Annotated in this window: 60 protein-coding genes, 2 pseudogenes and 1 riboswitch (2 of these 63 running past the window's edge); of the genes and pseudogenes, 13 read left to right on the forward strand and 49 right to left on the reverse strand. The window is 35.6% G+C overall.

The features are described 5' to 3' along the window. The 15 genes and pseudogenes from AAIE21_RS08030 to AAIE21_RS08100 form a co-directional block, all read right to left on the reverse strand. Positions 1-931: the 5' portion of a CaiB/BaiF CoA transferase family protein gene (locus tag AAIE21_RS08030; protein ID WP_343266272.1), read on the reverse strand. It extends 257 nt beyond the left edge of the window; only the first 931 of its 1,188 coding nucleotides appear in the window; it begins with the start codon at positions 929-931; its stop codon lies beyond the left edge, outside the window. A gap of 83 nt (positions 932-1,014) precedes the next feature. Then, a complete protein-coding gene (locus AAIE21_RS08035) occupies positions 1,015-2,397 on the reverse strand; it encodes a putrescine aminotransferase (protein ID WP_343266273.1) in 1,383 nt (460 codons plus the stop codon). Then, the gene (locus AAIE21_RS08040; RefSeq protein ID WP_343266274.1) at positions 2,398-3,891 is read right to left on the reverse strand and encodes an aldehyde dehydrogenase family protein; all 1,494 of its coding nucleotides are present in this window, start codon (positions 3,889-3,891) and stop codon (positions 2,398-2,400) included. It abuts the gene before it with no gap. 213 nt (positions 3,892-4,104) lie between these two features. Continuing rightward, a complete protein-coding gene (locus AAIE21_RS08045; protein ID WP_343266275.1) occupies positions 4,105-6,234 on the reverse strand; it encodes a sigma-54 interaction domain-containing protein in 2,130 nt (709 codons plus the stop codon). A 136-nt stretch (positions 6,235-6,370) separates the two neighbouring features. Then, the gene (locus AAIE21_RS08050; RefSeq protein ID WP_343266276.1) at positions 6,371-6,619 is read right to left on the reverse strand and encodes a biotin/lipoyl attachment domain-containing protein; all 249 of its coding nucleotides are present in this window, start codon (positions 6,617-6,619) and stop codon (positions 6,371-6,373) included. 27 nt (positions 6,620-6,646) lie between these two features. Continuing rightward, the gene (locus AAIE21_RS08055; RefSeq protein ID WP_343266277.1) at positions 6,647-6,937 is read right to left on the reverse strand and encodes an SAV0927 family protein; all 291 of its coding nucleotides are present in this window, start codon (positions 6,935-6,937) and stop codon (positions 6,647-6,649) included. A gap of 18 nt (positions 6,938-6,955) precedes the next feature. Then, positions 6,956-8,254: a Glu/Leu/Phe/Val family dehydrogenase gene (locus AAIE21_RS08060; RefSeq protein WP_343266278.1), complete on the reverse strand. Its 1,299-nt coding sequence runs from the start codon at positions 8,252-8,254 to the stop codon at positions 6,956-6,958. 204 nt (positions 8,255-8,458) lie between these two features. Then, the gene (locus AAIE21_RS08065) at positions 8,459-9,808 is read right to left on the reverse strand and encodes an APC family permease (protein ID WP_343266279.1); all 1,350 of its coding nucleotides are present in this window, start codon (positions 9,806-9,808) and stop codon (positions 8,459-8,461) included. 404 nt (positions 9,809-10,212) lie between these two features. Further along, complete coding sequence (gene nrdF, locus AAIE21_RS08070; RefSeq protein ID WP_343266280.1) at positions 10,213-11,181, reverse strand: class 1b ribonucleoside-diphosphate reductase subunit beta; 969 nt, start codon at positions 11,179-11,181, stop codon at positions 10,213-10,215. A 181-nt stretch (positions 11,182-11,362) separates the two neighbouring features. Continuing rightward, entirely contained in the window at positions 11,363-12,313 is a 951-nt protein-coding gene (locus AAIE21_RS08075) for a ribonucleotide reductase large subunit (protein WP_343266480.1), read from the reverse strand. 383 nt (positions 12,314-12,696) lie between these two features. Next, positions 12,697-13,131: pseudogene (locus AAIE21_RS08080) on the reverse strand (ribonucleotide-diphosphate reductase subunit alpha); the annotation flags it as partial. 314 nt (positions 13,132-13,445) lie between these two features. Next, a pseudogene (locus AAIE21_RS08085) lies at positions 13,446-14,144 on the reverse strand (ribonucleotide reductase N-terminal alpha domain-containing protein); the annotation flags it as partial. After that, on the reverse strand, positions 14,131-14,490 hold the full coding sequence (gene nrdI / locus AAIE21_RS08090) for a class Ib ribonucleoside-diphosphate reductase assembly flavoprotein NrdI (protein ID WP_241816068.1): 360 nt from the start codon (positions 14,488-14,490) through the stop codon (positions 14,131-14,133). The gene nrdI and the pseudogene AAIE21_RS08085, both read right to left, overlap by 14 nt. 544 nt (positions 14,491-15,034) lie before the next feature. Continuing rightward, a complete protein-coding gene (locus AAIE21_RS08095; RefSeq protein WP_343266281.1) occupies positions 15,035-15,352 on the reverse strand; it encodes a hypothetical protein in 318 nt (105 codons plus the stop codon). A 24-nt stretch (positions 15,353-15,376) separates the two neighbouring features. Continuing rightward, positions 15,377-15,571 (reverse strand): abortive phage infection protein, encoded by a 195-nt coding sequence (locus tag AAIE21_RS08100; RefSeq protein WP_343266282.1) that lies wholly within the window; start codon positions 15,569-15,571, stop codon positions 15,377-15,379. A gap of 216 nt (positions 15,572-15,787) precedes the next feature. Here AAIE21_RS08100 and AAIE21_RS08105 point away from each other — a divergent pair, with 216 nt between their 5' ends. After that, on the forward strand, positions 15,788-16,366 hold the full coding sequence (locus tag AAIE21_RS08105; RefSeq protein WP_343266283.1) for a GNAT family N-acetyltransferase: 579 nt from the start codon (positions 15,788-15,790) through the stop codon (positions 16,364-16,366). Positions 16,367-16,403: 37 nt separating this feature from the next. Here the strand turns inward: AAIE21_RS08105 and AAIE21_RS08110 are convergent, their stop codons facing one another. Both AAIE21_RS08110 and AAIE21_RS08115 read right to left on the reverse strand, forming a co-directional pair. Next, positions 16,404-17,006 (reverse strand): histidine phosphatase family protein, encoded by a 603-nt coding sequence (locus tag AAIE21_RS08110; RefSeq protein ID WP_343266284.1) that lies wholly within the window; start codon positions 17,004-17,006, stop codon positions 16,404-16,406. A gap of 95 nt (positions 17,007-17,101) precedes the next feature. Continuing rightward, positions 17,102-17,260, reverse strand: a complete 159-nt coding sequence (locus tag AAIE21_RS08115; protein ID WP_343266285.1) for a hypothetical protein — start codon at positions 17,258-17,260, stop codon at positions 17,102-17,104. A gap of 232 nt (positions 17,261-17,492) precedes the next feature. On the opposite strand from AAIE21_RS08115, the gene AAIE21_RS08120 reads away from it, so the two are divergent. Further along, on the forward strand, positions 17,493-17,678 hold the full coding sequence (locus tag AAIE21_RS08120) for a YkvS family protein (protein ID WP_000683952.1): 186 nt from the start codon (positions 17,493-17,495) through the stop codon (positions 17,676-17,678). Between the two features lie 48 nt (positions 17,679-17,726). Here the strand turns inward: AAIE21_RS08120 and queF are convergent, their stop codons facing one another. From queF to queC, 4 genes are all read right to left on the reverse strand, one after another. Further along, complete coding sequence (gene queF, locus AAIE21_RS08125) at positions 17,727-18,224, reverse strand: preQ(1) synthase (RefSeq protein WP_097895342.1); 498 nt, start codon at positions 18,222-18,224, stop codon at positions 17,727-17,729. 78 nt (positions 18,225-18,302) lie between these two features. Further along, entirely contained in the window at positions 18,303-19,019 is a 717-nt protein-coding gene (gene queE, locus AAIE21_RS08130) for a 7-carboxy-7-deazaguanine synthase QueE (RefSeq protein ID WP_343266286.1), read from the reverse strand. Continuing rightward, positions 19,012-19,506, reverse strand: coding sequence for a 6-carboxytetrahydropterin synthase QueD (gene queD, locus AAIE21_RS08135; protein ID WP_343266287.1), 495 nt, complete (start codon positions 19,504-19,506; stop codon positions 19,012-19,014). Before queD ends, queE begins: the two co-directional genes overlap by 8 nt. Next, positions 19,506-20,168 (reverse strand): 7-cyano-7-deazaguanine synthase QueC, encoded by a 663-nt coding sequence (queC, locus tag AAIE21_RS08140; protein ID WP_343266288.1) that lies wholly within the window; start codon positions 20,166-20,168, stop codon positions 19,506-19,508. Before queC ends, queD begins: the two co-directional genes overlap by 1 nt. Before the next feature lie 93 nt (positions 20,169-20,261). Further along, positions 20,262-20,305: riboswitch (PreQ1 riboswitch) on the reverse strand. Positions 20,306-20,538: 233 nt separating this feature from the next. On the opposite strand from queC, the gene AAIE21_RS08145 reads away from it, so the two are divergent. After that, positions 20,539-21,747, forward strand: coding sequence for an ATP-binding protein (locus tag AAIE21_RS08145; protein WP_343266289.1), 1,209 nt, complete (start codon positions 20,539-20,541; stop codon positions 21,745-21,747). Between the two features lie 11 nt (positions 21,748-21,758). On the opposite strand, the gene AAIE21_RS08150 is transcribed toward AAIE21_RS08145, so the two are convergent. The 4 genes from AAIE21_RS08150 to AAIE21_RS08165 all read right to left on the reverse strand — a co-directional run bounded on the left by AAIE21_RS08150 (position 21,759) and on the right by AAIE21_RS08165 (position 25,553). Next, positions 21,759-21,875 carry a DUF6254 family protein gene (locus AAIE21_RS08150; RefSeq protein ID WP_000018497.1) on the reverse strand — a complete coding sequence of 39 codons (117 nt, stop codon included), beginning with the start codon at positions 21,873-21,875 and terminating at the stop codon, positions 21,759-21,761. A gap of 235 nt (positions 21,876-22,110) precedes the next feature. After that, entirely contained in the window at positions 22,111-22,644 is a 534-nt protein-coding gene (locus tag AAIE21_RS08155; protein WP_343266290.1) for a DinB family protein, read from the reverse strand. 140 nt (positions 22,645-22,784) lie between these two features. After that, a complete protein-coding gene (locus AAIE21_RS08160; protein ID WP_343266291.1) occupies positions 22,785-24,479 on the reverse strand; it encodes a M3 family oligoendopeptidase in 1,695 nt (564 codons plus the stop codon). A gap of 627 nt (positions 24,480-25,106) precedes the next feature. Continuing rightward, entirely contained in the window at positions 25,107-25,553 is a 447-nt protein-coding gene (locus AAIE21_RS08165) for a MarR family winged helix-turn-helix transcriptional regulator (RefSeq protein WP_343266292.1), read from the reverse strand. Between the two features lie 183 nt (positions 25,554-25,736). Between AAIE21_RS08165 and AAIE21_RS08170 the strand changes: the two genes are divergently transcribed. Further along, entirely contained in the window at positions 25,737-27,290 is a 1,554-nt protein-coding gene (locus tag AAIE21_RS08170) for an ATP-binding protein (protein ID WP_481858664.1), read from the forward strand. Positions 27,291-27,319: 29 nt separating this feature from the next. Here AAIE21_RS08170 and AAIE21_RS08175 read toward each other — a convergent pair whose 3' ends face one another. Next, positions 27,320-27,601: a Spo0E family sporulation regulatory protein-aspartic acid phosphatase gene (locus AAIE21_RS08175; protein ID WP_343266294.1), complete on the reverse strand. Its 282-nt coding sequence runs from the start codon at positions 27,599-27,601 to the stop codon at positions 27,320-27,322. 569 nt (positions 27,602-28,170) lie between these two features. Here AAIE21_RS08175 and AAIE21_RS08180 point away from each other — a divergent pair. After that, positions 28,171-28,938, forward strand: coding sequence for a divergent polysaccharide deacetylase family protein (locus tag AAIE21_RS08180; RefSeq protein ID WP_343266295.1), 768 nt, complete (start codon positions 28,171-28,173; stop codon positions 28,936-28,938). 38 nt (positions 28,939-28,976) lie between these two features. On the opposite strand, the gene cbpA is transcribed toward AAIE21_RS08180, so the two are convergent. The 10 genes from cbpA to AAIE21_RS08230 all read right to left on the reverse strand — a co-directional run bounded on the left by cbpA (position 28,977) and on the right by AAIE21_RS08230 (position 39,172). Further along, the gene (gene cbpA, locus AAIE21_RS08185; RefSeq protein WP_343266296.1) at positions 28,977-29,600 is read right to left on the reverse strand and encodes a cyclic di-AMP binding protein CbpA; all 624 of its coding nucleotides are present in this window, start codon (positions 29,598-29,600) and stop codon (positions 28,977-28,979) included. Between the two features lie 122 nt (positions 29,601-29,722). Beyond that, complete coding sequence (locus AAIE21_RS08190; RefSeq protein ID WP_343266297.1) at positions 29,723-30,355, reverse strand: class II aldolase/adducin family protein; 633 nt, start codon at positions 30,353-30,355, stop codon at positions 29,723-29,725. A gap of 614 nt (positions 30,356-30,969) precedes the next feature. Beyond that, positions 30,970-31,752, reverse strand: a complete 783-nt coding sequence (locus tag AAIE21_RS08195) for a DeoR/GlpR family DNA-binding transcription regulator (protein ID WP_343266298.1) — start codon at positions 31,750-31,752, stop codon at positions 30,970-30,972. Positions 31,753-31,835: 83 nt separating this feature from the next. After that, positions 31,836-33,020 (reverse strand): saccharopine dehydrogenase family protein, encoded by a 1,185-nt coding sequence (locus tag AAIE21_RS08200; protein WP_343266299.1) that lies wholly within the window; start codon positions 33,018-33,020, stop codon positions 31,836-31,838. After that, a complete protein-coding gene (gene phnW, locus AAIE21_RS08205; RefSeq protein WP_343266301.1) occupies positions 33,017-34,114 on the reverse strand; it encodes a 2-aminoethylphosphonate--pyruvate transaminase in 1,098 nt (365 codons plus the stop codon). The genes AAIE21_RS08200 and phnW overlap by 4 nt, the downstream gene beginning before the upstream one ends. Before the next feature lie 14 nt (positions 34,115-34,128). Beyond that, positions 34,129-34,923: a phosphonoacetaldehyde hydrolase gene (phnX, locus tag AAIE21_RS08210; protein WP_343266302.1), complete on the reverse strand. Its 795-nt coding sequence runs from the start codon at positions 34,921-34,923 to the stop codon at positions 34,129-34,131. Positions 34,924-34,940: 17 nt separating this feature from the next. Then, on the reverse strand, positions 34,941-36,698 hold the full coding sequence (locus tag AAIE21_RS08215; RefSeq protein ID WP_343266303.1) for a putative 2-aminoethylphosphonate ABC transporter permease subunit: 1,758 nt from the start codon (positions 36,696-36,698) through the stop codon (positions 34,941-34,943). Beyond that, positions 36,699-37,700 (reverse strand): putative 2-aminoethylphosphonate ABC transporter ATP-binding protein, encoded by a 1,002-nt coding sequence (locus tag AAIE21_RS08220; RefSeq protein WP_343266304.1) that lies wholly within the window; start codon positions 37,698-37,700, stop codon positions 36,699-36,701. Between the two features lie 15 nt (positions 37,701-37,715). Then, complete coding sequence (locus tag AAIE21_RS08225) at positions 37,716-38,792, reverse strand: putative 2-aminoethylphosphonate ABC transporter substrate-binding protein (RefSeq protein WP_343266305.1); 1,077 nt, start codon at positions 38,790-38,792, stop codon at positions 37,716-37,718. A 227-nt stretch (positions 38,793-39,019) separates the two neighbouring features. Then, on the reverse strand, positions 39,020-39,172 hold the full coding sequence (locus tag AAIE21_RS08230) for a hypothetical protein (RefSeq protein ID WP_343266306.1): 153 nt from the start codon (positions 39,170-39,172) through the stop codon (positions 39,020-39,022). A 173-nt stretch (positions 39,173-39,345) separates the two neighbouring features. Between AAIE21_RS08230 and AAIE21_RS08235 the strand changes: the two genes are divergently transcribed. After that, positions 39,346-39,681 carry a DUF3905 domain-containing protein gene (locus tag AAIE21_RS08235; RefSeq protein ID WP_343266307.1) on the forward strand — a complete coding sequence of 112 codons (336 nt, stop codon included), beginning with the start codon at positions 39,346-39,348 and terminating at the stop codon, positions 39,679-39,681. A 36-nt stretch (positions 39,682-39,717) separates the two neighbouring features. Here AAIE21_RS08235 and AAIE21_RS08240 read toward each other — a convergent pair whose 3' ends face one another. From AAIE21_RS08240 to phaR, 5 genes are all read right to left on the reverse strand, one after another. After that, the gene (locus tag AAIE21_RS08240; RefSeq protein WP_343266308.1) at positions 39,718-41,067 is read right to left on the reverse strand and encodes a TrkH family potassium uptake protein; all 1,350 of its coding nucleotides are present in this window, start codon (positions 41,065-41,067) and stop codon (positions 39,718-39,720) included. A gap of 23 nt (positions 41,068-41,090) precedes the next feature. Continuing rightward, entirely contained in the window at positions 41,091-42,284 is a 1,194-nt protein-coding gene (locus AAIE21_RS08245; protein WP_343266309.1) for an NAD(P)/FAD-dependent oxidoreductase, read from the reverse strand. 167 nt (positions 42,285-42,451) lie between these two features. Further along, positions 42,452-43,537 carry a class III poly(R)-hydroxyalkanoic acid synthase subunit PhaC gene (phaC, locus tag AAIE21_RS08250; protein WP_343266310.1) on the reverse strand — a complete coding sequence of 362 codons (1,086 nt, stop codon included), beginning with the start codon at positions 43,535-43,537 and terminating at the stop codon, positions 42,452-42,454. An 83-nt stretch (positions 43,538-43,620) separates the two neighbouring features. Beyond that, a complete protein-coding gene (locus AAIE21_RS08255; RefSeq protein ID WP_343266311.1) occupies positions 43,621-44,364 on the reverse strand; it encodes an acetoacetyl-CoA reductase in 744 nt (247 codons plus the stop codon). A gap of 157 nt (positions 44,365-44,521) precedes the next feature. Beyond that, the gene (gene phaR, locus AAIE21_RS08260) at positions 44,522-45,004 is read right to left on the reverse strand and encodes a polyhydroxyalkanoic acid synthase subunit PhaR (protein ID WP_343266312.1); all 483 of its coding nucleotides are present in this window, start codon (positions 45,002-45,004) and stop codon (positions 44,522-44,524) included. A gap of 198 nt (positions 45,005-45,202) precedes the next feature. Here phaR and phaQ point away from each other — a divergent pair, with 198 nt between their 5' ends. From phaQ to AAIE21_RS08295, 7 genes are all read left to right on the forward strand, one after another. Beyond that, positions 45,203-45,655, forward strand: a complete 453-nt coding sequence (gene phaQ, locus AAIE21_RS08265) for a poly-beta-hydroxybutyrate-responsive repressor (RefSeq protein ID WP_174099453.1) — start codon at positions 45,203-45,205, stop codon at positions 45,653-45,655. Positions 45,656-45,697: 42 nt separating this feature from the next. Next, entirely contained in the window at positions 45,698-46,222 is a 525-nt protein-coding gene (phaP, locus tag AAIE21_RS08270; RefSeq protein ID WP_343266313.1) for a polyhydroxyalkanoic acid inclusion protein PhaP, read from the forward strand. Between the two features lie 101 nt (positions 46,223-46,323). After that, complete coding sequence (locus AAIE21_RS08275) at positions 46,324-46,767, forward strand: MaoC family dehydratase (protein WP_343266314.1); 444 nt, start codon at positions 46,324-46,326, stop codon at positions 46,765-46,767. 172 nt (positions 46,768-46,939) lie between these two features. Further along, positions 46,940-47,125, forward strand: a complete 186-nt coding sequence (locus AAIE21_RS08280; protein WP_000241213.1) for an alpha/beta-type small acid-soluble spore protein — start codon at positions 46,940-46,942, stop codon at positions 47,123-47,125. Positions 47,126-47,243: 118 nt separating this feature from the next. Beyond that, a complete protein-coding gene (locus AAIE21_RS08285) occupies positions 47,244-48,563 on the forward strand; it encodes a TrkH family potassium uptake protein (protein WP_343266315.1) in 1,320 nt (439 codons plus the stop codon). A 296-nt stretch (positions 48,564-48,859) separates the two neighbouring features. Then, entirely contained in the window at positions 48,860-49,657 is a 798-nt protein-coding gene (locus tag AAIE21_RS08290) for a TerC family protein (RefSeq protein ID WP_343266316.1), read from the forward strand. A gap of 242 nt (positions 49,658-49,899) precedes the next feature. Then, on the forward strand, positions 49,900-50,751 hold the full coding sequence (locus AAIE21_RS08295) for a formate/nitrite transporter family protein (protein WP_343266317.1): 852 nt from the start codon (positions 49,900-49,902) through the stop codon (positions 50,749-50,751). Between the two features lie 32 nt (positions 50,752-50,783). On the opposite strand, the gene AAIE21_RS08300 is transcribed toward AAIE21_RS08295, so the two are convergent. The 8 genes from AAIE21_RS08300 to AAIE21_RS08335 all read right to left on the reverse strand — a co-directional run. Further along, positions 50,784-51,095, reverse strand: coding sequence for a cyclic-phosphate processing receiver domain-containing protein (locus tag AAIE21_RS08300; protein WP_343266318.1), 312 nt, complete (start codon positions 51,093-51,095; stop codon positions 50,784-50,786). Positions 51,096-51,110: 15 nt separating this feature from the next. Next, on the reverse strand, positions 51,111-51,833 hold the full coding sequence (locus AAIE21_RS08305; RefSeq protein WP_343266319.1) for a prepilin peptidase: 723 nt from the start codon (positions 51,831-51,833) through the stop codon (positions 51,111-51,113). Between the two features lie 112 nt (positions 51,834-51,945). Then, positions 51,946-52,656 (reverse strand): LutC/YkgG family protein, encoded by a 711-nt coding sequence (locus tag AAIE21_RS08310; protein ID WP_343266320.1) that lies wholly within the window; start codon positions 52,654-52,656, stop codon positions 51,946-51,948. After that, on the reverse strand, positions 52,656-54,077 hold the full coding sequence (locus AAIE21_RS08315) for a LutB/LldF family L-lactate oxidation iron-sulfur protein (RefSeq protein ID WP_343266321.1): 1,422 nt from the start codon (positions 54,075-54,077) through the stop codon (positions 52,656-52,658). Before AAIE21_RS08315 ends, AAIE21_RS08310 begins: the two co-directional genes overlap by 1 nt. A gap of 16 nt (positions 54,078-54,093) precedes the next feature. Continuing rightward, a complete protein-coding gene (locus AAIE21_RS08320) occupies positions 54,094-54,813 on the reverse strand; it encodes a (Fe-S)-binding protein (RefSeq protein ID WP_343266322.1) in 720 nt (239 codons plus the stop codon). A 167-nt stretch (positions 54,814-54,980) separates the two neighbouring features. Next, entirely contained in the window at positions 54,981-55,670 is a 690-nt protein-coding gene (locus tag AAIE21_RS08325; protein WP_343266481.1) for a FadR/GntR family transcriptional regulator, read from the reverse strand. A 330-nt stretch (positions 55,671-56,000) separates the two neighbouring features. Further along, positions 56,001-57,401 (reverse strand): sensor histidine kinase, encoded by a 1,401-nt coding sequence (locus AAIE21_RS08330; protein WP_343266323.1) that lies wholly within the window; start codon positions 57,399-57,401, stop codon positions 56,001-56,003. Position 57,402: 1 nt separating this feature from the next. Continuing rightward, on the reverse strand, positions 57,403-57,671 hold the 3' portion of the coding sequence (locus AAIE21_RS08335; RefSeq protein WP_343266324.1) for a response regulator transcription factor. The gene runs 403 nt beyond the window's last position; 269 of the gene's 672 nt are visible here — the last part of the coding sequence; its start codon lies off the right edge, out of view — the gene reads right to left on this strand; its stop codon occupies positions 57,403-57,405.

The following is a 57,671-nucleotide window of genomic DNA, read 5'->3' on the forward strand; positions in this document are numbered from 1 at the left end:
TTCCCGATTTATCCAAAAGTTGTTTCCATTCCTCTTTCTTTTTCTTCTTCATTTCTTTTGCAATTATATTTACAAGTTCATCTTTATATTGAAGGCGAGCTGCATTGGTTTTATAACGTTCTAGACTGGATAACTCTTGTCTACCAAGTAATAAACAAAACTTATGAAACTGTTCATCATTCCCAACCGCAACAACAAGATCCCCATCCTCCGCGCTAAACACTTGATACGGGACAATATTCGGATGCTGATTCCCAAGTCTCTCTGGTAATTCACCTGTACACAAATAATTACTTGCTACATTTACTAATGCCGCTAATTGTGAATCAAATAAAGAAATATCAATTTCTTGTCCTTCTCCCGTCCTATTTCGGTGGTGCAAGGCAGCTAAAATCCCGATGCACGTAAAAAGACCTGTGAGTACATCTGAAATGGCAACCCCTACTTTTGCAGGCTCTTCATCCCTTCCTCCCGTTATACTCATAAGCCCGCTCATTGCTTGAATCATATAATCGTAACCTGGAAGATGCGAAGCAGGACCATTTTGTCCGAAACCACTAATAGAAGCTAAAATAATATCTTCCTTTACCTCTTGTAACACTTCATAACCAAGTCCCATTCTCTCAAGTGTTCCAGGTTTAAAATTTTGTACGACAATATCCGCATGAGAAACAAGCTTTTTCAAAACGCCTTTTCCCATTTCTGATTTTAAATTTAATGTTATCGACTCTTTATTACGATTTGCACAAAGAAAATAAGCGCTTTCTCCCCCTACAAAAGGTGGCCCCCATCCTCTTGTATCATCGCCATTTCCTACATTCTCAACTTTTATCACTTCGGCCCCTAAATCACCGAGAATCATCGTACAAAAAGGACCAGCAAGAACCCGAGATAAATCAATAATTGTAATCCCTTGTAGTGCTCCTTTCACTCCTTGTCCTCCTATAGTAAAAACCAGTAAAACCAATGAGAAAGAACGGCAACATGGTAGTTTTACTGGTTTGTATTTATACGTTATTGTGCTTTTACTTGCGCTAACACTGACTTAAATGCATTGATTACCGTATCTACCTCTTCATAACTAATTGTAAGAGACGGTTCAATACGAATGGTTTTCGAGTTAATTAGTGTTCCCGCAACAAGAATGCCTTGATCAAACATTGCTTTCGATACTTCATATCCAATCTCATCTTTATGAAACTCAATCCCGATCATTAAACCTTGGCCACGAATTTCAAAAACTTTGTCTTCATGTCCTTCTGCTGCTTTTTTCAATCCGTTTAAGAAATACTCCCCAACTTCCGCAGCTCGTTCTGGTAATTTTTCTTCCAATAACACATGGATTGTTGCAATTGCAGCAGCACATGCAAGTGGATTTCCGCCAAACGTTGTTGTATGCATGAATGGATTATCGAACCAGCTTTTGAATACTTTTTCTTTCGCCACAATTGCACCTGCTGGCATTACGCCTCCACCAAACGCCTTCGCAAGACAAATAATATCCGGCACAACATCATATAATTCTGCAGCAAACATTTTCCCTGTGCGTCCCATTCCAGTTTGTACTTCATCAAAAATAAGTAATGATCCGAATTCATCACAGAGTTCTCTTACTTGTTTCAAGTAGTTTTCTGGAGGTAAAATAATACCACCCTCGCCTTGAATCGGCTCTAAAATAACAGCTGCAACATCTTCTCCTACTAATGCACACGTTTCAAATGTTTTTCTCATCATATCAATATCACCAAATGGAACGTGACGGAAACCTGGAATTAATGGTAAGAATGGTTTACGGAACATGCCTTTTGCTGTTCCAGATAATGAACCCAGACTCTTTCCGTGGAAAGCGCGTGTGGTTGAAATAAAAGTTGTTCGTTCACTGTACATTTTTGCTAGTTTTAATGCCGCCTCTACACTTTCCGTCCCACTATTTGTAAAGAAAGCATATTTCAAGTCACCAGGTGTAATATCAGCTAAAATTTTTGCAAGAATCGCACGAAGCGGGTCTAATAAGTCTTGACTATGCAAAGCTTGACGTTTTAACTGATCTGTAACAGCTTTTACTACTTTCGGATTACGGTGACCAACGTTATAAATACCGAAACCACCTAAACAATCAATATATTTTTTACCATTGATGTCCATGAAGCAAGATCCTTCATCAGACCATTCTACCGCTGCAAATTGTCCATCTTTTGTTACTGTTTTTCTATATGCAAGAAAACCAGGATTTACGTGTTCTCTAAATCCATCTACTGTTTCTTTTTGGATCCAGTTCGCCTCTTCTTCAGAGACCTTCTCTTTTTCAATTAATTGTAGTACTTTCGTAATATACTCATTTACATTTGAATCTTTTACATCCTGCTCATTAAATTTACTTTTCACATTCGTTCCCATCTATTTCACCTCTACAGTCTTTTTATTTGCAAACCAACCAATTGGTTCTACTTCTAAATTTATATTTATCTGCTTAATTTCTTGGAATTCTTCTAATCCAAATGTTCCTAAACTACGGCCAATACCACTTTGTTTATATCCACCCCAAGGTGCCTCGTTATATGTTGGATGATAACTATTAATCCACGTAATTCCTGCGCGAAGCTTGCGGATTACACGCATCGCTTTTGCACCATCAACTGTAAATACCCCTCCAGCTAAGCCGTAATCTGTACCATTTGCTAGCTCAATTGCTTCCTGTTCATTTTTAAACTTTTGAATCACTGCAACAGGACCAAAAATTTCTTCCTGCACTATACGCATATCTGGTTTTACATTGACAAAGACCGTTGGTTCAATAAAGAAACCATCAGCTTTCCCATCCGTAGTAATACGCTTTCCTCCGCAAGCAATGTCTGCTCCTTCGTCTTTCCCAATTTCGATATAGCGTAATACTTTTTCCATATGCTCTTGACTTACAAGTGGTCCCATCTCTGATTCTGGATTATCACCAGGTCCAACATTAATTTGTTTTGCTCGTTCTACAAAACTATTAACAAATCTATCGTAAACGCTTTCTTGTACAAGGATTCTTGATCCCGCTGAACATACTTGTCCACTGCCTGCATAAATACCAAACAATGCATAATCAACAGCCGTTTCAAAATCTGCATCTGCAAAAATAATATTTGGAGATTTCCCGCCAAGTTCTAGCGAAATCTTTTTCATATTATCTGCTGCTGTTCTCATAATATGTTTTCCGGTTTTCGTTCCACCTGTGAAAGAAATCATATCTATTTTACCGCTTGCAGCAATCTCATTTCCTACTGTTGGTCCAGCGCCCATTACCATATTCGCAACACCTTTTGGCAACTCTACTTTTTCAATTATTTCGAATAGTTTTGTTGCAGTGATTGGTGTCACTTCAGAAGGTTTAAACACAATCGTGTTTCCAGCTGCTAAAGCAGGTGCAATTTTCCAGACACTCATTAATAACGGATAATTCCAAGGAACAATTAAACCACAAACACCAACTGGCTCTCTCACAACCATGGCTTGCATCGGATCAGCTACATGATACGTTTGTCCATCTGGCTTTGTAATCATCCCCGCATAATAGCGGAAACAAGCTGCTGCATCTCCAATATCTCCTTCTGCCTCTCGATACGTTTTTCCATTATCCATTGTTTCAAGACGCGCAAGTTCTTCCAAATTTTTATCAATTTCATCTGCTATTTTAAATAAATAAGATGCTCTTTCCGCTGCGGAAGTTTCTGACCAAATTCCGCTATCAAAAGTTGCTCTCGCCACTTCAATCGCGTATTTCGCATCCTTGATCGTTCCTTCAGGTGCATATGCGATAACCTTGCCATTCGCAGGGTTAATAATCGGTCTTTTCTCTTGATTACTAGAATCTCTCCATTCACCGTTTAGATACATTTTTAAATCTAGCACTGTATATACTCCCCCTTTGTCGATCGTTCATATATTATATAAGCAATAATTGTGCCAATATTTAAAATGCGAAGTAATCATACAAAAACTGACTATTTCCTCAAATAAAACGTAAAGGCTTATGCATTTTTGCATAGGTTATGATATTTCGCATAATTACAACAACATAATAAAAAAAGGGAGAAGTCCAATGTAGACTCCTCCTTTTTTCCTTTAAAAATACGAAATTGTATCAACCGCCACTTCCTTTTCATTCACGATTTTTTGATATTTACGGCTAACAGAAGACTGACTTATCCCTAGAGCCTTCGCTGCCTTCGTTGTTGTTTTATACTGCTTCATCGCAAGCAAGATTAATTGTTCTTCTACAGAATGCAATGCTTCTTGTAATGGTAAAACTCTTGTAATCACCGGCTTTGATTTCTTAAAATCATATCCAGGAGTTAGAAATTTACTAACAAATTCAGCATCAATGACTGAATCATCTGCTGATACCACTAAACGTTCAATCATATTCTGTAATTCTCTTACATTTCCTGGCCACGAATAAAACTCTAGTAAATTAAGTGCATCCGGAGTTAAATGATAATTTTTATTATATTTTTCGTTTAACTGCTGTAAGAAATGAAACGCAAGTATTGGAACATCTTCCATCCGTTCTCTAAGCGGGGGAACTTGCAAGGGAATTACATTTAAGCGATAAAATAAATCTTCCCGGAACGTGCCAGCTTCCACCATTTTTTCAAGACGTTTATTCGTGGCAGCAATAATTTGAACGTTTATTTTCGTAGGTATCGTACTTCCAATTGGAATTACCTCTTGTTCTTGCAACACCCTAAGTAATTTCACTTGCAGATGTAAAGGCATTTCTCCAATCTCATCCAAAAATAAAATCCCTTGATCTGCTCGCTTAAAATATCCTTCTTTTCCATTTTTATCAGCCCCAGTAAAAGCACCCTTCGTATAGCCGAATAGTTCACTTTCTAACAATGTCTCTGGAATCGCACCGCAGTTTAATTTTAAAAACGGCTTTGAAGATCTGCTTCCAAGTTGATGAATGGCTTGTGCAATAACTTCCTTTCCAACACCGGATTCTCCTGAAATAAGAACATTTGAAGAAAAATCAGCTATTTTTTTTGCTTGATTAATAATTTGCTCCATTTTCGGACTACAATAAATCAATTTCTTAAGAAAGCGATCTTTATTTTTAAAGCTGTCCAGCTCTTTCTTATATTGTTCAGAGATCTTTTTTATCTCATGCAATTCCGTCTTTAACCTTGTTGCCTCTGTAATATCCCTTGATGCAATAATAATGCGATGAAGTTCTCCACCTTCATTAAACACAGGATTTCCAACTGCTAATATCTTTCTACCGTTTTTTGTCTCTTGTACAATCGATACTTTTTTCTTTTGTTCTAGCACTAGTCGTGTAACAGATGGACTAAATAACCCTTTTTTCTCTAAATCTAAAAGGTTTTTGCCTAAAAGATCCTTCAAATTTCCTCCCCAAAAATCATTGATAACGGTTTCACTATAACGAATTAATTCCCCTTTATGATTAACAACTAATATTTCATCATAAATGCTAGATAGAATTGCATGTAAATCTTTATTTAAATCCTTTATATATTCAATTTCCATAGCCATATCCTCAACCATCGGTAAATCTTGCACAATAATAACCATTCCTTCAATTTTTTGGTCAAAGTTAGGAATCGGACTGTAGTCAACTAATACTCCCATCTCATTTGTGATTTGCAATTGATTTAAAATCGTTTTTCCTGTTGCAAATACATTGTTAATATGTTCCCCATTAAAAATCTGTTCTGCTGATACATTCAGTACTTTTTCAGGAGTAGATTTAATCATCTTTAAACCAGATTCATTACAATTTACAATTTTCTTTTCACGGTCTACTACAAAAATCCCCATTGGAATAGACGTTAAAATGATTTTCAGTATATCGACACTTTTATTTTCTTGTTTAAATAGTTCTGCAAAAACATCCTCTCTTCTTATGTACCCCGTTAACTCTCCTATTTCATTTTTCACTATGGCAATGGGTGCCCCAATAATTTGAAAGAGAGCTGTTAAGGAAATATTTTTGCTAAGATGACAGATTGTGTCTAGTGAAACAGCATTTGAAATTAACGTTTTAGTGGTTAAGCATTCACTTCTTGATAGCAGCTCCTTAACATGGACATATGCAACTAACTGGTCTTCTCTTTTTAAAAACAGAAAAGATTCTTTCATATTTTCAACATCTATATTCCATTCCTTTTCAGATTGATCGATAGGCAGAGAAACAATAGGTCTAATTTTGTTATGAGCAATGGAAAACATTCTGCTACTCCTCCTTTAAATTGCTTAACTTGTATTGTATCATTAAAAACGAATTTTTTTAATTAATCTGACAATATACATTTTTTACTTAGTTTAATAAAAAAAGGAAGATGAATAGTTCCATCTTCCCCTAAAATCAATCGCTACCACTAATTGGAATATCTTCTTGAACATAAGCTAGTACCATCCCCGGAATTACTCTATCTCCTGCTTCCACTTCCAAAGACTGTACTTCTCCACTACACCCCATTTTAATTACCTCCACCTTGCCATTCATATTTTTAATAGCGAATAGTGGTTCCCATTCATAAATTCGAGAGTCCTTATTAATAGATACTTTTTCAACCGTTCCATAGCATGGACTTGTAACAATCTCATAATACAAAATGCATCATTCCTTTCTTTTTTTCTATTAATATTGTTCTGCTAACATTTGTGACTGAAGGATCATATGAAAAAAGCTCTGAAATTCCTCTATATCCTCTACTTCAATCCCTAGCTTAGGTGCCCAGTATTGTTCCTCTGCAATATCCTCTTGACTTAATAGAATCATTCTTCCATTTTGAATAGAGGTAACCATTGCTTTTCCAAAAAACTGCTGTGAATACGTAACTGCTATATCATATCGATGATGATTTGATACAATACAGTAATAGCCAATTGATTGTTTTTCAATTTGTTCTAGTAAAATATCCAGCTTCATATGTTCCCTCCCTTTATACTAAAAATGCAACCATCCTCGAAGGCGCGACGCTTCTACAATCTTACGAACCCCTTCTATATAAGCGGCAATTTTCATATTTACTCCAAAACGTTTTGACGTATTGAATACATTAGAAAAACTAGATGTAATTTTCTCTTTTAAGCATTGGTCAACATATTGCTCTGTCCAATAATATCCTTGATTATTTTGGCACCACTCAAAATAAGAAACAATAACTCCTCCAGAATTCGCTAAAATATCTGGAACAACTAAAATATCTTTCTCTTCTAACATTGTTATCGCCTCTTTTGTTGTCGGACCATTTGCAGCCTCAATGACAATCTTACACCCAAGCCTTTCTGCGTTATGTTTCGTAATCACTCCTCCAATTGCTGCTGGAATGAGTACATCACATTCCTTTTCTAACAATTCTTGGTTAGAGATTGTTTTATTAAAGAGGTTCGATACAACGCCAAAAGAATCTCGCTTTTCTAGTAAATACGGAACATCTAAACCGTCTGGATTATAAATGCCACCTAAAGCATCCGATACTCCTACTACTTTCACACCAATATCATATAAATATTTTGCTAAATAGCTTCCAACATTACCAAACCCTTGAATGATTACTCGCATATTTTGAAGTGGAATATGTTTTAGCTCACTGACCAATTGAAGCGTATAAAACACTCCTTTAGACGTAGCTGTTTCCCGACCTTGTGATCCTCCTAGCATTAATGGCTTTCCAGTAATAAAACCTGGAGTGTCAAATTCCCTAATATGATCATATTCATCCAGCATCCAAGCCATAATTTGCGCATTTGTATACATATCAGGTGCTGGAATATCTTTAGTAGGTCCAACAATTTGGCTTACCGCTCTTACATAACCACGGCTAAGTAATTCTAGTTCTCTAAAACTCATCTCCTGCGGATTACAAATAATCCCGCCCTTTGCACCTCCATATGGAAGTCCCGTCACTCCACATTTCAAACTCATCCAACCAGCCAGCGCCTTTACTTCCTCTGCTGTAACATCTGGATGAAACCGAATACCGCCTTTTGTTGGTCCTGCTGCATCATTATGCTGAGCACGATACCCCTGAAATACTTTTGTTCTTCCATCATCCATTCGAACAGGAATACTTACTTCTAAAAAACGCATCGGCTTTTTAAGAAAATCGAATACTTCCTCTGGATAACGCAAAGCCTGGAGTGCTTCTTTTAATATAGCCTGAAATTCCTCTAACGGATTTTCTACCTCAACTTTTCCTTGAATAGATTGTGTTACATCTTCTTTTTCTGATTGAACTGCCACGATAACACCTCATTTATTTATTTTTACTAGTACTAGAAAGCAATAATCATGCCAAGTGATAAAATCATGTTAACCCTATCGTTTTAGCCTTCTCATTTATATTTTTTCTTCCCTTCCTTATGAATCGTTGAATGATTTATGCAAACTTGCATGATTTTAAAGTTTCCAAAATAAAAAACATCGGACATCCCGATGTTTTTTATTTTACATTTCCTGCACTTCTTCAAAATGCATTTGCGGGGGAGCTGAACGAAACATGTTCGTAATATATAGAAGATAACCGATTCCAATAACAGCCCAGCTAAGTCCAAGAATAAGTGAGTGAATATTGAGGTTGAACCAAAGTACAGCGACTGTCCCCGCCCCTAAGATAGGCATCACTAAAAAATTAAAAAAGTCTTTTACTGTTTTATATCGTTTTTGCTTAATCACATAGTAAGAAATGACCGATAAATTAACAAATGTAAATGCTATAAGCGCTCCAAAGTTAATAAGAGATGCTGCTGTTTCTAAATCGATAAACATAGCGGAAAGCGCGATAATTCCAACAAAAATAATATTATAGACCGGCGTTTGTAAACGAGGATGAATGTATCCAAATATTTTCTGCGGGATTACATTATCTCGCCCCATTACATACAATAATCGCGACACACTTGTATGAGAGGCTAATCCAGACGCAATTGTCCCCATCAATGTTCCTACTAAGAAGAAAGCTTGAAATAATTTCCCTCCGACGTATAACGCAATTTCTGGAGCCGCTGATTCCTTGTCTTTAAATACAGATACATCAGGGAAAAAGGATTGTGTAAAGTACGTTGTAACAATGAATAGAATTCCGCCAATTAAAGCGGTAAGAAAAATCGCTCGAGGAATCGTCTTCTTTGCGTTTGGTGTTTCTTCTGCAAATGTAGTTACTGCATCAAAACCTAAAAATGAAAAACAAAGAATGGTAGCTCCTGCAACTAACGGTGATATTTGTATATCTGATTGGAAAAACGGCTGAATGGAAAAAACTTCTCCTGTTCCCTCTCCCGCTAACAAGCCTTTTATAACGAGAAAAACAAACACAGTCATTACTAGTACTTGAAATGTTACTAAGAACGTGTTGAAGTTGGCAGCAACATTTACACTAATAATATTTATAAGTGTAATCATTAGAATAAAACCAACAACCCATATCCAATCTGGAACACTTGGAAAAAGTGCCGACATATAAATTCTCGTTAATAACGCGTTCACCATCGGTAAAAACAAATAATCCAATAACGCTGACCATCCAACAAGAAATCCAAGCCTCGCACTAATTGTTTTTTGTGTATACGTATAAGCAGATCCTGCAGTAGGAAAAACCTTTACCATTTTGCCGTAGCTTGCAGCTGTAAATAACATTCCCACTAATGCAATAAGATAAGCTCCTGGAACATGCCCGCCCGTTTTTTCAGAAACGATTCCAAATGTATCAAAACCTACCATTGGTGTCATATAGCCGACCCCTAACATGACAATTGACCAAAGCCCTAACGAACGTTTTAAACCAACTACTTTTCCCACCTATCATTCCTCCTACTTTCTCTATCTAATTTCCATGTAAAGTTTGATAATTGTACAGAAAACGCTTTCAATGAACTACAAAAGTTTTATCATGCATTATAAGATCTCCCTCTTTTTTGTTTTTTAAATATTCATGCAATTTTTGAGCCAAAATTTCTTGAATGAAAAAATTTATTAAATAGCCCTATTTATTCACGCTCCAACGAAACGATAGGTGGGATTATTTTTCTAATCGTTCCTTTCATTTTCTATTCATTTCGACATAACTTATTCAACTTCTCATACTACTAACTTTAATAGATCAAGGAAGAAAAACTTATCAAGAAATAATAACATTATGTAAACTATTCACACACAAAAAAAACTGCCTTTACATGAAAGACAGTTTTTTTCAATCTTATTTATTAAAAATCAAACACGAAATCATCATCTGATAATTTTTCAACATTTGTTGCTTTTACATACCCGTTTCCTTTTACAGAGAAGAAATCATGGTTTTTCGTATCTGTACGTAAACCGTTTAATACAATTGGGTTAATTTCTTCCTCTTCAAAGCGTGGTTCTAATCCTAAATTCATAAGCCCTTTATTCGCATTGTAACGAACAAAGCGGTTTACATCTTCAACAAGACCAATGGATGTATAAATTTCTTCTGTGTATGCCATTTCAATTTCATACAGTTCCATTAATAGTTCTTGTGTTTCTTTTTGTACTTCTTGTTGCTCTTCTGCAGAAAGTTCTGCAAAGATTTGTTGTGCTAAAATACCGACGAATACGCCGTGAATGCTTTCGTCGCGAATTATTAAGTTAATAATTTCACCACTTGCAGTCAACTTTCCTTGTCCTGCTAAATATAGCGGATAGAAAAATCCACTATAAAACAAGTAACTTTCTAAGAATACACTCGCTACCATAGCCATATATAATTCTTTTTTCGTTACTTGTGGCTTTAATAAGCGGCGATAGTAACCTGTAATAACGCCTGCTTTTTTCTCAAGTAATGGATGACTATCTACCCATTCGAAGATCTCATCAATTTCTTCTTCTGTTGCAAGTGTCGTAAAGATATGACTATAACTCTTCGCATGGACTTCTTCCATCGCTCCCATGAAAGCTAGTACACTTTTCGCTTGTAAATTCTCAAGATGAACAAGTACAAGTGGCATCCCTTCGCCGCCCTGTTTTGTATCTAGAAGTGTTAAACCACCTAATACACGCTTATAAGCAATTTGCTCTTCTTTTGATAATTGCGCCCAAGTATTTTTGTCAGAAGATACTGCGATTTCTTCTTCTGTCCAAAATTGAGCGATGTTTTGCTTCCAAAACATTAAACTAAAATCGTCTTCTTTTTTGTTCCAGTTTACCGCGCGCATTGAATCGCCCCTTCTCTATCAATAAGCTCTTCTAACATGCGGTAAAGCTTTCAGTTGATAATGAAAACTTAACCGCATGTTAGACGTCTTAAATTTTATAACTAAGCATGAGCAGGGTCAGAAAAACCCTGCTCATGATGTCTTGCTCTTTATTTTGTATATTAATCAATTATAGTTTGCATCAAACTGTACAAGCTACACATTCTTCCACACTTAATTTACGCGTTCTTGTATAATACAGGCTCTTCAAACCTTTTTTATGTGCATAAATATAATACCGTGCTAATTCACGCGTAGAAATATCACTATTTACATACAGAATTGTACTAATTCCTTGGTCAATATGCTCTTGAATTTCTGCGATTAAATCAATTAGTTTAAACTGATTCATATCATAAGAAGATTTATAATACCAGAATGTATCTTTTGATAAATATGGCATTGGATAATATGTTGTCGCATTTGCATACGTTCTTGACTCGATTTGACTTACGATCGGCATTACACTTGAAGTGGCATTTTGCACGTAACTGATTGATTGTGTCGGAGCGATGGCTAATCTATATGAATTATATAAACCATTCTTCTGCACTTCTTCTTTTAGACTTGTCCAATCTTCTTTTGTTGGAATATAGATTCCTTCAAATAACTGCTGTACTTTCTCAGTTATCGGACTGTAATCTGTTGTCTCATACTTTTCAAAGTATGTGCCGTTTGCATAATCCGACTTATCGAAGTCTTTAAATGTTTCGCCTTTTTCTTTCGCAATACCCATACTCTTTTCAATCGAGTAATAGTTTAACATCATAAAGAATGTGCGAACAAATTCCTTCGCTTCTGCACTTTCATAAGCAATTTTATTTTTTGCTAAATACCCATGTAAGTTCATTGCACCAAGTCCAACTGAATGAAGCTCGTCATTTGCTTTTTTCACAGTTGGTGCGTTGGGAATAACAGTCATATCAGAAACAGCTGTTAAAGCTTCCATTCCTGCATGAACCGCTTCACGAATTTCTTTATTCTCCATTACGTTTACAATGTTTAATGATCCTAAGTTACAGTTAATATCACGACGGATAATATCATCTGTACCATAGTCGTTAATTTCGGATGTTTCTTGTAACTGGAAGATTTCGGTCTCTAATGTTCAACTGAGGTCGCTACTCTCAGCCCGTTGCTCAAGCAACTGCTGTATGTCACCATACAGGACAGACTATATCATCACCTACAGCATAACCTGATTAGGTGCTCCGCTTTTCGAACGCCAATTGCTTGCGTCCTACTCCCATCTGGGATAGTCGTTAGGCTTTTACTTATCTTAATCTTTCAGAAAGTCTCTTATTATTTTATGTTGTTCTGTAATTTATGCACTATACAAAATAATAAGATACCTTCTGAATCGTATATGATTCATTCTAAGATAAGATTTAGCACGGTAGGTTACCTCTCATCGAGGCTTTCCCCGTTTAACGGAGTTTTCGACTAGCATTTCTACTAGAAGGTGCTACATAGTTAACACAAGTTCGACATCTTCACAGTTCCAATATCTTTTAATGGATGTTGCTTATTTGCATTTGATTTAAACATTAAGTATGGATAACCAGACTCAAGCTGAATCATTGCAATTTTAATGAGCATATCACGTGCACTAATATCAAGTGGCTTCTTCTTCACTTTTGGATTGTTCATTAGTTCATCGTACATTTCATCAATATCTATATCATCTAAATGTTTTCCGTACTCTTTATATACTGTATATGGTGCGAAAACATGGAATGGTTCGTTTTTCTCTGCAAGCTCAAAGAACTTAGTTGGAACGATAATACCGATTGATAGAGACTGAATACGGCTCTTCTCGTCGGCATTTATTTTTTTTGTATCGAGGAATTCTATAATATCCCAATGGAAAATGTTTAAATATACTGCTCCGGCACCTTTTCTTTGCATATTGTTACTCCATACCTTTAAAACGTATGGGGGATAGTCATTTCTGCTATCCTCTCTATATCGCTATAGAGTTCAGACCATATCTTCTTCTCACCTACAACCTTGGTTTGAGAAGCCAGGTTCGAGCTATATAGTCACCTACATAGCCACTTGGTCGTTGGACCTTCTCCCTATCTAATAGACTTAGGAGCTCGGCTGCTGATTTCCTGCAATCTTGGATTTTTAGGGGGCGCTACGTAATTTCTTCGTAGTATCCTGCCTCGATATACTCAGGCGTTCCAGCAATTGACCCGGTTTTATAGTTGAGCCATAAGTTAACCCAACTGATTCGCATATGAAAACGAATCTTCAAGCAATTTCATAACTGGTACAACACCGCTTGCAGCGTTATCAATGCCTTTAATTTGCTCACCGCGTGCGCGTAGTTTGGACAAGTTTAAAGCTACTCCTCCGCCAATTTTCGATAACTGCATCGCCGTATTAATATTAAATCCAATCGAATTTAAGCTATCATCCATCTCTAACAAGAAACAAGACACCATTTCTCCTCTTCTGCTTCTTCCCGCATTCAAAAAGGTTGGTGTCGCTGGTTGGTAGTTTTGTTTTACAATCATGCTTGCAAATTGTTTTGCTTTGTTAACATCGCCGCGTCCTAAGTATAGTGACACAATTGCTACACGATCTTCGTAGCTTTCTAAGTATTGTTTTTGATCATTTGTTTTTAACGCATAATCCTTATAAAACTTAGATGCCGCCATATAAGATTGGAACTCGAAGTTTTCACCGTATGCAACGTTATATACTTCCTCTACTTCCTCCAACTTATACTCGTCCAGAACGTTGTAATAGTAGTCATGTTCATTCATGTACTCAATTCGCTCTGCCACGCTCTCAAAATGAACGGTATTCGCTCTCGCTTCTTCCATAAAGACTTCTAATGCTTCTTTATCCTTATGAAGCTGATAGAAACCGTCTTGCATTTGCGTGATTTCATTATTCAGTTCAATGTGTCGCAATCTCCCGCACCCTTTCTTTAAAATATTCTACATCTTTATTTGTTCCAGATAACTCGAATTTTGATACAATAGGTACTTCGTATCTGGTTGAGATTTTATCTGCACTTGCTCCGAACATATCTCCCCAGTTGCGATTGCCACTTGCAGATACGCCTTTTAAATTTGCATTATTGCGCTCTAAAAATTCTAAAACACGTTCCGGCACATTTCCAAAACCTGTTGTATACGTAATAAGAACAAAATCTTCGTCTAATACTAGATTCTCATTAATTTGAACGGCCGGCATATTTAATTTGTGGATGAAACGCTTCACGTTTCCTGTCATAGAATCATATGCAACCAACATTTCCGACCCTCCCCTTCTTTCTTTAATATCTAGATGTCGTTTCATGATTTCCCTATATATTGTATTACGTTTCAAAACAAGACACAAGATATATGTATAAATTCTTTCTTTTTTTAACTTTTACTTTTCGACATAGCATGTCGTTTTTTTTCAATACAAAGACTATGAAACAACATTCTAAAACTCATGTCAATAAAGTGCTTTTCAAAAAAGTTGTCAACGAATTTAACCATTTTCACAAAAATGTTACCAATATTTTTTGTAAAAAAACGATAAATGCTGGAGAAACTTATTTCTCCAGCATCACACAAAAAAGAACAGACTTTAAATTGTAATCTGTTCGAAACCGGTTACACATTATTTAAATCACACAAGCGAGGAATTCTCCCCTTGTGGATGAAACATTTATTATATCGAATACATATACTTTCTTTTTTGTTACACAATAAAAAATATCACTATAATGAAAAGGAAATTTATTATGGCACACCAATTTATTCGTTAGTGTGATAAGAATTTCAAAAAACTGTACACAAAGCATCAATCATTCGCAATGTTCAATACGTAAAATATCCTTTATAAATAAATGATGAAAATTTTCATCTCTATCTTGCATGGTAAACACTGGTGCTTCTTCATCAAAATATACAACCATTCCCTCTACATATTGATTCATATGCTGAAATTTCACAGTTGCTCGAATTTTGGTTTCTTGCTCATATGCTACTTTCAATTTTTCTATAACTTCTTTTGTACGTTTTCGTTTCTCGGGAAACATAACCATTCCTACAAATCGTTTTCCTGTGCCATCTTTCCACATGTAATCCCAGTGCGGTAAAATACCTTGTTTAAATTCTCCCATAATTCTCCTCTCCTTCTCCTTCTATTAAGAACGCGGTGTTTCCGTATATGTATAAATAATTTTCCCGCCGCGCTGTGCATTCCCACTGAAATGTTTAAAATCTTCTCGATTTACTACAACCTCACGAAACGTATAAAATACATCCTTAGTTACAATATACTCTTCTATCTCTCCATGTTTCAGTTGATCTAAAATCGTATTTGCTAATTGTTTATCCATGTATTTCACCTCTCTGCAATATTTTATCCTATCTTCTGCAAGTCGACAATGTTAAATTTCTTACATTCAAAGCAAATATCGTATACTACCATAGCGGTTCCACATGCGAAATCCATTCAACATTTAAGCTTATCCTATAAAATTTAAGAAATTGGTGAATCACTGGTTGAAACTTTATTTTATGTTACAATAAGAATAACAACTAGGAGGGATAATATGATTCGGAAAGCAAAAAAGACAGATGCGAAGGCAATAGCTCCTTTATTGTATAACGCTCTGCATGAAATTGCTGAAAAAATCACAGGTGCGAGGGTAGAGACAGAAGTACTAACAGGGCTTGAAACTTGGTTTTCAAAAAGAGAAAATCGACTTAGCTATGAGAACTGTTTCGTTGAAGAACAGGATGGACAAGCAGTTGGAATCATCGTAGCCTATCATGGCAGCCATGCAAAACAATTAGATACGCCAATTGTAAAACACTTACGAAAAATACATCAAGATTCATCTATTACGCTAGAAAAAGAAGCTGAGCTCGATGAATATTATATTGATACCTTATCCGTTTCAAGTGCATATGGCGGACAAGGTATTGGCTCAAAATTAATTCAAGCAGCAGAAAATGATGCCTATGAAAAAGGCTATGAGAAAATTGCATTACTTGTAAATTTAGAAAATAAGCGAGCTTTCTCTTTATATAAAAAACTTGGTTACCAAGAAGATAAAACCGTTATGCTTGTTGGAGAGCCATATGCTCATTTAGTGAAACCACTATATAAAAAAGCTTTCGTTTCTTAAAGAAAAGCACACGATTCTTTATTGTAATCGTGTGCTTTTATGTTAAATTGGTGTTCAATATATTTCCATTCATCGCTTCATGAAATGTATATGCTGTACAACTCCACGGTTTCCTATGAAAAATGGGAGGACCAGACCATCCCCTAGCACGAAGTTCAGTCCCAATCATCGTATTAAAATAACTATGCCCTATGAGCACAATATGCCCATGTACGAGCGCATACCCGACTAATGTATCAGCTGCTTGCTTCGCTCTTCCTTGTGCTTCATGATAGGACTCAACACCTTTAGAATATCCAACTATCCATAATGCACGTCCTATAAATGTCCATACTTCTAGTTTGCATTTCACCCATTTCGGAACAAAGAAGCTAGATGGCACTTCAGCCTCTCGAAAAAGAGAACTTTGTATAAAGGAAAGAGAATTCGTTAATTCTGCTGCTGACTGTACCGCGCGTTTTTGATCACTCGTTACAATAAGCTTTGCAGATTCAATTGCTTCAACCGTTTTAATCGGTATATCCGTACTTTTTTCCATACCGTCTAAATCGTATCGTTCCATCCATTCACGAAACGATACTACTGTCATTGATTCTGTAACATTGTTCAAGCGACCGTGACGAATAAAAGAAATTCGCATCTTCTCCACTCTCCATTCACCGCTCATCACCTATATTTATTATGCACTGTTTCTTATTGTCATCATACCACGGAGAAAGAGAAAGGCATACTTCCTTACATATCCGCACCACTCTCATGAGTAATAGAAGCATGTATACCATCTAATCCATCAAAATATGCACCTGTTTCATGGCTACGAATTATTTTTAATTGCTTATATGAAAATAAGAATAAAAGAATCATAATAAAACTTCCGACAATTTTAAATACCATTTTTACCGCCCCTAATTTATTATACCCCTATATACTGATATAAGCACTTCTTTCTCCCGTTCCCTCTCCAAAAATAGAAAAATACTTTATACATATCTTACGAAAAATGACTATTTTTTGAAATTTTATCATGGAAACATTTACAAACAGGGGAATATAGTTCAAAATAAAGGGAAATAAAAAAGAACAAACTTGTTCTTTTTTGGCAAAACTGTAACAAGGAGAGTTGCTTATGAAAATCGCAGAAACTGGAGATATTATCGAATTTAAAGGTGGAATGCAAGGTCGTGTTCAAAAAGTAAATAAAAACTCCGTTATTGTCGATATAACAATCATGGAGAATTTTAGAGAACTAGATATGGAACCTCTTACAGTTGTAAATCACAAAAACTATACAGTTATTAATCAACATGCATAATATAATAGAAAAAAAGGGTCTGTATGATACATACAGATCCTTTTTTCATTAACGATTATCCACAGTTTCAGGATATAAATCGTGATTCATCATACGATATTCTGCCATTTTTTCATATTTTGTACCAGGGCGACCATAGTTACAATATGGATCAATTGAGATTCCACCACGTGGTGTAAATTTCCCCCACACTTCAATGTAACGCGGGTCCATTAATTTGATTAAGTCATTCATAATAACATTCATACAATCTTCATGAAAATCTCCATGGTTACGGAAACTAAATAAATATAATTTTAATGATTTACTCTCCACCATTTTTTGTTCTGGAATATAACTAATATAAATCGTTGCAAAATCTGGTTGTCCTGTTTTTGGACATAAGCTTGTAAATTCAGGACAGTTGAATTTCACAAAATAATCACGGTTTGGATGATTATTATCAAATGTCTCTAAAATTTCTGGACTATATTCAAATAAATATTTTGTATTTTGATTTCCAAGTAACGTTACATCTTTTAAATCTTCGTCTAATCTTCCTGCCATTCTGTATACATCCCTTCAATTCGATTGGTAAAAACTGCTTCCTACTGGAGGCAACCCCATATAATAAGAAACACTTCTTTATACACCTCGTTTGTTTCCCCATACTAACGCGTGAAGCTGAGGTAATACTTTTGCGTCATTCATCTCTTTGCTATGAACCGCTTTTTCAATGAGCCATTCATATTTTTGTAATAAATTCTTAATAAGCAATGCATCATCTACTGTTTTCGTATCATCATTTCCAACTTGTAAGAAAAATGGTACGTGTGGATAACGCTCATGCACCTTTACCGCATATTCAAAATCGTGATCATCAAACACGACAACTTTTAAACTAAAATCTTTTCCTGCTAATCTTTCAATAACAGAATCTAATATGAGAAAATCTGTTTTCATCTGTGAGCTTGGTGGCTTCGGTGAGATAGTTATTTCATCAATACGAAGCAACCAATCCTGCCACTTGCTCCCTTGCGTTTCAATAGCGGTACGAATTTTCTTTTCTTGTAGTAAAGATAGAAAATCATCTAAATGTTTTAATAATACTGGGTTCCCACCTGAAATTGTTACATGTGAAAAATTCTCTCCACCAATGTCAACAAGTTCACTCCAAATTTCTTCTGGAGTCATTTGCCGAATTTGTTCTTTCGCCGATCCATCCCATGTAAAGGATGAATCGCACCATGCGCAACTATAATCACAACCTGCTGTACGAATGAACATCGTCTTTTGCCCAACAACCATTCCTTCACCTTGAATGGTTGGACCGAAGATTTCTAAGACGGGGATTTTACTCACCGATCATCCACTCCCGTCTTACTTCCGCATAACTTGTTGGTGTTTCAAATAGGCGAACAAATTCAACACGTGCTCCCTTATATTCATTAGCACGATTTTCTTTTGTAAGTGCTTCTTCCATCTTTTCATAAATCCAAACGACCATATTTTCAGCCGTCGTATTCATCGCTGGTAATGTTTCATTTAAATAACGATGATCCAGATAAATTTCTATTTCATTTTTCCAAATTTCTTTTATATCTCCAAAGTCAATGGCAAGTCCAATCTCATTTACATATCCACTAATACCAAAAACAACTTTGTATGTGTGACCGTGTAAATTTTTACATTTCCCTTCATAACAGTGCAAATGATGCGCTGCATCAAATGTAAATTCCTTGCTTACCATCACTCGTTTATTATGATATTTCAGTTGTTCACGTTGAATGTCCTTGTCCATTTTTTGTAAGTTTTCTACAATGCGAAATCCAAAAAAATTCTGTTCCATTATGCATTCGCTCCTTCGCGTTCTTGTAAATACGTATCTAAACCTGCTTTACGAAGTTTACAAGCTGGACATTCACCGCAGCCATCACCGATTATTCCGTTATAACATGTTAATGTTTTTTCTCTAACAAACTCAAATGCACCAAGTTCATCTGACAATTTCCATGTTTCTGCTTTATCGATCCACATAAGTGGTGTATGAATAACAAATGGATAATCCATAGATAGATTTAAAGTAACGTTTAACGATTTCACAAATACATCACGGCAATCAGGATAACCGCTAAAGTCTGTTTCACATACGCCTGTTACAATATGACGTGCTCCAACTTGCTTTGCTAGCACAGCTGCAAATGATAAGAACAGTAAATTTCGTCCCTCTACAAATGTTGATGGCAATTTACCATCTTCATGTGTAATCTCCATATCCGTTCTCGTTAGCGCATTTGGGGCAAGTTGATTTAATAAGCTCATATCAAGTACTGTATGTTTAATTCCTAATTCTTTCGCAATATCAGCTGCACAGTCAATTTCTAGCTTATGACGTTGATTATAATTAAACGTCACAGCTTCTACTTCTGCAAACTGCTGCATCGCCCAAAATAAACATGTTGTACTATCCTGGCCACCACTAAAAACGACAACTGCTTTTTCTTTTTTCATCTCACTCATTCTCCTTCTCTAATACGAATAAGAAGAAAGAACGTTCTTGAACTGTCACAATAAAAAAACAAAACAATACCTAAGGATATTGTTGTTTCCATAGTTTTTTATAGAGGGAGTTCGCGAACCTCTCCCATGTTATACATGGAATTTCTTCTTTCATTGACAACACATATTGTACCATACTGTATCTCTCTCGGGGAAACTTCTGATTTTTCTTTTTTTTAACGAAATTCAGATTTATTTTCTTGTATTTTAATAGTATGATTATACTTAATTAATACTATACATGTGAGAATAGCAAGGGGGCATACAACTGAAGCTCTTTATCATTCACCTCTTTTTAAACATATTATTGATTCTCGTTATAATGCTAGTGTATCACCTATTTTGGAATCAAAAAGGCAAGCATTCACCTAAGCTAAATTCAACTATATTTATATTACTTTGTAGTATTACCACAATACTTTGCATTTTTTTTGCAGCCAAAACGAATACTGGATTTCAATTTGATATGCGTCATATTGTATTAATTGTTGGCACATTAACAGGAGGACCAATTGCCGGTGGGTCTATTTTAGTTGTATTAAACGTATACCGTTTCTTATTAGGAGGAATAGGAATCATTCCATCCGCCATTGGCTCGATTCTCTTATATATTGTTTTACTTTCTACATACAAATTTTTCAACAAAGGGTCAAATCATATAAAACTTATACTTGCCATTTTATATAGTCTTACATACGGACTCGTTTGGGTTCCTGTTTTCCTTATCAAAGTGTCTAATTCTGAAGACTATCTTTCTTACATTATTGCGTATCAACTTTGCACAATAATCGGTACAATTCTTATTCTTTATTTATTGAACATACTTCAATTGCAAGTTCGTTTACACGAAGAACTTATTAACGCGGAAAAATTTCATCTTATTGGAGAAATGGCTGCTTCTATTTCCCATGAAATTCGTAATCCTTTAACTTCAACAAAAGGGTTTTTACAACTTCTACAATCTGACGAATGCTCTGAAAAAGATCGAAAATTATACACAGAAATAGCTATACATGGGATTGAACAAGCAAATCACGTTCTCACAGATTATTTAACATTTGCAAAACCAAGTATTGAAAAAGAACAAGTGTTACAACTAGAAGATGAATTACTTCACGCACTATCTCTTATTACGCCATTAGCTAATTTATCAAATGTTCGCATACATTACATAAAACAAAGTAGCTCTTTTTTTATTACTGGTGAAAAGCAAAAATTTAATCAATGTTTGTTAAATATTCTAAAAAACTGTATTGAAGCCATGCCTAAAGGGGGCAATCTGATTCTCACACTAGTTCCCGACCATAAGCATATTCAATTGTATATAAAAGACAATGGAATCGGTATGAACACTGAACAAAGAAAGCGCCTTGGCTCTCCATTCTATTCTACAAAAGAGAAAGGAACTGGCCTTGGAATGATGGTCGTATTTAGCGTCATCAAAGCAATGGATGGAAAAATTGATATTACAAGTGAAAAAGATATTGGAACAACCTTCCTATTAACCTTTCCGCTCATACAAAAAACGTGATGAAGATTTCATCACGTTTTTTCTGTTTCATCAACAAGTTCAGCAAAAGTCTTTACTTTCCCATGCGGTTTTTGATTTTCTTTTCGTGCTTTCCAACTACGCTCTTGCTCTTTCTTCTTATGTGACATGCTCTCAACTCCTTCGTATGCTCTCTATGTATTATTCCAAAATAAGAGATAAAAATATGCATCCATCCAGCATATAAAGTGAAACTTTCATCATCTAACTCTCTTAGTTTTCTCTAAATATTGAAGTGGGGCTTACTTTCCATGAATAGCTGAATAAAATAAAGGAAGCGAGATAACTACTAACTCGCTTCCTTTATTTATTATATATAGTTCCCATATCAATGCGAATTTTTCTTTATCTTTGCAAAATCGCATATTTTGCTTCTTTTAACTGTGTAAGATGGCGCTGTTCATGCAAATCAAGGAATTGAATCCATTGATATAAATTAATTTCATGAAACACAGGGTGTTTTAACGAATTTTCGAATAATTCACTTTCATCTATAATACTGTACAATGTATGCAATAATTCTGCTCGTGAATGTTCGAGCAATTGAATTATTTGTTGTTTTTTCATTAATGTCTCTGTTGGTTGCATTTGTTGAGGAGCTTCTCGTTTATGTGTTCGATCAAGAGTAAGTTGGAGATCTTTGAGTGGGACTACTTTTCTTTCTTTTTTCTGTAAAGCATACACCAGAGCTGATGTAACAGATTGTTCAACTAAGTGCAGATGATGCAAAATTTGAGTGATGCTCCATTTATCACGGCGCGGTTTTACATTTACTTCCGTATCATTTAACATCTCAATTTCTGATAATAGTGTGTTTCTTGTAGATTGTAACGATTGCAGCAAAGTTTCCAAACTAACATTCATATTAGATTGAAGCATAATTCTCCCCCCTCTTTTTTGGTAAAAAGAGGCGCTTCTAATTTAGAAACACCCCTTTAAATAAATCTGAATTTTCTTATATTATCTCATTATTTTGTGGATGTGTCGATTATAAAATACGCGAAAACGAAGGGGTATTTTTACAATTTTGTGTCATCTACGGCACGTAACCACACTTGAATCTCATTGATTACTCCCTGGACACATCCATTAGCAAATGGTGATGTTAAGTTTGCTACCTCTACTAAATCTAAGAAAGATTTACTTCCTCCCTGTTGACAAAGGTTCACATAGTCTTCCCACGCTTCTTGTCTATTGTCTCTTGCTCGCTTCCAAAATTGCAGTGCACAAATTTGAGCCAATGTATAATCAATATAATAGAAAGGAGAGTTATAAATATGCCCTTGGCGTTGCCAGAAAGCGCCACGTTCTAAATAATCATTGTCTTCATAGTCTCTGTGTGGTAAGTACTTTCTTTCAATGTTACGCCATGCCGCTTTACGCTCCTCTGGAGACGCTTCTGGATTTTCATATACATAATGTTGATATTCATCAACTGATACACCATATGGTAAAAATAGTAGCGCTGAACTTAAATGAGAGAAATAATATTTATCCGCATCTTCCTCAAAGAATAATTTCATCCATGGCCATGTGAAAAATTCCATACTCATGGAATGAATTTCACATGCTTCATACGTTGGCCAATTATACTCTGGAATTTCAAACTTACGGCTCTCATATACTTGAAACGCATGCCCCGCTTCGTGTGTTAACACATCAATATCGCCTGATGTTCCATTAAAGTTTGAGAAAATAAACGGAGCTTTATAATTTTCAATATATGTACAATAACCGCCGCCAGCTTTTCCTTTTTTCGCAACTAAATCTAATAATTCATTATCTAGCATAAAGTTAAAGAATTCATCTGTTTCTTTTGATAATTCTTTGTACATCGTTTTTCCATGATTAATAATCCACTCTGCATCTCCTTTTGGAGTCGGATTCCCTGTTGCATATTCAAAACCCTCATCATAGTAAGTCAATTTTTCTACACCGATGCGTGCTTTTTGTCTATTTCGTAATTCTGTTGCAACTGGAACGATGTAATCTAGTACTTGTTTACGATAATTTGCCACCATTTCCGCATTATAATCTGTTCGATACATTCTTGCATATCCAAGTTCAACAAAGTTTTTAAAACCAAGTGTTTTGGCAATCTTTGTTCTTATTTTTACAAGTTCATCATAAATACGGTCTAGCTCTTCTTCATGCTCTGCTAAGAAACCATAATACGCTTCACTTGCTCTTTTACGCATATCTCTATCCTTATGTTGCATAAAAGGTCCAAGTTGTGATAAAGTTCTTTCTTCCCCTTCAAAATCAATTTTTGCAGCAGCTAAAAGTTGTGTATATTGCGAAGATAATTTATTTTCCAGTTGTAGATCTTTCACAATTTCATCTGAATATGTTTTCAAATCACACTCTGCTAAAGCAAATAACTGTTTCCCATAATAAGCCTCTAGTTCCTCACGAAATGGAGAATTCAACAATGCTTTATAATATTTCGTTCCATATCCTTGTACAATCGGAGAATACTCATCAAAGAAATCTTGTTCTCCCTTATAAAATGCATCTGTTGTATCAACAGAATGGCGAATATAACAAATATTTCCCATTGTACCAAAATCATTGCGAATCTCATTAATTACACCAATTACTTGCTTTTGTTCTTCTACTGTCTTTGCATTCTCAAATTGTTCTAAAGCTGCAGTAAATTTTTCTTGTAATTCTTCTGTATTCGGACGTTTATATTCATAGTTCTGAAATGACATGAATATGCCTCCTCTCGATTATATGTCCCCTTACTATAATTCCATTTCCTTTTCTGAATCTCCTTTTATTCTTCAGCAAAATTCATCAGAAGCTATAGCATTCCTTCAGCTATATTCTTTTCTTTCATTGAATTTTAGAGGAGGGAAGTTATCCCCATAAATAGCAGGATAAACAAAAAAGCCTTTGATCATTTTACATCGAAAGCTTTTTAACATGCTATATAAATCGATTTTGATTTTTCGACATATAATTCCCTACTACGAATAACAAAAATGACCTACACTCGTTTTCCTTCTTTATTTTCACTTGGTACGGGGCTGAAAAAGGACCTGACCGCTTCTATGCATGGCCAGATGCTCTCTCCCATCAAAAAAAGAAAGGTTTTTCAATTTGTACTTATATAAATGGAAATTCCCATCACTACTCGGGACTTTGTGAGATAACCCTTTGTTCATTTCCAACACATAAAGTCATGGCTATGAACTATAAAAGGAAATTACTACTTATTTTCTCCTTTTGTTTTCACTTGGTACGGGGCTGAAAAAGGACCTGACCGCTTCTATGCATGGCCGGATGCTCTCTCCCATCAAAAAAGAAAGGTTTTTCAATTTATACTTATGTATATATCATTTTTCATACTTTCCGACTTTCTTAAGTAAAGATAACAACTCATTCTTCTCATCTTTTGTTAACATTTCAAATGAATCGTGTATAACTTTTTCATGATTTGGAAAAATAGAAGCGATGAAAATCTCTCCTTCTTCTGTTAACTGTGCATAGATAACACGTCGATCATTCGGGCATGGAATTCGTTTTACAAGCCCCTTTTTTTCTAACTTATCGACAACATACGTAATACTTCCACTTGCAATTAAAATACGCTCTCCAATTTGTTGAAGCGGCTGACCGCCTTTATGATATAGCAATTCTAACACAGCAAACTCAGTTGGATTTAGTCCATTACTTTGTATTGACTTATTTGTAGTATCCATAACAGCACGGTGCACACGTGATAGTGCAATAAACACTTTTAAAGATTGAGAAATATCTTCTCGTCCATCATTTAATTTCATACAATTTCAACCCTTCACCTAAATTCACAAGCATTCGAGGCAATCTGCCAAATAAAAAGGTTATTCATAAAGCAAATCCCTATCAATCGCCCCTTTTGTCTCTGAGTGATTGCTCAATCACTTATCAGTTTCACTCGTTCCTTCTACTAAAAATATACTAACCATCACATATTAAATAAAACCATGACAATTTTAACACAGTTTATATATAATGATAATAAAAAAGAAGGAGTAACAACCTTGAACAGGAATTTACGAAACATCATTCTCTATATATTACTTGCCATATTACCCACACTTGGAATCGGTACAGTTTTATATTCCTATCATACATATCAAATGCAACAATCAAACAAGCTAGCTGCTCATACTGCCTTATTTGTATATAGAGACTATTTAGATCATCATATCGGTGAGGCAATTTCCGCTTTAGAAATGCTTTCCATGGTCGTAAATACACAAACAGAAAACATGACTGGAATTGAACAAATACTTCGTGATACAGACGAAAAAGACGAACGTTTTTCTGGACTATACTTTGCGAATAAAGATGCTTTCATCGCAGTAGCATCAAAAGGGTTAACAGCCCCCATTCCTGTCGCAGATCGAAGTTACATACTAGAAGCTTTTAAAACTAAAAAAACAACTGTATCTTCTGTCATTACCGATCGTGTTCTTGGCCACCAAGCCATCTTAATCGCCACACCCGTTTTTACAAAAAACAAGAAAGTATCTGGATTATTATTAGCAAGTTTGCGTTTTGATTATATTTCATCTGCTTTAAATGCAATCAAGCCACAGTATCATTTTGAAGTGACCGATCCGCATGGCGTTATCTTTTTAAGAGATGATAATACCGAGTCAAGTAAGCCACATACAAATATGCTTTCTACTCCGCTACAAAAGTTAAAATGGCAAGTTTCCGTTTCTCCATTACCTATTCATAAAACAACTTTATACCAAATGGTTGTGGTAGAATGTCTCGTTACTTTATTTTTAATGACGATTTTATTTTTACTCGTTCAATATATTTTACTGAAACGACAAACAAAATTGGAGAGACAACAAAATGAAATACAAAAAATTGAATTAGTTGGTACTTTTGCAGCTAGTACAGCTCACGAAATCCGGAATCCACTTACCGGAATTAAAGGTCTCGTAACACTCTTAAAAGAAAAACATACACAAGAGCAAGACCAGTTTTATTTTTCTGTTATTGAACAAGAAATAAAACGTATCAATGAAATTGTTAGCGAATTTCTTATTCTTGGCAAACCAACCGCGATTATTGAAAAAAAGTATGATGTAAGAGATATTATTAAAGAGGTAGCAGTAATTATTCAATCGGAAGCACATTTGTATAATATTATATTTACCTTGCAGTTACCAGATCACCCTGTTCATATCCGTTGTTCAAAAGATCATATGAAACAAGTGGTTTTAAATATTACAAAAAACGCAATTGAAGCTATGTCATCTGGTGATATATTAACAATTCAGGTAACCAGTAATAAAGAACACGCACAATTACACATTGTTGACACTGGAAAAGGTATTCCAAAGCATATTCAAAAACACCTCTTTCATCCGTTCTTTACAAGTAAAGATACCGGAACAGGTCTTGGCCTTGTCATATGCAAACGAATTATAGAAATGTATGATGGACAAATTGTGATTGATAGCAAAGAAAATAAAGGAACCACTGTCCATATAAAGCTTCCATTAGATCCCGCATAATTATCCTTCTTTAAGGAGGGTAATTATGTTTATTTCATAAAAGCAGTTACAAACATTTTCCAAAAAGCACTTGATTTCCCTTCATATTCTATTTGAAAAAAAGGGACCTTCATAAATGTTAACCATCTTGGTGTTCGCTTCTCTTTATAGCTTTGATACTGTAAAATAAGCTTGTCCAATTCTTGACTCACTTGAATTGTTTCCGTACTATTTAATCCGTTGGTTAAACCTAAATGAATCATTTCTTCACGCTTCATATGAATATCACGCGAAAGCTTTTCCATTGTGTACCTCCGTTTTGCTGTAAACATCCATATCCCCCTCATTATTCTTCCATACTCTCTACTTCATTTTCACTCTATACATTCATAGCTACAAATGTATATTTCATTTGAATTGGAATACTCAGAAATTTTAACATTTTCTCCCTGTAATTTACAAATCTTTATCCTCACTTTGAGAATTATTACAAATTATTCTATCTTTGTAAATACATTCGCAATAATAGACATTTTTTTCATATTATTTTATGCAAACGACAAATAAACTCCGCTTTTTAAATTTTTGATTTACATTACTTCGACATTTTTCTCGTTTAATTTATGTCAAAAACGCAAATCATAATTATAGATTTTCATTTCCATCTTCACAAATAAAGTAGCCTATTCTATTTCATTGAAAAAAATAAATTTTCATAAAGAGAAACTTCCTTCACCGATCGGACTTTTACTACCAGTTCGTGCGGATTACATATCTAATTTATTTCACGATTTATAAAGTGAAACTTCCATCAGTAGTGGGCTTACTACCTGCGAATAGCGGGCTAAACTTGATGGACTAGCCTTACAACAAATCACTCAATCAGAAAGGAACTTCATATATGCGTAAACATATTATTATTTTTTTCATTGCATTATCTATTGGCATTTTCCCTCTCCAAACGTATGCACATACAAATAAGGTTGCCATTGTAATTGATGACTTCGGAAATAATATGAAGGGAACGGAAAGAATGCTATCACTCCCAATCCCACTTACTGTAGCCGTTATGCCTTTTCTTCCATCTACAAAACAAGATGCAATAGCTGCTCATCAAAAGGGACATGAGATCATTATTCATATGCCAATGGAGCCTATTAAAGGAAAGAAAGAATGGCTTGGCCCTAAAGCCATTACAATTGATTTAACTGATCATGAAATTGAAAATCGGATTGAACAAGCAATCCAAGAAGTTCCACATGCAATTGGGATGAACAATCATATGGGTTCAAAAGTAACAGCTAATGAAAGGATTATGCGCATTATACTATCAGTATGTAAAAAACACGGGCTATTTTATTTAGATAGTAAAACAAATCCTAATAGCGTAGTACCAAAAATCGGAAAAGAATTAGGAGTTCCTATTGTAGAAAATCAATTATTTTTTGACGATGTTTATACATCATCTCATATTACAAAGCAAGCACAGGTACTCTTGCAAAGAATTCAAGAAAAACCTGTCGTAGTCGCAATTGGTCATGTCGGTCCTCCTGGGGAAATTACTTCTCGTGTTATTGAGTCCACCATTCCTAAAGTACGTGAACATGCAGACTTTATTTTCTTATCCGATCTCGCCCTCTCGCCACCACCTGTTTCCAAACAAAAATAGAGAGCAGCTATATGCTGTTCTCTATTTCTATACTGTCCTTATATATGATCTACATGGCTAACGCGAAACCCTTTTTTCTCTATTTTTGCAATTAAGGTTTCCAATGCTTTTTCATCTAAGTCATCTGTAAGGTTTACAATAACTCGACGCATATATCGATCACCATTATCCAATGTAAATAATCCACCAATATGATAAGACTTAAGTAGCGTTCCTAACTCCTTAATTGTTCCCTTACAATCTTGCGTTGCAATCGTTATTATATAGCCACCTGTTTGCATCCCAAATGAATCTTCAATGACATCAAATATATTAGAATGTGTTAAAATTCCAACAAATTCATTGTACTCATTCAGTACAGCTAAAAATGGAAGACGCCTAATTACATAAAAAGCTCGAAAAAATGAATCCTTTTCAAAAATAAATGCAGATTTATTTTCCACAATATCTTTCACATATATATCGTCTAGTCCTCCATTACATTTCCGTTCTAAAATATCTACTTTATAAATGATTCCTTTAAATTTCTTCTCATCTTCTGCAAGCACAGGAATCGCTCTATATCCCTTCTCGTTCATCATTTTTAACGCCTGTTCCCCCGAATCATTATCCTTACAAAATGTCACCTGTTGTTTCGGCAGAAAATGATATTTAACTCGCAAAATACGTTCCTCCTCACATGACGACATGTAATCTATATATAATAAGGAGACCCATATTTTATGAGTGAAATTACTTTTAAAACGCTTTCATTTATTTGTTTGCACGTATTGCATAATTCTCTTTATATAACTGAAGAACTCTTAGTCCCTTTAATCATCAATAATTTCACATGATAATTCATTAAATACTCTAATCCTTCTAACCACTTTTTCGTCTCTTCTGGCGCCCTTCCCCATACAAGCATTCCATAATTATGAACAAGTACAGCTCCGCCACCTTCTGTAAAATTAGGAACATGGTTCTCTAATAAATCAGCGAACTTCTTTTCATTTTCTACAATCGGAATTGTAATCTCTGTAATACCTTCTTTTCCAAAAACGCGTTCTACAGTACGTTTTTCAAATGTAACTTCTCCTTCTTTTCCATATAACTCCGACATTAAATGGCTATCTACAGTTTGAACTTGCAAAATACAATCTGCATTTCCTTTTTTATAAATATCAGCATGCATAAACGACTCAGTTGCAGGTTTTTCATCATTTTCAAATACAGGCTCACACATACTATTTACTACAATAAAGTCTTCTTCTGCATATAACCCTTTGTCTCTTCCTTCAATATTGACTAAAAATGTTAATGGCTCTTGTGATGTCCGCATAGATAGACTAATTTTTGTACCATAAAACCAATCACGAAGAGCTAATTCCATCTTTATATCCCTCAACTCTTGCCACTTCTTTAAAAAAAATAACATTTCGTCACCCCCATGAGAATATCACTATAATGATTTAGGCATTTCTATGTAAAAGAAGTATTTTTTGATTATTCTAAAAATTTAATTGAATTATCACATGAGAATCTCTTTTTGTCAATACGATTTCTGCGTCTACTTGAAATTTAGGCAAATGCCACACAACAAAAAAAGCTCCTTCATAGAGCCTTTTTGTTTATCATTTGAAGCATCTCACTCTTTTCTTGTTCATTAATAATACCAAGCTTTTGTAATACATTCGCATACAATATAAGTTTATTATACAAGCGTTCCGACACCTCTTCCCCTTCTTTCCTCCAGTCAACTTTTTTTCTATTGGTAAATTATATGAAGGGAAATGAAAAATGTGTCCACTTTTTGTACTCACGCAAAACTTTTTAAATCCCCTCTCACCACTATATCTCCATTAGGATTTTCTAACATATACATCTCGGTTATGAAAACAAAAGAAGATTTCCACTCATTTTCTCCTTCTGTTCTCACATCGGGTGGGGCTAAAAAAGGCACTGACCGTTTCTAGCCATGAGCGGATCCTCTCTTCCACCTAAAAGAAATGGTTTTATGTCAATTTTTCCACTAGAACAAGAAGCATATATTTAACTAATCGTCCAGCGAATATTATTTTTTGTAACTAATTCTTCAAAATTATACGGCATTTTTTTATCGCAAATGACGTGCGCAATATTAGAAAAACCGGCAATTCGATAATTTCCTTTTACCCCAAGCTTTGTATGATCACATAAAACAAATGTTTTTTCCGCTAACTGAATCATCGCTTCTGATAACTTAGCTTTTTCCAATTCAAAACTCGAGACCCCAAAGCTAGGTAACAATCCATCAATTGAAATAAATGCCTTATGAAAATGAAACTGACGAATGACTTGCTGTGAAATAGATCCTGATACACGACAATGTTTTGGAGACACCTTTCCACCAATAAACAATACTTCCCCATCAAACATTTTTTTATTTATCGAAGAAATTAATTGGGTTGCAACAGGAAATGAACTCGTCACAACAGTTAAGTTTTTCCGATGAACAAGATAAGGGACCATTTGCAGCGGTGTGCTTCCATCATCGATAACAATTACATCTCCATCTTCTACAAAAGTTGCTGCTTTATAGCCGATTCTTTTCTTTTCTTCAATATATAGCATTTCTCTTTCTAACATAGGTGGCTCTATGCCCGCTCCTGGGAGCTGAACTGCTCCTCCATATACTTTCTTCAACTTCTTTTCCCGATCAAGCTCTTCTAAATATCTGCGAATTGTTTCTGTTGATACTGAAAACTCACTTGCTAACTCTGAAACTTTCACTTTCCCCTTAAACTCTACTTTTTCAAGAATACTACGCTTTCTTTCTTCTCCAACAACAGACATCACTTCACCTCATTTATCTCGCTTATATAGGCAACCTAATCCCATCTCAAGATTTTGAGATGGGATTCATATGGGGATTTCACTTATACAAAATCATAGTTTTCTTCTATTACAGAAACTTCTTCATGAATATGAATGCCACGTTTTTCTAACTCATCAAAAATGATTTTTGGATTTTTGAAAGCCTCTTCAGGTGTTACAACACCCTTTCTCTTCACTTCACCTTTTGCAATTAGCTCTGTGGCAATTCCAAATGGAATCCCTACATTCCTTGTGTAAGCTCTCAAATTCTCCCATCCTTCTACAGATCCGTCTGAAGTAGGATGCGTATGATATAAAACATGACACTCTTTTTGACCACTTTTCTTTCCAACTACTTCTACATGAAGCGCATACCCATAGACTTCTGTTTCCTGCCCTTCTTTTGATTGCAGTAAATAGTTTGAAATACAATCCATGATACCGATTTCTTTACCATTTACTTCAATTGTGTCGTTACGTAATATACCATAATCATATAAAGCTCGAACAAGCTGCATATTTTGCTCTGGCCAAGTTCCGCGTGTTTCAATGAGCTGCACGCCTTTATCTTTTAACGCTTTAGCTAGCGTAATTGTTTCAGAGTGAGGAATGATATACTGAACCGCTTTCCCGTAAGGTGCAGGTAATTCAATTTCCCTTGGACGTGCAAATGGAGGTACTTGTTTAAATTCACCATCCTCAAATACTGTACGCGTCGGTAATTTCGGATCATATTCGTATGTTGTCGTCTCCGTAATCGAAGCTGAAAAAGCAATCGGACGATAAGATCCATGACTTACACGTACAGATTCCACTGTATCTAATTGATTCGCTGCATACATCGCCATCATCTGTGTCACACCTGGTGTCATACCAAATCCAGGTAAACATGTTTTTCCATTTTGGACAAATATATCATGTGAATCATTCTCTTCGCCAAAACCGTTTAAATTCACACCGTGACACCCAGCTTCAGCAATACAACGAGTAGATAGCCCATTTAATTTAATCGTTGTGCCATCCATAACAATATCATAGCCTCTCATCTTTGCTACCGTGTCCGCATGATTTGTAACATCTACCTTCACAAAATCAACACGTGGATCGTTCAGCCACGCTACTACTTTCCGTCCTTCTTCTTCATTAAAATCAGCAATCGTAATCATTTCAAAAGATGAAAATTGAACTAAGTCTAAAATTGCTTCGCGACAAATTTTACCGGCTCCACCTAAACAAAATACTTTCATCCTATAACAACTCCTTTTGTAATGCTATCTACTAATCGATGAATATCATCTTCATGCACATCACCAATATTGCCAATTCGGAACGTATCTACTTTCGAAATTTTCCCTGGATAAATCACAAAACCTTGCTGTTTGAGATCATTATATAATCTATTAAATTCAAATCCTTCTTCCGGATAAATAAAAGATGTAATGATAGGAGATTGATATCTTTCCTCTACTAATGATTGAAAACCAACTTCTCTCATTCTCTTTACTAATATTTGCTGATTATTACGATAGCGAGCATTTCGAGCTTTAACTCCGCCCTCTTCTTCTAGTTCAAGTAATGCTTGATAAAAAGCTCGTACAATATGTGTTGGTGATGTAAAACGCCATTTTCCATTTTGAGCTTCCATCGTTTCCCACTGATCATAAAGATCTAATGATAACGAACGAGCTTGTCCTTTACATTTTGCTAATTCATCACGCTTTGCAATTACAAATCCAAACCCTGGAACACCTTGAATACATTTATTTGCACTACTAATCATAAAATCAATTTGCAGATTTGAAACATCCATTTCAATGCCACCAAAACTACTCATTGCATCAACAATTGTAACTTTTCCATACTGTTTCCCTAAGTTACATACATCGGCGATTGGATTAATAATTCCTGTTGTTGTCTCACAATGTACGACAACGACATGTGTAATTGCTGGATCTTTTTGCAATAGTTCTTCTACTTCTACAAGATTTGTGGGCTCCCATTCTTCTGTTTGGCTCACAACAACATCAATGTGTAACATTTCTGCCATTTGTACAATGCGCTTTCCGTACGCACCATTCGTACAGACAAGAAGTTTTCCTTCTTTCGGAATAACCGAACCGATAACTGATTCAACAGAAAAAGTACCGCTCCCTTGCATTAAAACTGTTGTATAACGTTCCTCTTCCTTTGTCGCTAATGCTACAAGGCGGCTTCGCACTTCTTGTACCATCGTGTTATATTCAGTGTCCCATGTGCACCAATCGTATAGCATAACTTCTTTTACAGTTTTTGTTGTCGTTAACGGACCTGGCGTTAGTAGTAAATAATGATTTTCATTCATGATCCATACCCCTTTTATGAAATGATAAGTTCTTGTTTTTCGATGTTTTCAATGACGCTCGGTAACTCTTGCATGGTTTCAATTGTAAAATGAGCCCCATTGTCTATAAAACGTTTACGAACCACTTCCATTTTTTCTCGAAGCTCTACTGGGTCCATATTTTCAACTTCCTCTTCTGTTAAGCCAAGCTCATTACTACCAAGGATGACACCGACAGTCCACATCCCCGCGTTTTTACCTTCTTTCATATCCGAAACTGTGTCTCCAACCTTAATCATATGATTCATTGGATATACACCAAGCTGCATTGCATTCTTATAACACATCCACGGATATGGTCGACCAGCCGGAACATCATCTGGTGTAACAAGAAAATCTGGCTCATACCCTTGCTCTTTTGCTTCTTTTGCAACAATATCCATCATTTCGCTTGTATAACCTGTTGTGGAACCAATTTTAATACCTTGATTACGTAAATGTAAAATCACATCTTTCACTCCAAGAATTGGAGTTGCATAGCGTGGTAAAATCGAAAAGAGAATCTCTTCAAATTCTTCATACATCTCCTGAATATCTGCCTCTGTTGGTAATTTCCCAAAAACTCGCTTCCATTCTTCTCTAATACGAGGCATTTCTGTTAATGCGCGAACATGATCAATTTTTAGTAACCCCATTGGTTTACGTGCTTCTTCGGCTGTAATGACAACACCACGTTTATTAAAGATTTCCATAAACACTTCTAATGGTGCGAAACACCCGTAATCAACTGTCGTACCAGCCCAATCAAAAATAACCGCTTCAATTTTCATCCTATCCATCACCCTTCTTATCTTTTTTGCCATAATGATGTTCGATTCCGAATCGCTTTTGTTCCCCATTCATATAGAACTCTAACTACAATATTCGTTACAACAATAAGCACACTCATTGCTGCTGCAGGTGCAACGTTGCCGGCATCATCCATATTCACAATTGAAACAGCTGCCAATTTAAAATCAGCTGCATATAAGAAAACGACCGCCGATACGGTTACCATTGAATTTACAAAGTAGTACATCACCATTTCTAAAATTGCTGGCAAGCACATCGGTACCGTTACCCGAAAAAATGTTTTATAAAATGGGATTCCCATTGATTGTGAAACAAGCTCAAACTCTCGATCTAGTTTCTTTAGCGCAGTTGTTGCTGTAACAAATGTTACAGAATAAAAGTGAATAATATTCACAAGTACAAGAACCGCGATTGTACCATACAAAGCATGGAATGGATTGGTTACTTCCCATCCAAAAAATTGAATCGTAGGTTGACTAAAGAAAAAGACATATCCTAGTCCCAACACTAATCCTGGAATAGCAAGTGGAACGATAGAGAAAAAGTACCCTACTTTTCTAAAAAATTCTAGTTGTTGAATCTTTTCAATTGCATATGCAAAAGCAAATGTTAGAATTGCTCCAATAACCGCTGTGATCACTGAAACAATGACACTATTTTTAAACGCTTCAATTCCGTCTCCTGTTAAACTTGAGAAGTTGAAGTGTTCGAATGTAAATGTCATATTATATGGCCATACTTTTACACTTGCTGCAACACCAACTGCAACAAATAAAAGGATGATCATGAATGTAATGATAGTGCAATACACAAATGAAATCGTATCTCTTTTTTTATTAGTCGAAATTCGATATGGCACTGCTTTTGAAGATAAAAAATTCGCTTGTTTCCTTTGGGTAATCCGGTCCACTGCAAATGCGAATATAGCTGGAATTAACAAAATCATTCCGACCGTCGCACCCATTGGCATATTTTGTTGTCCAATTACTTGCTTATATACATCTGTTGCAAGCACATTATATTGACCACCTACGATTTTTGGCGCCCCAAAATCAGTAAAACTAAGTGTAAATACGACAAACATTGCGCTAATTAGTCCATATTTCACACTCGGTAATGTAACGGTGAAAAATTGTTTTACTTTTCCCGCCCCTAGCATGTTCGACGCCTCATATAGACGATAATCTGAACCTTGAAAAGCAATTAACAAAATAAGAAATGCTTGTGGAAACGTATAGATAACTTCAGCAATTGTAATTCCAACAGGTCCGTATAATGGAATGTGCAGTCCTTCAAATAAACCAAATAATCCTTTTGTCACTAAACCTTGGTTACCAAATAAATATGTAAGCGCAATCCCATGCATCATCGTTGGCGCAAATAACGGCAATAGGGCGATGTACTGGAACAGACGCTTACCAAAAACATTCGTACGCGCAATTGCATATGCATAAGCAAATGCTAATGTAACTGAAATAATCGTCGTAAGCCCTGAAACCCATACAGTATTTTGCAACGATTGAACAAGAGTTGGTGTTGTAAAATATTTGCTAAAGTTTGCAACCCCAACGAAAGCACCGTCTTTATCATAGAAAGCTTGTGTAAACAGTTGTAGTAATGGCAATACAAGCATGACAAGAAATGCAAGAAGCATACTGACAACTAACACCCTTTGTATCCACTCTTCTTTCCCAATACTTCTCTTGACCGTTTTTCTAGAAGCTTCTGTTTTATAGTTTTCTAACATTTCCATCTATACAATGACCTTCTTTCCATATGACAGCATATGATTTTCTGAAAATGAAATTTGAAGTGGTTTTCCTTTTCGAATAGAATTTCGCTCTACCACCGATGCTAATATATCCACAACAATTCGCTCATTATAAAGATGTGTCTTCTCTTCTACTACACGCACTTCCGTTCGATATACAGATCCACGAAACTCCATATTTTCTACAACTGTTTTAATCCCATCATTGGGAACAATCACAACATGTTCTGGACGAATTGCTTGTTTCCTGTCATTATCCGAAAAGAAATTAATAGAACCAATAAAATCTGCAACAAACGGATTCGCTGGCTTTTGATAAATCTCCTCTGGTGTTCCAATCTGCATAATCTCCGCATGATTCATAACAACAATTTTATCAGCCATCGTTAATGCCTCTTCTTGATCATGCGTCACCATAATTGTTGTAACTCCTACTTTTTCTTGTAACTCACGCATTTCTCTACGTAATTTCTCGCGCACCTTTGCATCGAGTGCAGAAAGTGGCTCATCGAGCAATAGAATATCCGGAGATAGCGCGAGCGCACGTGCAAGTGCTACTCGCTGCTGTTGTCCCCCAGACATTTGAGCAGGATATTTATTTTTCACATTCAACAAATCAACAAGCTCTAATACTTCTATCGCTTTCTCTTTTACTTCCGCTTTTGAGTATCGCTTCGTTTTCAATCCATATTCAATATTTTCAAGTGCTGTTAAATTTGGAAATAATGCATACGATTGAAACACCATTCCTAAATTGCGCTTTCCAGGTGGCACTGCTGTAATATCTTTTCCATTAACAGCTATACTCCCTGCTGTCGGCTCTTCTAAACCGGCCAAAATACGAAGTAACGTCGTTTTACCACAGCCACTTGGACCAAGTAAACAAACAAACTCATTCTTTTGTACTGTAAAAGAAATATCTTTTAACGCTGTAAACGCATCAAACTGTTTTTGAATATGTTGAATTGATAAATATTCGCTCATTTTTCTCTCTCCCACTTACTTTTTCGGTTCTGCTTTTTGACCAAACTCTTTTTCCCAACGTTCTAAAATTTTATCGCGGTTTTCAGCTGCCCATTTGAAATCATTATTTTTATATAACTTTTCTGTTACATCTTTCGGGAAACCATCTGGCAGTTTATAATCATTTTTAATCGTTGCAAATCCATTTTTCTCAAAATATAATTTCATAACATCATCTGTAATTGCCCAATCTAGAAATGCTTTAGCAAGCTTATCGTTTTTCGCATTATCTTTCTTAATTAATGCATTAGCTTCTACTTCCCAGCCCAATCCTTCTTTTGGCAAGACAACTTCAATTGGTGCACCTTTTTGTTTCTCTTTTAAACCGCTATAAATCATAGATACACCAACTGGATATTCTCCAGCACCTGCTAATTTTGCTGGTTTTGAGCCAGAGTGCGTATAAGTTGCCATATTATCATGAATTTTCTTCATGTAATCCCAACCTTTATCTTCACCCATAATTTGTAGCCATGCCGATACTGTTAAAAATCCTGTTCCAGAGGAAGCTGGATGTGGCATAACAAGTGTTCCTTTATATTCTGGTTTTGTTAAATCTTCATATGATGTTGGCATCGGTAAGTTTTTCTTTTTCAATTCCTCTTTATTAACAGCAATCCCTGTCATAAACGCCGTGTTACCAACCCATTTCTCCGGCTGTTTATCATCTTTAAATTGCGGAAGTACGCGATCTGCACCTTTTGGAGAATAGTCTTTCAGCATGTCTTTCTTTTCTAGAGCTAAAAGACTAGAAGCTGCTGTTCCCCATACAACATCTGCTTGTGTATTTTTTCCTTCCGCTAACAATTTCGCTGTAATAACTCCTGTTGAATCACGAACGATATTTAATTTCACATCTGGATATTTCTTTTTAAAGGAATCAAGATAAATAGGTACAAGTTCTTCTTCAATTGCTGTGTAAACTGTTAATGATCCAGATAACTTGTCATCTTTCGCTTCCGCTCCAGCAGTTTCTTCTTTCTTAGCACCACACCCCATTAATAAAGAAAATACTACTCCGGTTGCTACAGCTTTAAAGAATGTTTTTTTCACTGTTTCTCTCTCCTTTTATTTTTCTTATGTACAACTCCAATATAAACGCCAAGTGTAAAAGCAGTATTAAACCAACATTAATCTTTTGTTTGTTGTTTGTTTTTGTGTAATACGTTGCTACTTCAATGTTTTTTCATGTTTTTCTCCAACAAAAAAACGTGAAATTTACAAATAATTAAAAAAAGATTAAAAATCCCACAAAAAAATGAGGCGTTTGTAAAAACGCCTCATTTTTGCTTACCCTTTTTCGCATTACGATTTGCATATTTCGCTGGATTTTCATTTTCATACTCTACCGCAAATTCCGCATCCGGCAGACTTTCTTTTGGTGTTTTATTATGATTCATTGCCGCATGTTGCTTTACTTTTCGTTTTACCATTTACAATCCCTTCCCTCACTGTAACGACATATCACTTTCTATATTAGTTTGAGAAAATATCCGAAAATTATTAATGGGAAGTGTTAACAAGTACAAAGCAACGTGTATATGGAAACACTATACATGAACAAGGAATTTACATTTCCTACTATAATAAAGAAGGAACGATTACTTTGAAAAAAAAACAACAAATTCAGTCACCCATTTTAGATGAGACGCTTCCGCACCAAATGAATTTTCCTTCCTTTAAAGGAACAGGAACACCAATGCAAGAGCCGTTTATTAATCAATACAATGTTGTAATTGGAGATAGTAAATACAATTCTAAAAATAGCCCACTTAACAATTGGAGTGATGAAGTTGATCCGGCCATCATGGCTGGGAAAGAATGGATTCACCCAACAAATGATATCGGATGGATTTCAGAAGAAAATCAAAAATTGTTACAGAACAAAGCAGATAGAGCGGAAGATTCATTTATGCACCCTCAATTTGGCATTAACGATTAAAAACCATTCTACCTTCATGGGTAGAATGGTTTCATATTATCCAATAATAATACGCTCTTTCGGGTATTTATAGCGTGGTGGTTGCTCTCTTCCGCCACTTGCTAGAATAAATGTTAAAATTCCCACACGACCAATAAACATAAGTACAATTAATACAAGTTTTCCCACAGTTGTTAACTCTGAAGTGATACCTGTTGATAATCCCGTCGTTCCAAATGCAGAACATACTTCCACAATTAGACTCATAAATGGTGCATTTTCAGTCATGGATAAAATAAATAACGCCGAAGCACATAATAAAATCCCCATTGTCATAACAACCGATGCTTTTAAAATATCCTCCTCATGCAATTGACGTTTAAAAACGCGTACTGTTCTTCCGCCTTTTGCAAATGAATATAAAGAAAGAATATTCACAGCAAACGTTGTCGTACGTATCCCTCCCCCAACTGAACTTGGAGAAGCTCCGATAAACATTAAAACACTCATAAATAAAAGCGTCGGCTGTGACAATTCCCTTATATCCATTGTTGCTAATCCGCCACTTCTCGTTGTAACGGATTGAAATAGTGTATAAAACACTGTTTCATGCCACGATTTCCCTACTAAAAATTGATTTCGCTCCAATAAAAAAATAACGATTGTACCAACAATAACAAGCGAGAAAAATGTTGTTGTTGTTAGCTTTGTAAATAATGAAAAACGAAACAATTGATGTTTTTTCTTGCTTAAATATTGTTTTACTTCCATTAGCACTGGAAATCCAATTGCTCCTAAAATAATCAGCAGCATATGAATAATTTGTACAATATAGTCATTTTTATATGGAATTAGGGACTGTCCTGTTAAATCAAATCCACCATTCGTTGTTGCACTAACAGCAGCAAAAAAACCGTGAAAATACGCTTCTTGCCAAGTTGGGAAATAGAGTAAAAACCTTGTTCCTAAGAGGAGTGCCCCAACCACTTCTATCGAAATAATCAAAATTAAAATAGACCGCATGAGCTCAACAAGCCCTGATAAATTTCCTTGATTATGGTCTGCCATAATTAATCTTCTTCGCTGCAAACCTATTTTCTTGCCTGTGATCATCCAAACAAATGTACCAAGTGCCATAATTCCTAAACCGCCTAATTGTAATATAAGCGCTAAAATAATAATGCCTGCCGTACTAAACGTATCTGGAATAGTAACCACTGAGAGCCCTGTAACACTTACAGCGCTAACAGATGTAAATAACGCATCTATAAAAGTCCACTTTACACCTGGTTTAATGACAAATGGTAAGCTTAATAAAATCACCGAAACAATTACTGCTATAAAATAAAAGAAAACAATAAGCTGTACCGGACGTAGTTTTTGTAAAAATTTCTTTATATCTCTCATTCCATCACTTCGCTACCTTTTTTCTATCGATTAAACAAAGAAAAATCACTATTTTCTTTGTTTGCAAATAACTGCTGAAATAGTTTTGCAAATACCATTCCATATACAGTTCCATTTCCCCCATACGGTAATGCATAGTACAAATTAGAGATTTTCCTATCTTCTTTACATATAGGAAGACCATCATGACTTCCGCCAAATGAAGCAGCCCAATAATATTCAGCTCTCACATTTGAAAGATTTGGAAACATCTCTTGTATAATTTTAGTAAGTACATCTCGTTTATGCAATAACTTTGTATCACCAATTTTCTGAAGTTGCATTCCTTCATCCAAACCACCTACAATAATTCGATTCTTATACGTACGAAAATACAAATATGGCCGAGCAGTTTCCCAAATTAATGATTGTTCGTGCCACCCATTAAAATGCTCTTGTTCATTTGTAACAATCGCATAAGAGGTTTCTATCGTTGTATTTGCTTCTTTTTTTCCAAATACCTTTTCATATCCTGTAGCCATAATCACTGCCTTCGCTACAATTTTCTGACCTGTTTTTGTATAAGAAATCAAATCTTTTTGAACAGACTTAATATGCATAACCTCTGTATGTTCGAAAATAGAAGCCCCTAGTTGGTTTGCTTTATGTATAAGACCATGGGCTAATATATACGGGTTCACTTCTGCATCTCCCCCTGTATATAATGCCGCCGGTTTTGTAAATGAATATCGTTGCTTAATATCAGGTTCTGTAAAATACTCAACAGGAAATCTATAGCGTTGTAATGTGCGGTACTCTTCTTGTAAGAGTGAAATATCTTCATTCTGACTTGCATAATACAAGCTACTTTTTGGAATAAAACAAGGATCCATATCAAGCTTTGGAACAACTTGTTTCAAAATTTCCAGCGCCTCATAACAAAGTTGATACGTGCGCACTCCTTTTTCTTCACCAAATGTATGAATCATAGAGGTTAATGATTTATCATGAGCAACTTGGAGTATTCCTGTATTTGCAAGCGTGCTTCCATTTGCAATTTTCCGCTTATCAATTAGTGTAACTTTCATTCCTAACAACGTTAAAAAATATGCAATATGAGCACCTGTTTCACCGCTCCCTACAATCAACACATCACATATCATATCATTTTCTAATAGCGGATAACAAGGCATACAAGCTTCTTCATTCCAGTATAACTTTCCTAATGTTAATTTCATAACTATACTCCTAAAATTTAATTTCCTCCCTTTTATTTTTTGTTATTTCACATAAAATAATCCAGCTAGTCTATGCTAGCTGGATTTTCTATTTCATTCATATGAACAAACAAAATACTTGTTCAAGTTATCATAATAGCTAATCACTAATGAATCACTGTTTCACTTCAATTAGAGCGTTCCTCAAGCCAATTCCCAACTGTAGGATACGTTTGTTTTACAGCCGTTCCTCCGTATACAACTGACATATGTCCTGTCGGTAAGCACACATACTGTTTATCTGTACTAGAAATATGATCTAAGAGCGCCTCTACTTGACATGGCAATGCAATATGATCACGTTTTGCAGAAATATTTAAGACATTTGCTTTAATGTTTTCAAGTTTTACTTTTTGGCCTCGAATTACGAGCTCACCTTTAACCAATTTATTATTTTGATAAAAATCGCGAATCCATTGTCGATATGATTCACCTGGGAATGGAATACCATCTCCAACCCATTTTTGAATTAGTTTCCAGCTTTCAACAAAACGCTCATTTTCTGAACGGTCAAGTAAAGCAACATACGGACCAACAAAGTTTGTAATCGGTTTTAACATTTTGTTTCCAAAATCAATCATTTCTGGTGGGATATTTCCGAATGTGTCTACCGCTTTATCTAAGTTAAAATACTTTTCATCTAATAATGGACCATATAATCCTGTTTCAGAGAAATCAAATGGACTTGTCATAAAAATTAAATTACGAATCGGCATATGTGGGTGAAGTGCTGCATAAATGGATGTTAGCGTTCCTCCCATGCAGTAACCAAGTAAAGAAATCTCGTCCGATTTTGCAGTTCGCATTACCTTTTTAACTGCTTTTGCAATATAATCGAACACGAAATCATCAAATTTCAAATGACTGTCTTCTAACCCGAATGTACCCCAATCAAGCATATATACATCAAAACCACGGTCCACTAAATATTCCACCAAACTATTGCCAGGTGTTAAGTCCATAATATATGGCTTATTAATTAACGCATAGATTAATAAAATTGGAACCGAATTTGTTTTTTCCTGCTTTGGAACGTAACGATACAGCTTCGTTTTATTTTTAGTCCAAATGACCTCTTTTGGAGTTAAACCAACTTGTGGTTCTGGTTCACGCAGTAAAACCTCACTCGCTCTTTTAAAACGACGATATGCTTTTCGATATTCTTCTGGGTATAGTTCCAATTGCTTTTCCCATTCTGTTACGAATGTAGTCATTTTCCTATCTCCTTTTTGATTGATTTCCTTCTTCAAGAAAGAAGTGCACTCCTGCTATGGATATGCACTTTCTCCTTCCTTCATTACATATATAATCCGCCGTTAATATTTAACTGTTGACCAGTGATATACGCTCCATCACGGCATAGGTATACAACACCTTTTGCAATTTCATCAGCTTGTCCAAAGCGTTTCTTCGGAATTTTAGAAACGATTTTTTGGCGAACATCTTCTGGTACTTCTGCTACCATTTCTGTATCAATGAACCCTGGGCAAATTGCATTCACCGTTACATTTGTTTTCGCAAGTTCTAGCGCTAATGATTTTGTAAACCCTAACATACCAGCTTTTGCTGCTGAATAGTTTGTTTGTCCAAAGCCACCAGCTTGTCCAATAATAGAAGAAATGCTAATGATTCTTCCCTCTTCCGCTTCTGTTATGTAAGGAAGTGCCGCGCTCGATGTATTAAATACGCTACTTAAATTGACATCAATTACACGATCCCAGTCTTCACGATTTAACTTTTTGAATGTACGATCTCTTGTAATTCCAGCATTATTTACAAGAATATCTACCTTGCCAAAATGATTCACCGCTTCATCTACGAGACGCTTTGCATCTTCTAGTTTAGAAACATCTGCTTGTACTGCATATACATCATGACCTTCTACACCTAATTCATTCACTAGATTTTCAGCTGCTTCTTTACTGCTGTTATAGTTAATAACAACCTTTGCGCCCTCTTTTGCTAATGCTACTGTAATTGCTTTACCAATCCCTTTTGCTCCACCTGTTACGATTGCTACTTTACCATTTAATTGAGTCATTTCTTTTCCCCCTTTAATGAATTTGTGAACGATAATGAATGAATCGAATTAGCACTTATATAAAAAGCACCATATATAATATTTTTTCGCCGTTATACTGTCCCAAAAAAGGATTCTCCCTCCCCTTTTTGAAACATGTAAGCAGGGCGGTTCATAACTATTTTTTATTTTCTGGTTTCACAGGTGCTTTCGCCGCTTCTTTCACGGGTTCCTGTAATTTTGCTAATACTTCATTTTGTTTTTCCAGTAATTCTAAAATCTTGTCAACTTTATTTTCTAAAGTTCGAATATCTTGTTTCACTTTTGTTACATCACGCTTTAGCGTAGGAGATTGTCCTAGAGATTCTGCTTTTTCTTCCAAAAATTCTTCAATGTTATCAACTTTATTTTCTAAATTGATAACAAGCGTAGCTACTCTTGCAATATCTTCTCGAGTTGGTATATTCACTTTTTCTAAATAGCCCTTCGTTGTATCATTCAACGTCTTCTGATAAAACAAGTTCAAATCTAGAACGCTTCCCATCCAAGCAGAATACTCTTCTGTTTTGATTGTTTCATTGAGCGCTTTTCCCCAAAATGTTTCAGTCTGTTCATAAGCTTCTTTCCATGCTTGTAGTGGATCGAATTTTTGATCAATCACTTCTCCTACACTCCTTTATTCGTTTTTGAAACAATTCAACCTATTCACCATTTTCCAATATTCTGAATAAAACTTCAAGTCTGTATTTTATTTTTTTATATATTCTAACAAATGTATTGACATTGAAAACAGATAGGTGTAAATTGCACTTATAAGCAAAAAATTCCATCTAACTGATTCATGAGGTGATGTACAATCATGCTACATAATGAACCAGGCCAACAAGAAAGTTTGGAAAAAAACCAAGCGAAACAACCAAACTCCATGCCAAAAAACTTCTTAGTTCCCTTCTTACTTCTATGTCTAAAAGACTGGAGTCTTCACGGTTACAAACTGATTCAAATGCTAATGGATATCGGCTTTTCTTCGGTTGATCAAGGTAATGTTTATAGAACATTACGCAAGTTAGAAAAAGAAAACCTTATTTCTTCTACTTGGGATACAAGTGAAGGCGGGCCAGCAAAGCGAATTTATTCTTTAACAGAATATGGAGAGCAATATTTAGCAACATGCGCGACCTCTTTTGAACATTATCAAAATATGTTGCGGACGTTTTTCACGTTATACACCAACGCATTCTTTCCATTTTCTACTTCTCCAGAAAAGGATGAGAAAAACTCTTCATCTTCACCTGGTGGTACAGCAGAATAATCTGCGTTCACAATATGCAAAAAAACATTTGGAGGTCAAACCATGGAAACTAAACCATACGAACTTGTCGATGCATTTTGGAAAAATTGGTCACATTCTCTTTCCCTTTTCTCTTCAGCAGGGAAACAATTGGAACAACTTACTTTAGAAACATTAAAACAACAACAGGATGCTTTGCATAAATTAACAACAGGAGTAGATGAGCTCGAAAAAGAACTACAACAATTCACTACTCAATTTAATAGTCAATATACAGAATACGTGAAGCAATTCACAGGTAACTCCTTAAACGAACAAATTAACGAATGGCAAGAAAAATGGAGTGAACTTTCTAATCATATTCATCAACTGACTGTGTCCCCATCAAAAACATCTTTGTCAATTCTTACTCAAACGAGCGGTCAGTTTGAAGAAACAACAAAACAATTCATTCAACAACAACAACTTCAACGTGACGAGGTTCAAAAACAATTAGAGGGTTTTTTGGAAGAATTCAAATCTACACAATTGGAACTCGTACAAAAGTTCGAGGAAAACTCAAAAAATCTATTTACTTCCATCAAGTAAGGAAAATGTGGCAGCTTACCGCAGAACAAACTAAACTCTTTCTTCCTCCCATTACATCAAGATGGCTTACATTTTTCGATATGGAAAAGAAGGAGGACAAAATGAATCCATTTCAAGAAGCACAATCTGTTCAAGAGCTTCATTATGATGAGATTCAAGTTGGCGATCAAGCATCCTTAACGACAACGATTACGAATGAAGACATTATCACTTTTGCAAAACTGACTGGGGATGTAAATCCAATTCATATTCTAGACTCTTTTGCAAAAACAACTATGTTTAAAGAAAGAATTGCACACGGTATGCTTGTTTCAGGATTTATTTCTACCGTTCTTGGAACAAAATTACCCGGAAAAAACACAATTTATTTATCACAAAATGTATCATTTCGGGCACCTGTAAAAATTGGTGACACCTTGCGCGTAGTCGCAGAAGTGATCAAAAAACGTGATGATAAAAAAATTATTACGTTGCAAACAAATGTATATAATCAATTCAATGCCATAGTTGTCGAAGGAACAGCAACTATACTGAAAAAAGAGTAGCACATTTGCTACTCTTTTTTCGTATCCAATAACTTCTAATCTCACCGATTACTTCCGTGTATGGCCAGACATATAACACATACACTAACGATACCAGTTTATACAGTGAGCACTCCCTTCACTGCTCATTACAAACAAATAAACTGGAATATAAATTAGGATGTGTTATCACATGGTAAAAACAAATAAATTACTTGTTCCTGGTGCTGAGCAAGCATTGGAACAATTTAAATATGAAATTGCTCAAGAATTCGGTGTAAGCTTAGGTTCTAATACAGCATCTCGTTCTAACGGATCTGTCGGTGGCGAAGTAACAAAACGTCTCGTTTCCTTAGCACAACAACAATTACGTGGATAACCCTATAAAAAATGGATTTAGGAGGCAGACACATTCTGCCTCCTTTCTTTTTCACAACATACATTGTAATCCTTCTTCACATACTACAAAGAGCAAACCGAAAGGACGGATGTATGCTATGAAAAGGATTAACATCAGAATGAGCCCACCTCATGTACTTACATTATCTTTTATTGCACTATCCATTATCGGAACATGCCTATTAAAACTACCTATCTCCACTACAACTTCTATTTCTTGGCTAGATGCTCTATTTACAACTGTTTCTGCATGTACAGTTACAGGACTCGGCGTTGTTGACACCGGGAAAGTATTCACCTTATTTGGACAACTTGTCATTTTAACACTCATACAAGTTGGCGGTCTTGGGATTATGAGCTTTGCCATATTAATTGCGATTATGCTCGGAAAAAAAATCGGTCTTCAAAATCGAATTTTACTACAACAAGCGTTAAACCAAACAAATATCGGCGGAGTGATCCGTCTCGCAAAATCATTATTTCTATTTTCTTTTACTATTGAATGTTTTGCTACCCTTCTTCTTGCTTTTGAATGGATTCCAAAATACGGTTTTTCCAATGGACTATATTACAGTTTTTTTCACGCTATTTCAGCATTTAACAACGCCGGATTTTCCATTTGGACTGATAATTTAATGTCACAATCTCATAGTATACTCGTCAACGTAGTCATTTCTTCTCTCATTATTTTAGGTGGAATTGGTTTCACCGTCATAGTGGATATAAAAAGAAAACGAAACTTTAAGAACCTTACGTTACACTCTAAACTTATGCTCTCGTCTACCCTTATTATAAACATAGCTGCTACAATTTTAATTTTTATATTTGAATTCCATAATCCACTTTCCATGAAAGGATTTACACCGTTTGAAGAAGGACTAGCAGCCTATTTCCAAGCTGTTTCCACACGTACAGCTGGATTTAATACTGTAGACATGGCACAACTAACAAAACCATCGCTTTTACTCATGATGTTACTTATGTTCATTGGAGCTGGTAGTGCTTCAACAGGCGGAGGCATTAAATTAACAACCTTTTTAATTATGTTATTAGGAGTACTTAAATTTTTGCAAGAACAAGATGATATTGTCATCTTTAAAAAATCAATCAAAGATGGTTTGATCGTAAAATCACTTGCCATTGTAGTCATTTCAATCTCATTTATTTTCTTCGCTATATTAATTTTAAGTATCACCGAACAAGCTCCCCTCTTAATGAGTGCCTTTGAAGTATTCTCAGCATTTGGGACTGTTGGTCTGAGTATGGGACTTACCCCTAAACTTACAATAATCGGGAAGCTAACTATTATATTTATGATGTTTTTTGGAAAAATGGGCCCTTTAACATTAGCGTTTGCTTTTGCACGTAAAAAACAAAAAAAGATAAAATATCCGAACGAAGACATTTTAACAGGTTGACAAACATTTACATCAGCCATATAATGAGAATATAATAGCATATTTCCAAAGGGGAGTAGCGTCCGAGAATTTATTCTTGGAAACAAAGTCGTCATTACGTAGAACCTAGTTCTTCCGGCTTTGTTGGCATTTTCATTACATATGTCTAGCAAGACCTTTGCCTATCAACGGCAGAGGTCTTTTTTGCATTCATTTCCAGTTCCTTCCACCGTTGATAGACTGGAGTATGGGGAAGCTAAACAGTGGGGAAACTCTTCACTTGTTTTAGGATTTATATACATGAGAGGAGAATGTACATGGATGTATCATTATTATTGGAGTATGGTTGGGTATTATTAATTTTAGTTGCACTAGAAGGAATTTTAGCGGCTGATAATGCACTAGTTCTTGCAATCATGGTAAAACATTTACCAGAAGAAAAACGAAAAAAAGCATTGTTTTACGGATTAGCAGGGGCTTTCGTCTTCCGCTTTGGATCATTATTTATGATTTCTTTCTTAGTCGACGTATGGCAAGTGCAGGCAATAGGTGCGATTTACTTAATGTTTATCGCTGGTAACCATTTATTCAAAACATACGTTAAAAAGAATTCAAATGAGGAAGATGAAGAGAAAGAAACAAAGAAAAAACAAGAAAACTTTTGGTGGACGGTATTTAAAGTTGAAGTTGCTGACATAGCGTTTGCTGTTGATTCTATTTTAGCAGCTGTTGCCTTAGCAATGACTTTACCAAAAACAGGCCTTGGTACAATTGGTAGCCTTGATACAGGACAATTCCTTGTTATTTTTGCAGGCGGTATGATTGGATTGATTATTATGCGATTTGCTGCTACTGCGTTCGTACAAATATTAAAACGTAAACCAGGATTAGAAACTGCTGCTTTCTTAATTGTTGGTTGGGTTGGTGTTAAATTAGCTGTTTACACATTAGCTCACCCTGCTTTAGGTGTTATTCCACACAGTTTCCCAGAGTCTACTCCATGGAAATTAATATTCTGGACTGTATTAATTGGAATTGCAGTTGGCGGTTGGTTCTTCTCAAAAGATACAAGTGTCAAAACTACACAAAAGAATTTGGATGAAAAAGCGCTGTAACAACAGCGCTTTTTTATTTATCACACATTAACTAATCCATTAGGTTTCACTTTACTACATAAGCCTTCCCTTCTGCTTTTACAAACATATGATATTATACTACATTTTGTTAACGCTTTCATTTTGAAGGTATGTCCTTTTTGTGAAATATTGCACAAACTTATTGAAACGAGAAGTAAATACGTGTACCTTATTCATATAAGGAGTATTTACAAACAATGTATTAAAGGAGCGTATTACTTATGCTAGAACAAGGATTAGCTTACGTTGTACAGCTTGCACAGAAGAAGAAACAAATGTTGGATACAAACCCAATGCAATACTTCATTCGTGCTGCACTAGCTGGCATCTATATTGGCTTTATTATTGTATTATGCTTTAAACTTGGTAACTTTTTCCATATAGCAGATTCACCCGGAACATATTTAGCAGCTTCTATGTTTTTCGGAATTGCACTTATCTTAATTATATATGGCGGAGCTGAATTATTTACAGGAAATACAATGTATTTTACAGTCGCAACTCTGCGAAAAGAAACTACAATTGGCGATACACTTCGTAACTGGGTTGCTTGTTATGCAGGTAACTTAGCAGGTGCAGTATTTTTCGCATTACTGTTTTATGCAACTGGTATTTTTGAAGCAATTGATCATGAACATTTAATGAATACAGTCGTTGAAGGAAAAATGGGAACACCTACAATGCAATTATTTTTCAAAGCAATTTTATGTAACTGGCTTGTATGCCTTGCATGTTTCCTTCCCTCTCAAGTAAAAGGAGATACAGCAAAAATACTTATGATGATGTTTCTTGTCTTTACTTTCTTCTTATCTGGTTATGAACATAGCATTGCAAACTTATCACTATTTGCATTATCTCTAGTATCACCGCACCCTGATACAATTTCTTTCGCTGGTGCTATCCATAATTTAATTCCGGTTACAATCGGTAACATTATTGGCGGATCCGTATTCGTTGGTATGGTATATCATTATTTAACTAAAAAAAATCCAGAGCCTAAAGTGGCAGAAGATAAATTAGAAGCGATTCAACAAGAAGAAATTATACCTTTGCAAGCACATATGAAGCATTAAGAAAAAGTTCCTAGGATTTCCTTGGAACTTTTTTAACTTCCCGTACATTTCACTTGTATATTTCGGGAAATATTCCCTGCTTCCTTTCCCTTATTTATCCGTGCTAACATGTACTGCATACCAATTGAATCATTTGTATGCAGGTGAATTTCCTGCACGCAAAGACCTTCCGTACAAAAAATTTCTAAAAAATCCAAACCACTTTTCTGACGCCATCCCATATTATAATCAAGAGATAGGATACTCACATCATGGTCTCTAACAATTTTGACAGCATCTTCTACCGTTGTTACTAAAACATAACCGAATGGACAAGGTCTTTGATCATCCATATACACGTTCATCCTCTATCCCTCCTTTTACTCCAAATATACTATAACCAAATAACAGACTGTTCCAAGTGCAATAAACGGTCCGAATGGTAAAGCTTGTTTTCGATTCATCCGTCTTAATAAAATAACAATTCCGAAAAAACAAAGACTCAAGCTAGAAGCAAAACAAAGCGCAATAAAAATTGCTTTCGCCCCTATTATAAACCCGAGCAGTGAAAGTAATTTTACATCGCCCCCGCCAAGTCCATTCGGAAATATGATTTGAACGAGATATAATACAATAAATATCGTTCCTCCACCTATCAAGCTCTCCCACCAAGGCACAAGTGAAATAAAAATACGTTCTATTACAAATAAACAAGAAAAATAGAATAAAATTATATCCGGAATCACCATATAGAATAAATCTGTCATTGTAATAATAATGAGTAAAGAAAGTAAGGTCCATATAAGAATTAATTCTTTCTCCATTCCAATCTCATACGCAAAAAAAAGAAATGCTGTCCCTGTTATCACCTCAAACAATGTGTAAATAAAGGGGATTTTCATTTTACAATAACTGCAGTGACCTCTTTGCAAACAAAACGAAATAATTGGAACAAGTTCTTTTGGCCTTAGTGTATGGCGACAATGATGACAATAAGAACGTGGAACAATAATAGATTGTCCACTAGGAATACGCACTGCTACAACCGTATAAAAAGAGCCCAGTACCGTTCCTATTAAAAAAGCATATAAATAAAATGTCATACCACCCTCTCCTTTCCCAAAAAATATAGCAAAAAGAGCGTGGTACTTCCATTTCGCATTATCTTTGTTCTAGTAAAAAAGCAGGCCATTTCCTAGCCTGCTTTTCTCCATTTTACACTACAAAATAATACGCTTTTAATGGTCCATGTACACCTACGACAAGATTCATTTCGATATCAGCTGAGTTACTTGGGCCCGTAATGAAATTAATACAAGATGCTACTGCTTCTCCATTCTCTACACGCATATTCATATCATGAACCGCTTGTGTAATACGTGGTACGATTGTTTCACGTGGAATGATTGCAAAATAAATCGTAGGCAAGAAGTGTAAAGAACGGCCTTGTCCTTTATGACTTTGTACGACAATTGTACCTGACTCTGCTAATGTGTAATCACTAAAGGCAATACCGATATTTGCTCTTTCAGCTAAGCGAATATTCGCTTCTTTTTTCTCGGGATTCCAAGTGTTTACTTCAACATTTTGGCTCGGAAGCTCTTTAGAAAATAACGAGTTCAAACCGTACGCATCAAAACGTTCGTCCTCCGATAATAAAATAGGTCCACCACCGTTTTCAGTAATTACTTTTTGAATTACCGCACTCAGTTCATTTTTTGTCGTTTCAATTACAGTCGTATGAATGTTCGTACACTGTTTTCTGAATACTTCTAGCAATTCTTCCTCTGAATAACCTTTCAACGTTTCTACGTTTACATTATTTTTCCACGCCGGACGCTGTACGCCTTCTGTTTTACGTGCACGCCCAAGTTCTTTCGCAATGTTCTCTAAAAAGGAATCACGATTTTGGATTGTCCCTGTCATCAGTCGTTCCCGCCTTTCTTATGATCTTTATACCAATCACGGAATCTTTCTTTACTTGGAGCTGGGAACTCACGAATATCCGTCCAATTTTTCAACGGACCTACACCCTTCGTTACACGATTACCAGATGTAAATGGACTCATAGCAGCCGGTGCCATTTTAGATCCCATTTTATATAAAGATGCAGAAGACGCACCCATACTAAACATCTTCATTGCTAGTTTTTCTGCAAGCGGTGCTCGCCCTTCTTTCTCAACAATGACTTGGCGATGTTTTAATAACAAGTCATGCAATGGAATTTTTACCGGGCAAGCTTCTGTACACGCCCCGCATAAACTAGAAGCATACGGAAGCTCTTTATAATCGTCATAGCCACCTAAAAGTGGTGTTAACACCGCTCCAATTGGACCAGAATAGATGGATCCATAAGAATGACCACCAACATGCCGATATACAGGACATACGTTTACACAAGCTGCACAGCGAATACATTGCAACACTTGACGGAATTCAGAACCTAAAATTGTAGAACGCCCATTATCAACAACAACTAAATGAAATTCTTCTGGCCCATCTACTTCTTTTTCCTGAATTGGTCCTGCTACCGTTACATAACTTGTTAATTTTTGCCCAACCGCACTGCGGCACAGTAAACCAACAAGAACATCTAGTTCTTCCATAGTTGGAACCATACGTTCCATTCCCATTACTGCAATTTGTGTTTTTGGAATAGACATAACAAGGTCAGCATTCCCCTCGTTTGTTACTAAACAAAGAGAACCCGTATTTGCAACTGCGAAGTTACATCCCGTTACCCCAATTTCAGCACCCATAAATTTTTCACGAAGTTGTTTACGAACAAACTTTGTCATTTCATATGGATCATCAGAATTTTCATACCCAAGCTTTTCTTTAAATACATCACGAATTTGCGTTCTGTTTTTATGAAGTGCTGGCGCAATGATATGAGACGGTGGATCGTTATCCACTTGCAGGATGTACTCACCTAGGTCACTCTCTAGCACCTCACAACCAATTTCTTCAAGCGCATGGTTCATACTAATTTCTTCTGTTACCATCGACTTTGATTTCACAACTTTTTTAGCTTGCTTCTTTTTCGCTACTTCTTGAATGTACTGTGCTGCTTCTTCTTTCGTTTTTGCAAAGAAAACATGTCCGCCTCTTTTAGAAACATTTTCACTCAGTTGCATTAGATAGTAGTCTAGGTTTTCTAACGTATGCTGGCGAATTTGTTCACCAAGATCACGCCAATCTTCCCAGTTTCCTAATTCATCGGCTGCTTTTAATCGATTTGTATATAAACGTGTTTGTGCAGAAGATACTGCACCGCGCATAAATGAATCTTGAATTCCATCGCCAACGCGATCATTAAATTTTTTCTCACTGATTTTCATAGACATAGCTTATGTTCCCCCTTCATGAGCGACTATTCAATACCTCAGCAATATGCATTACTTTTACTTCTTTACCTAGGCGCTCAATACGTCCGCCAATGTTTAACAAACACCCACAGTCAGCACCAATTAAATAATCAGCACCTGTTTCCATCACACTATCTACTTTCTCATCTACCATTTGCTCAGAGATTGGTGTCATTTTTACTGAAAACGTTCCCCCAAAACCACAACAATTTTGTACGTTTGGTAATTCTTTTACAGTTAGCCCTTTTACATTTGATAGTAAAATCCCTGGTGCTTCTTTGACTCCTAGCAAACGTGTCATATGACAAGATTTGTGAACAGTCGCTGTTCCTTCTAAGTTAGCTCCAACATCTGTAACTTTTAACACATCTACAATAAATTGTGTTAATTCATATGTTTTATCTGCCACTTTTTGTGCGCGAGATGCCCATTTTGGATCATCTTTAAAAACATGTGGATACTCATGAAACATTGTCGCACAAGAACCAGATGGCGTAACGATGTATTCTGCATTCTCGAAAGTTTCAATCATATGCTTCATCACTTCTTTTGCTGCTTCTACATGGCCGCTATTATAAGCTGGTTGACCACAACAAACTTGAGCTTCTGGAAATTCAATTTCACAACCTAAACGCTCCAACAATTCAACCGTTGCTTTACCGACATTTGTTTCAAACATATCGACTAAGCAAGTAACAAACAAAGTAACTTTCATAATTATAATTCCCCCTCATTACAACTTCGTCAACACTCATATGGTCATCAGATGACTGAAGGGAGAAAAAGTAGGCTCAACCATGGCCTAACCTTCCCCCTTCTAAAGAAAACGCTTACTTAATCTTTCTCTATTTTATCAGAAAAATGGAATTTCAAAAGATTAAATCACGAATTTGTATCTCTTTTACCTGTGACAATATGCTCTACATTTGTTAAATGATTTAGCATTGCTTGCTGTGCAGATTCTACATCTTGCTCCAATACCGCATCATAAATAGCTTGATGCTCTTCTAAAAGTCGTTCTGCTGTTATTTGTTCACCATATAAAATAATGCGCCTTGATTCCCCAATCGTTTCAGCAATCATTTCCGAAACATGATTCATGAGTTCAAGTAAGATGTTATTATGTGAAGATTCTGCAATCCCCATATGAAAATGAAAATCCGCTTTTTCACCAGCTTTTTCATTTCCAATGCTTTTTGCCATTTCATCTAACCAACGCTTCATATTTTGTAAATTATCTTCTGTACGCTTCGCTGCAGCTGCTCGAACTGCCCCCACTTCAAGCACCTTTCGCACTTCCAATAAATCCAAAATATCTTCCTTCTTCATTAACAACGTATGATTTAACGACTTTGTTAATGCTGAAGAATCGAAGTTTTTCACATATGTCCCTTCCCCTTGTTTCATTTCAATTAAGCCCATTGCTCGCAAAGCACTCAGCGCTTCACGAACTGCAGATCTGCCAACTTGAAACTGCTCAGCTAATTGATGAACAGGAAGAAGTTTGTCACCAGGTTTTAACGTACCATTTTTAATCATTGTTAAAATGGCTTCAGATACCTCTTCGTAAATTTTTTTCGGTTTAATAGATTTGTATTCCAGTTAAATCACCTCAGTATCATCCAAACAACAATTAAAACGATTTATAAGAACATAGCATCCATACTTATTTTAGAACGAATTGGTAAGAAGTACAAATGTTTTGTTCATAAAATCGTCAATTTTTTGCTATATGGAGGGAATTAATGGTTATTATATCCATTAATGGATTAAACATGTTGTTTCTACTGTACTATGCACCTTCATTTCCTATTATATATCTTCTGGATAAATTGGAGCTGCCACCACCAGAAACTTCATTACTCATAAATAGCGAGATAAAAGAAAAGAAGCATGCTTTACCTAAAACATACTTCCTTCTTCATTTAAATGTAATTGTATAATAACGGTTGTACCCTTTCCTTTTTCACTCTCAACTCGCCAATGTCCATCATGGATATGCACAATTTGTTTTACAATGGCAAGCCCTAAACCAGTCCCGCCATGTTGACGACTTCTCGCTTTATCTACCCGGTAGAACCTTTCTCCGAGCTGCTCTAGATGCTCGAAATCAATTCCAATTCCCGTATCTTTTATTCTCAGTTCACAAAACTTATCTTTTTTCTCCAAATGTATGGCAATACTACCATTTTGATTTGTATAACGTATCGCATTATCTAACAAGTTATGAAGCACTTGTTGCATCCGGTCCTCATCAATCGTTACAATAATATCTGGATCAAGATCCGTTGAAATATACAGTTGTTTCTCTGTACTTTTCAATTCATACGTTTCAATTACATCTTCAATGAGCTGCGCGAATACGATTGGTTGTTTCTTTAATGGAAAATGCTCTCCCTCTAGCTGCGCTAGGTCTAACAAATCATGTACAAGCCGCTGCATGCGCCCCGCTTCTTTATGAATAAGCTGCGTAAATTTCGATTGCTGTTGCCCTTTGGCTACACCATCTAAAATCGCTTCGCTATACCCCTTAATGTAGCTAAGTGGTGTTCGAAGTTCATGCGAAACATTCGCTAAAAATTCCTTTCGTTTTGCATCTTCAGTCTCTAATGAAGTAGCCATTTTGTTAAACGCCTTACCTAGACGACCAATTTCATCTTCAGATGAAATTGTAATACGCTCAGAAAAATCTCCTGTGGCCATATGATTTGCAACTCGTTCCATTTGTGAAAGCGGCTTTGTAATTGCAATAATAATTTTTCGACCAATCCATATTGTAAGCAAAATCATAACGAAAGCTAACGGAGCTAAAATAAGTCCCATATCATAGATTAAATCTTTAATACTCTTTAAGGGAATATACGAGTACACAATCCCAACTAACTTCTTATCTTCTAAAACAGGAATGACAACTCCCATAATATTACGATGAAAATGTTCTTCATATCCAACCTTCGTAACCGTTTTTCCATCTAACAATGTTTGTCTATCACTCTCACTAATAAGAGAATGATGATGTACATCAAAAGGCAAACAAGCACTTAAATCGCGAGGATTGCTCACAAAAAGTACATCCGCAATCGTGATGCTGTCAAACGTCCGGACTTTCTCTTCAAATACCGACACATCTTTCTGTTTGTTATATTGCGATACGAGTTGTTTTCCTTCCATTACTAATGAATCTTCGATATTTTGAACATATAACTTTTCATACGAATATAGGGACACGAAATAGAGAAAAGAAACTGTTACACATACTGCACATACTACCGTAAGCCAAAGCTTTTGTACCATCGTAAACATGTTACACCTCAAATTTATAACCTACACCCCATACCGTTTGAATGTAGTTTCCACTTTCTCCAAGTTTTAAACGCATCGTTTTGACATGTGTATCTACCGTTCTTGTACTTCCTGCATAGTCATATCCCCATACTTTTTCAAGCAATTGCTCCCGGCTGAACACTTGTCCATTATGCTGACAAAGAAAATACAGTAAGTCAAACTCTTTTACCGTAAGGGAGATTGTCTCACCGTTTGTCTCAATTTTCCTGCTTTTTTCATTGATTTCGA

Source organism: Paenibacillus sp. 102, assembly GCF_039549175.1.
In the GTDB taxonomy this organism is placed as follows: Bacteria; Bacillota; Bacilli; order Bacillales; family Bacillaceae_G; genus Bacillus_A.

Excerpts from the sequence above, each read along its gene's own strand:
- AAIE21_RS08035 (WP_343266273.1), bottom strand. The coding sequence starts at position 2,397 with ATGGGAACGAATGTGAAAAGTAAATTTAATGAGCAGGATGTAAAAGAT.
- AAIE21_RS08045 (WP_343266275.1), bottom strand. The coding sequence starts at position 6,234 with ATGTTTTCCATTGCTCATAACAAAATTAGACCTATTGTTTCTCTGCCT.
- AAIE21_RS08055 (WP_343266277.1), bottom strand. The coding sequence starts at position 6,937 with ATGAAGCTGGATATTTTACTAGAACAAATTGAAAAACAATCAATTGGC.
- nrdF (WP_343266280.1), bottom strand. The coding sequence starts at position 11,181 with ATGCGCGCGGTAAACTGGAACAAAAAAGAAGACGATTTTAGTTTAATG.
- nrdI (WP_241816068.1), bottom strand. The coding sequence starts at position 14,490 with ATGTTGGTTGCATATGATTCTATGACAGGAAACGTGAAGCGTTTCATC.
- AAIE21_RS08095 (WP_343266281.1), bottom strand. The coding sequence starts at position 15,352 with ATGGGAGAATTTAAACAAGGTATTTTACCGCACTGGGATTACATGTGG.
- AAIE21_RS08100 (WP_343266282.1), bottom strand. The coding sequence starts at position 15,571 with ATGGATAAACAATTAGCAAATACGATTTTAGATCAACTGAAACATGGA.
- AAIE21_RS08105 (WP_343266283.1), top strand. The coding sequence starts at position 15,788 with ATGATTCGGAAAGCAAAAAAGACAGATGCGAAGGCAATAGCTCCTTTA.
- AAIE21_RS08110 (WP_343266284.1), bottom strand. The coding sequence starts at position 17,006 with ATGCGAATTTCTTTTATTCGTCACGGTCGCTTGAACAATGTTACAGAA.
- AAIE21_RS08115 (WP_343266285.1), bottom strand. The coding sequence starts at position 17,260 with ATGGTATTTAAAATTGTCGGAAGTTTTATTATGATTCTTTTATTCTTA.
- AAIE21_RS08120 (WP_000683952.1), top strand. The coding sequence starts at position 17,493 with ATGAAAATCGCAGAAACTGGAGATATTATCGAATTTAAAGGTGGAATG.
- queF (WP_097895342.1), bottom strand. The coding sequence starts at position 18,224 with ATGGCAGGAAGATTAGACGAAGATTTAAAAGATGTAACGTTACTTGGA.
- queD (WP_343266287.1), bottom strand. The coding sequence starts at position 19,506 with ATGGAACAGAATTTTTTTGGATTTCGCATTGTAGAAAACTTACAAAAA.
- queC (WP_343266288.1), bottom strand. The coding sequence starts at position 20,168 with ATGAAAAAAGAAAAAGCAGTTGTCGTTTTTAGTGGTGGCCAGGATAGT.
- AAIE21_RS08145 (WP_343266289.1), top strand. The coding sequence starts at position 20,539 with ATGCTAGTGTATCACCTATTTTGGAATCAAAAAGGCAAGCATTCACCT.
- AAIE21_RS08150 (WP_000018497.1), bottom strand. The coding sequence starts at position 21,875 with ATGTCACATAAGAAGAAAGAGCAAGAGCGTAGTTGGAAAGCACGAAAA.
- AAIE21_RS08155 (WP_343266290.1), bottom strand. The coding sequence starts at position 22,644 with ATGCTTCAATCTAATATGAATGTTAGTTTGGAAACTTTGCTGCAATCG.
- AAIE21_RS08160 (WP_343266291.1), bottom strand. The coding sequence starts at position 24,479 with ATGTCATTTCAGAACTATGAATATAAACGTCCGAATACAGAAGAATTA.
- AAIE21_RS08165 (WP_343266292.1), bottom strand. The coding sequence starts at position 25,553 with ATGAAATTAAATGATGGACGAGAAGATATTTCTCAATCTTTAAAAGTG.
- AAIE21_RS08170 (WP_481858664.1), top strand. The coding sequence starts at position 25,737 with ATGACAATTTTAACACAGTTTATATATAATGATAATAAAAAAGAAGGA.
- AAIE21_RS08175 (WP_343266294.1), bottom strand. The coding sequence starts at position 27,601 with ATGTTTACAGCAAAACGGAGGTACACAATGGAAAAGCTTTCGCGTGAT.
- AAIE21_RS08180 (WP_343266295.1), top strand. The coding sequence starts at position 28,171 with ATGCGTAAACATATTATTATTTTTTTCATTGCATTATCTATTGGCATT.
- AAIE21_RS08190 (WP_343266297.1), bottom strand. The coding sequence starts at position 30,355 with ATGTTATTTTTTTTAAAGAAGTGGCAAGAGTTGAGGGATATAAAGATG.
- AAIE21_RS08195 (WP_343266298.1), bottom strand. The coding sequence starts at position 31,752 with ATGTCTGTTGTTGGAGAAGAAAGAAAGCGTAGTATTCTTGAAAAAGTA.
- AAIE21_RS08200 (WP_343266299.1), bottom strand. The coding sequence starts at position 33,020 with ATGAAAGTATTTTGTTTAGGTGGAGCCGGTAAAATTTGTCGCGAAGCA.
- phnW (WP_343266301.1), bottom strand. The coding sequence starts at position 34,114 with ATGAATGAAAATCATTATTTACTACTAACGCCAGGTCCGTTAACGACA.
- phnX (WP_343266302.1), bottom strand. The coding sequence starts at position 34,923 with ATGAAAATTGAAGCGGTTATTTTTGATTGGGCTGGTACGACAGTTGAT.
- AAIE21_RS08215 (WP_343266303.1), bottom strand. The coding sequence starts at position 36,698 with ATGGAAATGTTAGAAAACTATAAAACAGAAGCTTCTAGAAAAACGGTC.
- AAIE21_RS08220 (WP_343266304.1), bottom strand. The coding sequence starts at position 37,700 with ATGAGCGAATATTTATCAATTCAACATATTCAAAAACAGTTTGATGCG.
- AAIE21_RS08230 (WP_343266306.1), bottom strand. The coding sequence starts at position 39,172 with ATGGTAAAACGAAAAGTAAAGCAACATGCGGCAATGAATCATAATAAA.
- AAIE21_RS08240 (WP_343266308.1), bottom strand. The coding sequence starts at position 41,067 with ATGAGAGATATAAAGAAATTTTTACAAAAACTACGTCCGGTACAGCTT.
- AAIE21_RS08245 (WP_343266309.1), bottom strand. The coding sequence starts at position 42,284 with ATGAAATTAACATTAGGAAAGTTATACTGGAATGAAGAAGCTTGTATG.
- phaC (WP_343266310.1), bottom strand. The coding sequence starts at position 43,537 with ATGACTACATTCGTAACAGAATGGGAAAAGCAATTGGAACTATACCCA.
- AAIE21_RS08255 (WP_343266311.1), bottom strand. The coding sequence starts at position 44,364 with ATGACTCAATTAAATGGTAAAGTAGCAATCGTAACAGGTGGAGCAAAA.
- phaQ (WP_174099453.1), top strand. The coding sequence starts at position 45,203 with ATGCTACATAATGAACCAGGCCAACAAGAAAGTTTGGAAAAAAACCAA.
- phaP (WP_343266313.1), top strand. The coding sequence starts at position 45,698 with ATGGAAACTAAACCATACGAACTTGTCGATGCATTTTGGAAAAATTGG.
- AAIE21_RS08275 (WP_343266314.1), top strand. The coding sequence starts at position 46,324 with ATGAATCCATTTCAAGAAGCACAATCTGTTCAAGAGCTTCATTATGAT.
- AAIE21_RS08280 (WP_000241213.1), top strand. The coding sequence starts at position 46,940 with ATGGTAAAAACAAATAAATTACTTGTTCCTGGTGCTGAGCAAGCATTG.
- AAIE21_RS08285 (WP_343266315.1), top strand. The coding sequence starts at position 47,244 with ATGAAAAGGATTAACATCAGAATGAGCCCACCTCATGTACTTACATTA.
- AAIE21_RS08290 (WP_343266316.1), top strand. The coding sequence starts at position 48,860 with ATGGATGTATCATTATTATTGGAGTATGGTTGGGTATTATTAATTTTA.
- AAIE21_RS08295 (WP_343266317.1), top strand. The coding sequence starts at position 49,900 with ATGCTAGAACAAGGATTAGCTTACGTTGTACAGCTTGCACAGAAGAAG.
- AAIE21_RS08300 (WP_343266318.1), bottom strand. The coding sequence starts at position 51,095 with ATGAACGTGTATATGGATGATCAAAGACCTTGTCCATTCGGTTATGTT.
- AAIE21_RS08305 (WP_343266319.1), bottom strand. The coding sequence starts at position 51,833 with ATGACATTTTATTTATATGCTTTTTTAATAGGAACGGTACTGGGCTCT.
- AAIE21_RS08310 (WP_343266320.1), bottom strand. The coding sequence starts at position 52,656 with ATGACAGGGACAATCCAAAATCGTGATTCCTTTTTAGAGAACATTGCG.
- AAIE21_RS08315 (WP_343266321.1), bottom strand. The coding sequence starts at position 54,077 with ATGTCTATGAAAATCAGTGAGAAAAAATTTAATGATCGCGTTGGCGAT.
- AAIE21_RS08320 (WP_343266322.1), bottom strand. The coding sequence starts at position 54,813 with ATGAAAGTTACTTTGTTTGTTACTTGCTTAGTCGATATGTTTGAAACA.
- AAIE21_RS08330 (WP_343266323.1), bottom strand. The coding sequence starts at position 57,401 with ATGTTTACGATGGTACAAAAGCTTTGGCTTACGGTAGTATGTGCAGTA.